Origin of the sequence: Rhodocytophaga aerolata (assembly GCF_030503435.1) — a bacterium.
GTDB lineage: Bacteria > Bacteroidota > Bacteroidia > Cytophagales > 172606-1 > Rhodocytophaga > Rhodocytophaga aerolata.
Genome location: NZ_JAUKPO010000001.1, coordinates 1 through 57,671 on the forward strand (window position 1 = coordinate 1; position 57,671 = coordinate 57,671).

Genomic DNA, 57,671 nt, shown 5'->3' on the forward strand with positions numbered 1-57,671 from the left:
AACTTAAAGAACTATTGCCTCCCTATTGGAAAAAAACCGAGGCATCACCTCTGCCGGAAATATAACCTGCTATTTCACCGGACGGATACATTATTTCCGCTTTTATAACAGAGAAAGAACCCACCAAAGTCTAAAATATCACACCCCTGAAAAGGTGTACAAAATGTCTATTGGATGAAATCAATCCAGAGAGAAAACATTAAAAAACGGATAACTAATAGTTTCGTTTTACCCATTTCCTGTCCTAACGATGGGGTTCACCATACTCAACGACCAACCAGCAGCACATGACCAGTTTTATTTTTGGGCATATCGGGATATAGATATTGCCGTTCTAACTGATGATGATAGTGGGCAGTATTACGTTTATTCAATTGCTAGAGCAATTGAAATTCTTCGTTGTCGCTATCCCAAAGCGTATCAAAAGTTATTTATGGAAAGTAGAGTTTTTAGTACTCAGGCACCTAAACCTGGTACATTTATCAACCGATATAGTAAAATACTTATTTCATTTAATAATAACACAAAAGCTTCTATAGCTGAAAGTGGAACTGTACTTGGGACAAATGAAGATCCTAGTGGGGCATTTGGTAAATATTCAAATTTAGCTGTAATATCCTTTCACCAAGCTAACCTTTTAGGTTCAACCAACCAGGGCTCAAAAGTATTGTATGATAAATCCCCAGATGAGAATTATATCCGCTATTTACGTGAAGGCATAGTAGAAACGCTTCTTCATGAAATGCTCCATCGTTATATTGAAACAAGAAGAAACATTGATGAATTGGCTACAACAGTTGTTAGTGCCCGTCCAAATAAAGTATCCACCGCCTGAAGTAGCCTTGATTTAGGGTTGTTAGCCCTCCTAACTTAGGAGAAAAAACGATGACACAAATCAGGACTGAAAAAGAAATGTTTCCCTTCGTGGAAGAGTGGCTCAAAAGTGGAATCACTCAAAAAGAATTTAGCCAAAAACACGGCCTTGCCTTGCATCTGATGCCGTATTGGGTGGCCAGATACCGCAAAGCGCATCCCTCAGCAGCACCCACACCAACAGCTAGTAGCGGATTCATTCGGGTATCCGCTCCTCAAACTACTGTCAGCCCTATGGAAGTGGCTTTACCTTCCGGAGCAGTGATTCGCTTTTCTTCCCTGATTCCGGTAAGCTATCTGCAAGAGGTGTTGTCGGTATGTTCGCGTTAACTGCTGCACAGCGTTTTTTCCTCTACTCAGAGCCGGTAGATATGCGAAAATCATTTGATGCCTTGAGTGGGATTGTTACAGGATACATGGGTAAAGATGCTTTATCGGGCGATGTGTATATTTTTATAGGCAAGAGTAGAGACAAGATCAAACTTTTAGTGTGGGAAAAAGCAGGCTTTGTGCTCTACTACAAACGGTTGGAATCGGGTACCTTTCATTTGCCCAAACTGCAGGATGGCAGTTTGTCCTACAGTGAACTGTGTTTGTTGATTGAAGGGGTAGAAGTGGAAGTCACTCACCGCCGCAAACGTTATGTGGGGCTGCAAGAAAAAAGCGCCACGCTTGCTTGACAGCTATAGGAGTAAGATATATCTTGCTTTAACTCAAGAAAAGCTTCTATGTCTGCTGTCGTCCCCCTTTTATCTGCTGCCCAACAAGAAGCCTTATTAGCCGAGAAGCAGCAGTTGCAGGAAGCCAATGAGCAGTTGCGGGAGGAAGTAAAAGAACTCAGGCGACTACTATTTGGTAGTAAAAGAGAACGTTTTGTACCGGCAACTGATAGTGGACAACTGAGCCTGGAATTAGCTTCCGCAAGTGGGGAGTCGGCCATAGTTGTCAAGCAGACGGTCAGCTATGAGCGGGCAGTCAAACACATAGCCAAAAAAGCCATTCGGGGAGGCTTTCCTGCGCATCTGCCTCGAGTAGATGTCATCTTGGAGCCAGGGGAAGATGTCTCAGGTATGCGCAAGATCGGGGAAGAGATCACCGAAGAATTGGATTTAAAACCTGCTTCTCTGTTTGTTCGCAGGTACATTCGTCCACGTTATGTGAGTAAAGAGGAGACTTTTCATATCGCTACACTACCCACACGTCCTATAGAAAAAGGCATGCCTGGTGCAGGTTTGCTCTCCCAAATCATCTGCGATAAATTTGTTTACCATCTGCCTTTCTACCGGCAGGCACAGCGTTATGAGCAGTTAGGCATGAAGATTCCTGCCTCTACCTTAGACGGCTGGTTTGAAGGGGCTTGCTCATTATTGGAACCACTTTATCAAACATTACGCTTATATATCCTTGCATCTACCTACCTGCAAGGAGATGAGACACCTATTGCCGTATTAGACAAGCAAAAAAAAGGAGATACACATCAAGGTTATCATTGGGTGTACTTCTCACCCGAACAAAGACTCGTCTTGTTTGATTACCAACCCGGCAGAGGCGGAGCAGCAGTAGGTAAACTATTGAAAGATTACAAAGGCTATCTGCAGACCGATGGCTACGCAGCCTATGAGCAATTTGAGGCAAGAGAAGATATTGTGTTAGTGGGCTGTATGGCTCATGCCCGCCGGTATTTTGAACATGCCAATCGCTGACGTGAAGCGCAGCTTCCGGCACGATAGATAATGACAAGGCAAGAGCAGAAAAAGTATTGCTCTGGATGCAAGCCTTATATGCGGTAGAGCGTGAGGCCCGGGAGAAGAAGCTCTCTGCTGAAGACCGCTATCTGCTGCGCCAACAAAAAGCCCGTCCGATTATGGATCTGCTTGGAGAATGGCTTGTCGAAGAACATAGTAAAGTACTTCCCAAAAGTGCCATAGGGAAAGCCGTTAATTATTTAGTAGCCCGCTACAATAAAATCTATCTGTATCTGGAAGATGGCAGATTAGAAATAGACAACAATCCGGTGGAGAACGCTATCCGGCCGGTGGCTTTAGGCCGCAAAAACTATTTGTTTGCCGGATCTCATGCCGGGGCACAAAGGGCGGCTATGGTTTACAGTCTGCTTGGCAGTTGTAAACTGCAAGGCATCAATGCCAATGAATATCTACAAGATGTGTTACAGAGATTGCCCGACCAGCCCATCAATCAACTCAAAGAACTACTTCCTCCCTTTTGGAAAAAAACCGATGCATCGGCTCTACCGGAAATGTAACCTGCTACTTTACCGGACGGATACCAAATAAAGGGGGAACAGCAATGCCCTTAAATATTTTATGGGAAGAGGTATTTATTAACAACACTTCTCTTTCATTTTTTAATAAAGAAGGTGGATTACAGAGTCCAATTCTATACTACTATCGTGGAGTAATAGAAGGTAATATTGCTGCATTGCATGGACTACGTTTGGCAAGAGTTTCTGATGATATGTCACGTCTTAAAGGATTTAATGGGAATAATTACCTAGAAATTATGAAATTCAACTACCTTGATTAGGTTACCAAGCAGCACCGTATGAAAAGCAGGACCTAGACCCTGCTTTTCATAGTAAAACAAATCAAATTCTGGCTACTCCACTTTAGTCAGCCTTAGTTATGATATACACTTCTCCAGTTTATGGTTTATATTTCATACAGGCTTCATAACATCTAGTACCCGTTAAACCAGCTTTTAATCCAGTAAAGTTTGCACCAAAATCACGAGCAGAATCCTTTATACTTTCTATTACACCTAATCTAGGAGAATACTGAGGTATGTCTTTCACTTCTTTAAGTATGTCGATCCTTAAAGCTGCTCCGGCTCCACCTAAACCGTATTCTGCGGCTTCACAATTGCCAAAGCAATGGTAATAACGGTCAATACCATTGGTATTAGCTAACTTCATCTCCACAAAATTCTCAACCATTTTACAGCCTCCATTTAGTGAATCTTTCATATTACTATCAGGAAGTAAGCTTTGCATCTTCTCAATTTGCTCGCAAGACCAAATCATTGCTTTATCAAAAACGCCTATTTTTGCTGAATAATTTTCATGAGTTTTATCTACTTCGAAATCTAGGGTTTTCCCACTACTAATTGAAAATTTAGAAGTCAGCGAAGTTCTTTCTGAAAAAAGGTCCATACCTGAATCCTTATTATTAGCTCTTTCGCTTAATACAGATTCTCTAAAATCTCCTGTTGCCCTTAAATGACAAGCGTTTTCTTTGAAAGAATCTCTAGTTTCTCGCTCACTATGATGTATCTCTCTATTAAATCTGTCAGTTGAGCTACTATTCCTATTAGGGTGTGATGATTCTTTTTCAGAATTATGATTCTTATCTGGTTCGTTATTTAAGTCTTCAGTTAGCATAATATTGATTTCAGTTAAATTATAATTTAGAAGTCAATTCTTTTTTAACACCCCACCTAAACGCTAAATGAAGATCAACCTGGATGTCATCAATCTTTTCATATGATTTATTGGGCATTGACCCTAAAGCTTTTATTTCCCATTTACCTAAAGGACTAGCGTTATATAGGGAAGTTAAACCAACAACATCTGGAATCTTAAATGATTCTCTTTCTACAACTCTACCAATAATACAAGGATCTAAATGGCTTTGATCTAAAGTAGTCGTTTGACCAGTTAAGAAATGTCGAATATCTACTGCCTTATCCTTCGGAGCTTGTATTTGAAACTGCCAAATTCTATCCTTATGTGTGTAATTGTCTACGATGCTTAGGCTTATTCCTCTTAATCTAATATTAGTCATTTCGTTAAACAAAGATTCCTTTATTTGGAAACTCCAAGTACCGCTTTTCCTTTGACTTTTAAAATTTGATTCTCCCAATAAGCTTCTTAAGGAAACAGGGTAAATAGCATTCAATTCTCTTCTTGAGAACTTTATAATAAATTGAACAACGCTCCTTGTCCAACCTAAGCAGTTATCAAAATAATCAATACTACTCTCATCAGATGGCAACGGTAAATTGTAACCATAGATTAATTTAAGTCCCTTTTCAATAGCTTTCATTCTAGCAAGTGCATCACGAAAATCTTGATGAAACCTTTCTTTTAATGGGACTAACCTCTTAGCATAATTCAATGCACCATCATCCTGTGTCGCTGTCTTAGTCTTTATATCTTGATATTTTCTTGCGACAAGTGTTCTACGTCTAAGAAAATCAGCATTTAACTTATCCCACTTTGCTTTTTCTATAAGCCCCTTCATTTTGGCTCTAGATATATCTTTTTGATTTTGTGCAAAATATTGTTGAGCTATAAAACTGTACCTTTGTGCATACAAACCATGTGTACCCATAGCCACTGCTGCGTCCTTATAATGCTGAGCTGATGTTTTTGCAACTCCATTCCAGGTATGAGTTCCATAGCCGGCAAAATTTTGTCCTTGATAGCTATAAGGAACAAGTCCTTGCAGCCAAGCAGAGAGTTGAATAGCTCCATATACTTTAGTTATTTCATCAAATGAATAATGATTGTCAGAAACTGAGCTTATATAACTTTCATTATACTCACTGTTTATTGCATTTAGTCTTTCAGCATTATAATCAGCTATACTAGTATGCCAGTTTACATCATAAACGCCTGCAGCTTCTTCTTCTTCATGTATTTTATCTAATTCTTTATATTCATTTAACTCTAATGCAAGATCTACCATCTTAACATTTAATTCATCCCATGTTGCTCTATCTCTTAAGCATCTATCTAATAAGTCTGCAGCTTGATCGATTAAAGGTTCTATGTGAGCAGGAATGAATTCGTCATCTAAATATTCAGGCTTAAACTTAAAGTTCGACTCAACCCTTAAGAAATTTTCTCTTAATTGTCCTGTACTTAGATTGTTGGCAGTGGGACCTAGTAAGAACTCAATTTGCTTACGTAGTTCCTGCCAAGTATTGGCTTCTTCTTGTGTTCTAGAAAAACTCACTTTATCTATCTTTTCTGAAACAATTTCTAAACTATTATTTTTTGACAGACCAAACTGTTTTTCTATTGTACCTGCTTGCTGAGTTTTAGCTGTTTGCTGCAGTGATTCTTGGCTTGATATTGTCGATGCATGACTGGATTGCTGACCACCTGTTTGACTTGACGCTTTATTGGAAAGTAGTAATCCAGCCATTCCAGTAACAGCCATTCCTATTATTTGACGCCTATTTGTTTCTTTACCTGATTTAATCCTTTCATCTGAAGGATTTGAAAATTCCTGCATATTTTCCATAAGTAATTTGAGTTTAAGTTATTAAATAGATAGTATGACTTTACCTTCTCTAGATGAAAGGAGGTTTATAAGCTAGCCGTAATACTTTAATTTTAGTCTGTATGGATAAAGGATATTTATTAACTTGATGGCATGAAGCCACTCAGAAGACTTTCTTAGAAAAAACTTATTAAAATTATTAGTTTAAAAGATTTTCTTGAATGTATATAATAGTTGATTAAGTATATCTTAGAATTGTAAGAGGAAAGATAGTTACTAAACTTGAGCAGTACAATACTTACTTTTAGGTATTTTTATCATTTATATTGATAAAAGTAACATTATTAGCTCACTATTTTGATAATTTATAAGAATATAAAAATAAACACAACTCTAGATTGATATGACGAGGATTAGATTCAAATCTATTGAATGAGAAAGTGAATAAAAATACCTAGAATTAGGTATTGATTCTTAAATATTTTCGTTAAATATTTACTATTTCTATACCGTTATGGGCATTGTGAATATATGCTTATCACAGGCTGATTACTCTAAAGCGATATTTATTTTTTCAGCAGGTTTGCTTATTATTCTGGGAGTTTTACTCTACATCTTATCTAACCGTTTACTTCCAGCCTTAATTCTATAAGATTCAACATGGCATTCTTTCTTTAACTTGAAAAAATTATAAATATGGAACGTTTTCCTTATATGTTATTAAGGTTGAGCATAAAATATTATCTTCAAAAGATAATATCTAGAGAACTTTTCCTTGGTAAAAAAGCCATCATTCTCTCCTTTCCTCTATTCCTGTATAATTCCTTGTTTTTTTCACTTTATGCGCAGGAATTACACTTAACTACTCCCTTATCCTCACAATTTGAATGTAATTCTTCTTCAATAACCAATTGGGATACCATAACTAACTATTATTATGGAGTGGCTAGCACTGGTTTTATCGGTTTAGATGAAAAAATTGGTCTATGTCAAGCAAAAGCAGATGAGGGTGGACCTTGGACTCCTGTGGATGGATATAAAAGAACTTTATGTGGCTATTTATCTATTAAAAGTAGACCCATAAGGGTAAATACTGATGGTGATATAGATCTGTATGTAATACCTGATCCCCCTTTTAGATGGCTACAATTTAATTCTCGTCGGCCCCGAGGTCATGTTTATGATGCCTATTCTTTATGCTGCGAAGTGGCATTAAATGAACCAGGTGGGGATAAAAGTAATAATGGAGTTGCTTTCCTTAAAACTATTCCTAGACATATATTACAATTTAATAATGTAGGCGTGTATGGACCATGGGTAAGCGATAATGGTCATGAAAATAGTCCTGAAATACATCCGATTCAACAAATGTGGCGGACAACCAAAAACCCAAATGGAGATATAGACTACTTTTTGTATTGTTTTTTGGACAATAGTGGAAGATATAACCAAATAAGTGACTTTAGCCCTCAAAATTGCATTCCCACTCCTTGGGTAACCATTCCTTTGGTTAATGTATTTTATATCCCTTTTGAAATAAAACTCAATGAAGCCAATTCCTATAATTATGTGCTTGAATTCCAATCAGGCAGAAATATAAATTACCAACCTCCTTTAGCAGATCAGTTACGTTTGATTGTCAATAATACCGTCCGGATAACTGCCAATAAAACAACATCAAATTTGCCAGATAACCCTACTAATCAGCAATTTCCGATAATAACCTTTTATGACATTTGCCAAGTAGACAACAATACTATACGGGGATATTTAGCAGTGGAAGTATCAATCGGAAAACAAACATCAAATACAGGTGCTCATGCATTTTTTAAAATTACAAAGATGAAGATTAATGGACCGAGAGTAGAAGGGACAACCACAAAATAAGTACCTTTCCTAAGCTGGACTTTAGCATTAAACAGCCCAAGCTAAAGCGTGCTGAGAAAGTAGCAGTTGCTCTATTTACTATTTCAGTAATAGTCCCAATAAATTATTGTGTGATAAGACGCAGACCAGCCAGGGGGAAATGATTACTTGATAGTAAAGGTAAGCAGCGCGGGCAGCAAACAGTGGGATAAACGTTTTGGGGCTCTGCTAATGAAGAATTGAGAACAGCACTACAGACTACTGATGGAGGCTATCTGCTTGGGTGACGTTCTGCTTCCGGCATCAGTGGTGATAGAACCTAGGCAAGTCAAGGTTTGATTGATTACTGGATTGTCAAGGTATTAAGTACCAGTACTGCAGGTCTTATTGCTGCTATAAGTGAGGCTAGAATAAGTATAGAGGCTGAATCTTCAGAAAATGATGAAATAATTCTAAGTGCCAGTCCTAATCCGTTTATTGAGGTAGTAAAGCTGCAATTCACACTCACTAAGCATGAGTCTGTTATTTTGAAAGCGTATAATGATTAAGGCTCTGGCACATGAACTAGCCGGCAATCCTAATCAGCCACTAGAGGTAATCAAAAATGATTTCAGTGAATACATTGAAATGTACATCAGAAACCAAGACGAATGAATAATGTTATTAGATTTGGTAATTCCCCCGGTCGAGTACTTTATGTGTGTGATGGCCATGGGCTAAAAATAGGATCCTCCACCGGCGTTATTCTGTATCATTATGATGGAGCTACCCTGAAGAAAGGTGGCTCCCATGGACCGGTCGAGTATCATTTCGATGGCAGATAGTCCAAAGAAAAAAGCCCTACAGGCAAAACCTTGTTTACCTGGGATGGAAAAATGCTAAAAAAGAATGACTTGGATGGATCCTTTGCCTTTTATGTAGGGGCTCACTTGCCTGCAGCTATTTTGATTTTACTTACCTTGCTTGAGGATCTGGATGCTAGCAAACAAAATTTTACCAATGCAGCAAACGTTTAGTTAGCCTCCTGCTATTGGCAGCTATTAACTCATCTTCAGAAGTAAGCCTACCAAGGAGCAAGTAGTAGAGTTCAGACTTTATGTCTTAGTTAATATAATTTCCCAATATTTGAGACTTATGAGTTGTCTCAATTTAATGGATGAGATCAATCTAAATATACCCAAACTTCCTCAATGCACCCAACACATCCCTCAACTCCTCAATCGTAATCTGCTTATCTTTCACTGTCTCTTTTAGATAAGCATTGATGATATATGCCTGCCTCGTTTTATCATCCTGCGGAGGGTTGTTAGTCTGGGGTTTTCTGGTAGGCGCAGGGGGAATCAGTATCGATCTATCCTTCAAACCACTCAAAGCTTGAATCAGCGTGGCAATCTCTTCAACATTATTGATTGAATTAGAAAATCCATGACTCCACAAACGATGCTCAACAACCGTTGTCTTGCCCTTCATATCAGTCAAACTACCTTTGGCGATGAATTCTATAATTCCTTCCGCTCCTTGAGAGAGAAATTTTACTTTTAGCGAATCATTCTTCATCTTTCCGGACAAAAGTTCAACCTGTATACCACTACACATTGTCTGATTATTTGTACAGATAGGAACAGGCTTCCCTGTCAATAAGTTGGTTGCGCTGAAGCTCCAGCTAATGTTGAATGGCTGGGTGGACTGGAGCAATACCTGCATCTTCTTCTCATCTTTCCCGATGATGGCTTCGTTGAGTTCAGCGGCATAGAGAGAAGGTTTATCTGTCATCACGTTATTGCCCTTGTAAGCAGCATAGCGTGGAAGGAATTTCAAATGATATTCCTGCGAGCGCAACAGTTGCTTATTACTCGGAATGGACACATTAGGAATTCCACCAACTGCAGATGGAAGAAATTTTAATGCTCCTTCATCAACCGTTGCCTGTATAAGCGTGTCACTTATGCCAGGAGCCAGCTGAATAGAAGGGGTGCTGACCGCTAAATTGAGTCCCGATGCCGTAGTCACAATAATCTTTCCACCCGGCAGTAAGGGCAAATTCCGGATCAATACTTCCTTCGACTGTCCGCTTTGTTCAAACCGTAATTCCTGCCGCACGCCCTTAGCAGCAAATTCTACTTTGGAAATGAGGAAATCACGACTAGAGGTGGAATCGTTACCGTGCAGTGTTAATTGTAAGTCACCCACAAAAAAATCCTGCTCCACCTTGATTGAGCCTCCGACTTCCTTTGAAGTTATCAGCAACCGGGGAAATGCAATGTCTGGGCGGACGACATCAGGTCTTGTGGATCCCAGGCTCCGCGTTACATAGAGAATATGAAAACCTTCCTCGTCCTTATCATCATCGCCGCCGATCTTGGAACGAATGGTCACAAACCCCTGCAACTTACCATCAGGCCTCAGGCAAAGATTGGTAAACGTTACCCCCAAGTCATCGTCATTCTGTTGCGTCTCCTCAACTCTGACCACCACTCTTCCGTTAATTTCTAGAGCGTGTGATTTGCCATCATCCGCATCTCTCCTGCCATCCACATCTTGGCTGGTTACCACGAAGCGGTTGAACAATTCAACGATGGAAAAATTCACTACCTCTCTGGACGGATTCACTTCAAATGCAATATTAAACTGCCCAGAGAGAGGGGATTGAGCCCAAGGCTTCCATCCGGCCGGCGCATCGCCATCGCAATCAAAATTGTCGCTGTCATCAAACCGACCTGTATTATCCTGCATGAACAATAGCCAGAAAATATCCAGAGGGGCGGGATTTTCAAAATGATCCTTAAACCAGATCATTTCTGAATTATGGATCTCAGATTTGAAATCGTGGTTCGCATCCATGACCCATAGTCCGTAGAAACCTAACTGTCTGCCTTCAAGCCATGAGTACCCATTATCTTCAGTATCTGCAGGGTCTACACCTGGTGCAAAAAACCAAGGGTTGTTCCAGAATTGTTTGTCTGGAGAGATCTCAGCTTCCATGCAGGGAGAGTCGCCGCAGTTTTTCCGATGCTCGTCTGAGGATTCATCGTGCAGAGCTTCCACATCGCTGATCAGGAAGTTGAAGGCCTGAGTGGGAATGATGTGAAGATTCCAATCCTCATCATCATCATAATGCCAGTTGAATTGATGAAGGGTCGCCGACATATTGTATTTGAAACCATTTACTGGCCGCCAGCAATTGAACAAGAAGGGAGGCCAGTCCCAAGCAACAGCCATCTCGCCCTGACATTCCGCCCCTACAAAATCTCCGTTGGTAAAATCACTTGCTGAGACCTCGAGTAGATTATCAACGGTGTGCCTCCAGGCTTGGACTGAAGGGAAACAATCGTCATCCACTCCTGCATTACAGCTGCAAAGTGTGGATGGATTCACCACGAAGTTGTTGTCCTGGCAAGCTGCAAGAATAAGTACAAGTAGAACTAAGAGTTGAACCAATAGTTTACTTGATTTTGCTGCCGAAATACTAACACGAAGTAGTTTTTTCATGACGAATATTTTGAGTTAAAGAAATCGAGAGCCAGTTTGGGTAAACGAGAAATGAACCTTAAAGAAAGCCGTTGCTTACCTGCACCTTTTGGCTGACTTCACAGTACAAGCCTAACCGTTTAGCTAGCTGGCCAATCTAAAATCCTACTTCATGGTCACGCACATAATCATCTCCCCGTAATGCTTCTTTAAAGTAGCGTTGTGCATGAGAAATATTTTTGCAGGGTGTGATATTGAGCATATGTAGTCAGAGGCTAAAACCCTACCAAAATGCAGTTACCGGTTCCGATAGGGGCAGCACAAAATAAAGAATACACTTTTCCCCTATCCGAAATGGATATGTACTAAGTATGCATAAATAAGTCACAACTACAAGTTAAAGAAGTATAAAATTTTTAATCCTCCTATTCATAGCATGGCATCAAGAAAGATTTTGAAGTATGCGCTTTCAACATTCAATAATGTATGATTGCCCAACAGGCAGAAGCAGCTCGGGTGGAGATGTGTGATAATCCTATTGAGGTCAGACAGTCGCTAAATCGAAAATATAGATAAAGATCAATATATGATATTTTAAAAATACCTAAAATTAGGTATTGCTTTAATAAAAATTAATTTTTATGTTTACTAATAACCTTTGCAAGACATTTATATTAAGATGATTTGAGTTAATATACAATTCACTAAATAATAAATCGTATTGTGGTCTAACCACCGCTTCTATTGCTTTATTTTAATACAATGTCTTTTACTATTCTCACTTAGATGATATCTTCTAAGTTTAGGGAATTATACTGCAGCCTTTTACCTACATAGTAGGGTTAATCAGTTTACCTATGTAATGGGTTGATATATCTTCCTCTTTTTCTAATCTTTCAACATTTTAAATAATTTAATATGTCTTGGATAAATGGAAACTGTCAAGGTGACAGAAATTATGAGTGTTATTATCAAAGTTTTAATCCTATTGGATATGATCAATATGGTTTTCCTGTATACCAAAATTGGTGTAGAGATTCTGACAACCCTTGTTCAGATTTTGAAGCTGGTGGAGGCTTAGTCAAGGTTGTAGATCATACTCGGCCTGATGAAGGTGGAGGTTGGTAAGATTGAATATTATCTGTATTGACAGGAAAATTATTATATCAATACCTTGATTGCTGATAGCTTTTATTTGGCTTAACTAACCTTATTTTCCCTTATTACTCTTTAAATATAATCTATTCATTTTTTGTTGATGCATCCTTTTACATAAAACAAATTATACAAATGAAGCAACCTAATAAAAATATTAAAGTTAGCAACTCTGATGTTCGCTTTCTTACCGAAATAGATGAGTTATTAAAGCAAATACCTGCTATGAAATACAAACCAATGGTGGGTGTATATGATTTAAGAGAAATATTGAAAGTAATGAAAGAACTCCCAAAACTTACTTTTCCTATTAAAAGCGCAGGAGAACTTATTGAAAAATTAGGAGGAAGCGGCAAAACATTTCGTATTGAAAGTATTGACGTAGATCCTGTTCGGATGATCAAATATATGCCGGCTTATTATTTTCCTATTGCAGATATGGGTAATTTCCTTGAAAAGATGGCTGAGCTTATCCAGCAAAATCGATATAAAGCAGACCTGCCAAAAGAAATGAAAAATATCCAGGAGCAAACTTCTGGTGCTTTGCATTTTCCAATTGAAAATAGGGAAAGCCTTTTTGCTCAATTATCTACTACAGGTAGAAGTTTTACCTATCAAGGTAGAAAAGTTAACTTGGAGCAAGTAATTCGGCACATTCCAGATAACTACTTCCCAATAAAAACGGAAAAAGATTTCTATGCTCGAGTGACGGATTTAATCGTAAGTCGCCCTTTAATAGTTCCACATACTAGTTAAGATGCTCATTCATTAGTTTAATTAACTTAAGGTTTTAAGTACAAAATACTAATTTTTCTACGCTTGATTCAAAACAATCATATATGGCCTTTAGGATTACTGCTAGACGAGGTCTGGTTAAAGGTGCATAGGGTAATAATACATCAACTTCAAGTTACAGATTATTGGATACAGGATGAAGAGTATGCTGAATTTATGGATCAGCAAAGGATTAAAGGTGAAAATTTGAAAAAAAGATTGATCTTACCTCTAATGGGCGAGGATTATTTTTTACTGGAAACCGAAAGCGTTTTTGGTCCAATGAATAAGCGTTTCCGCTCAAAGTTACCAATCAGCTTATCATTTGGTTATGATATTGGATTGCACTTTTCTTACCTTTCTTCAGGGCAGACTGATTGGGCTGAAAAAATAGCTTCTTTAAGTGCACTATTCAATACAGGTATTTCTATTTTTGATCTTATCCTAGATCATTATCCTCATCTTTCAAAGCAGTTAATAGAGATTATTAATGAGAAAACTTTATCTGACTTAGCAACTTATACACCTACGCAGCTGGCAGAATTTTATAGTGTCGTTTTAAATGTTGAAAAACCCGAACTTAAAATTTTACTCAAATTTATTATTGGATTCTTTATCGAATTAAATAAATTATTTCCTGAGAATAATAAAATTAAGGCCCGTCAAGAATTATTGTTAATGTTAATAAAAGGATTAAAATCGGAGCTATTATCGGTTAATTATGGGACTTTGCCTATAGCAGAGCAGCTAAAAATAGCACGTTTAAAATCTGTTTTGCCTTTTCTTATTATTAAAAAATTAGCTACTATTCCAGTAACTGATAACAATAAAAAGCTTTCTAAAACTCTAAATACATTTATTACTTGTTTTGCTGAAAGCTTTTGGCTTCTGGATGATTTTGTAGACTTAGTTAGGGACTTACAAAATAAATCCATAAACAATGTTTTACTTCAAATTCAAAAAAACATACTGGTAGAGGAAGATTATCCAGTTTTACAGGAAATACTTAAGGGCAACTATATAGTGGATACTTCTCAAAGGTTGATTCACCGTATCAATATATGTAACAATTTTTTAAAGCAGCAAGAATTAGATTCTAACATCTCTAATTACTTTATACTTTTTTTCCTTGCATATATTAGGGATTGGATGTCCTAATTAGATTTAGCATATGAATTTAGACATAATAAAGTCGAATGGAATTAAAGATTGCCTAATTAGAGGAAAGCAATTTTTAACCGAAAGTCGGTCTTCTGATGGTTTATGGAGGGATTTTAAAACTAAAGCTGATTTAAGTTCTGAATGGGTAACAAGCTTTGTTACTTATGCCTTGATGCATACTAGTCCACCTAACTGGCAAAATAATCGAAAAATGCCATTTCAACAACTGTTTTATAGGCAGAAAAGAAATGGAGGTTGGGCATACAACAGGCAAGTTCCCACTGATTGTGATAGTACAGCTTGGGCTCTCTTAGCTTTGTCTTGTTGCAAAATATGGAGACCTTCAGCTATTTTAAGAGGTATAGATTACATTCGTAGACATCAACAAACTACTTATGGAGGTTTTTCTACTTATGATACTTATGATGGCATTGGTCGTTATATACAAGCTCCAAATAATTACTGGGTTCAAGGGTGGCTACAAGTACATCCTAGTGTCACTGCTGTAGCTTTGCAGGCTTTATTAATACATGGAGAAAATTCAAATAATAATTCTGTACGGCAAGCAGTACAATACTTAAAGAACACTAAATCAAATATTGGTCATTGGACGTGTTATTGGTGGAAAGGCTATGCTTATCCTACTTATCAAACGCTCAAAAGTCTGATCTATACTCAGGACTTGACAACAGTACAATATCAAGAAACAATAAATTTTATTATTGCCAATCAGAAAAAAGATGGCGGATGGAATGATGCTAATGAACAAGAGAGTGAAGTTTTTGCAACAGTCTTCAATTTGCTTACATTATTACTATTTCCACAAAGAAGTGGAGAAGAATCTATAATTGCTGCCATAAAGTTTATTTCCTCAAAACAATTATCGGATGGAAGTTGGCCTGTAAACCCAATTTTAAGAATTCCTCCTCCAATGACTAAAGACATATTAACGGTAGAAACATGGGAAGTGGATAAACTTATGACAGGAGTTATTATCACAGATCAAGAAAGAATCTTTACCACAGCAGCAGTTATCTGGGGATTGTCTATTTATGAAGTCATTTACAGAAATAAAACCCTTATTTCGAATCTGCCAACAATTAAAAATGTCAAATTAAAAAAATGATATACATATGGCAACACTCAAACTCAAATCAATTACCTGCTTAGACACGGCAGAAACCGGCGCTGATGAATTATATGTAACATTTAACGGAACAAAGCGATCATTGCCTAACATGACTCCGGGTCAAACAAAAGCAATTAATGATGAATTTACATTCGAGGGATCGGAGACGCTCAGTTTGTATGAGAATGACGGAGATCATTGGTACGATCGGGATGACTTCATCGCCAAACATACAATCACCGAATCGTCAGGTGACATAACGCTTGATTTTAAAGCGACTAGTGGCCATGGTGTGCCTGCGCACTACACAATAAGTGCAAGTGTGAATGCCAGCCAGACACCCACAACTGCATTACTCCGTCTTAAATCAATTAACTGTATAAAAACTGCAGAATCCTTCACTGATGAGTTATATATAACATTTAATGGAACAAAAACATATTTACCTGACATGACTCCGGGTCAAACAAAGATGCTTAACAATGAATATCTATTCGAGGTAACATCGGATCTGAGTTTGTTTGAAAATGACGGAGATCATTGGTACGATCGGGATGACTTCATCGGCAAACAGACGATCACCAAAACGCCGGCTGAAAGAACACTCGAGTACAAAGCGACAAGTGGCAATGGAATGCCTGCGCACTATGTATTGAGTGTAAGTATAACTCCAGTTTCCTAATTCCCTGCTGGCAAAACGCTGGGCGAAGTTTTATAACTTCGTTCTGCTATTTTCCGCGTCTTTGACGCAAAAGGCTTGTAATCCAAAGTCATCTAAAATCAATAGATCCTATTTTTCTATTTTGTTAATTTCTTTACTATAACTAGCATCTGCTTTACTCATTTTCAACCGGGAAAAGAGTTTGCCTATATTAAAGTACATCACCTTATAGCCTTGCATGCATGCCTGATGACTCAAAGCAGAAGCTATGTAGCTTTGTATCCACCGCCTGAAGTAGCCTTGATTTAAAGTTAAGAGCCAAAGTAATTTAGCAGAAAAACTGTTAAATAAATGGCACAAGTAAAAACAGAACAAGAGATGTTTCCCCTGGTGAAAGGCTGGCTTGAGAGTGGCTTGACCCAAAGACAATTCTGCGCAACTCATCAACTGCCGGTACATATTTTAGCCTATTGGGTAGGCAGGTATCGCAAAGCACACCTAGAGGATACCACTCCTTCCACCAAAGCAAGAGCAGAAAAAGTAGTAGCTACGACCAGTAAGGCTGCCAAAAAAGTAATGATCCCTGATAGTACGCAAGGATTCATTCGCCTTACCCCGCCACCTCCCTCACCGGCACCAATAGCTACAGGGAGTATGGAAGTGGTTCTGCCTACAGGTGCAGTCATCCGCTTTTCTACCACTGTTCCGGTCAGTTACCTCACAGAACTACTCTCTGCATGTTCGCAGTAACGGCTTCACAGCGGTTTTTCCTTTACTTACAGCCGGTGGACATGCGAAAATCATTTGATGCGCTGAGTGGTATTGTTACGGGAGCCATGGGTAAAGACGCTTTATCTGGTGATGTGTATATATTCATAGGCAAGAGCCGGGATAAGATTAAACTCCTTGTATGGGAAAAAGGTGGTTTTGTTTTGTACTACAAGCGGCTGGAATCCGGCACCTTTCACTTACCCAAACGGCAAGACGGTAGTTTGTCCTACAGTGAACTATGCCTGCTGATCGAAGGGGTGGAAGTAGAAGTTACCCACCGCCGTAAGCGCTATGTGCGGGTGCAATAAAAAACCACTACGGCTGCTTGACTAAGCCCTAGCTAAGGTGTAGCTTTCTCGTATGGATGAAAGTTCTTCTCTTCCTCACTCTGCTCAACAGATCTCGCACCTACGGGAGGTGAATGCCCGCCTGCAGGCCCAAAATGAGCAGCTATTAGCCGAGAAACTACTCTTGTTAGAGGAGCTCAAAGAGCTCAAACGGGTTGTGTTCGGCCAGAAACGCGAACGTTTTGTGCCGGCTACACCTCCTAATCAACTTTCTCTCCAATTAGAAGGCGACTTAAAAGAACCCCCAGTAGTCGTTGGGCAGACGGTGCAGTATGAGCGGGTGCAAAGACAAGCAGCCAAGGTAGCCATACGGCAGCCATTTCCTGCGCATCTGCCCCGGATGGATTTGCTCATAGAACCAGGTATTGATGTGTCGGGGATGCATAAAATCGGCGAAGAGATTACTTAGGAACTCGACTTAAAACCGGCTTCTCTATTTGTCAGAAGATGGACCGCAGACTAGTGTCAGCACTAGGGTCCACATTCGTCCCCGCTATGTAAGTTGGAAGAAACATTCCATATCGCTCCACACTTTTACTGCCACCTTTGATCCATCATACTTTCTAGACCTCAACCATGATTTTTTCTTTTCAACAACTACACTTTCTTTTCCTTAACAGTATCGTATTCCAGTCCGCTATTGGCTTCTCCATGACCATTCTGTACTCTGCGGCCCAGCCAGGTAAATACCGCTCCATTCATCCAACGAGTTCGATGCCATGAACGCTTGACGATAACACCTGACCGTGGCACCTCTTCCTCGTGCAGGAAATAAGGCCCCCAGGTGTCGGTGGTAGGATCATAGCCTGTACGCAGTAATTCAGTGCGTGGACGAATACGCTTAGGGGCCTGGCCTGGGATCAAACGGGGCATTGCCGCCCTGCGGAGTTGGATCTGACGACTGTTAACCCCTCCTTTGCGCATAGGAATGAAGGGAATCCAGTGTTCGGGTACGGTAGTTCCTAATTGATATTGGATCTCCGCATTATTAGGTGCGGGAGGTGGAGATGCAGGAGGTGGTGTGGTGATACTTACCAGGTAATTATACAGCTTACGTGAGGCATCCCATCCCTCCTCGTGACCTCCCAGCCCATCCGGAATAACTATTTCGATACCCCACACCATATTGGCCATTTCATCACGGAGTAGATTTACATGTTCAACTGGTTCACTTTCCATTGTACGTACCACAGCTGGAGGAACGTACAACCGGGTATCTGCAGATCCTGAGATAAAATCTCTGCGTTTGAGATTAAACATCGACCATCGCTTCCAATCTGTGTTATCACCAGACCCAGCGGCCTGTACTGATGTATATTGCCCAAAAACATCCTGCACTACCAGGTTGTGTATGTTACACAAACTACCCACCTCCACATCATAGGGTAACAACATCCAATCGTTGCTGTAGATCAAAGCAAACTCTGCTAACAGTAACTTAGGAATTTCATTAATATTGGCTTTGATAGACCCAATATCTACTTTGAAATCTTCAAATTGCCACCAACGAGGGAGAGGCATACCAGGAAATGATAGGTCTGATGGCAACACTGAGATCAACTTCCGCTGAACCAGGCTTAGATCTGGTGTGCCACTGGCGAGCGAGCTATGGTATTTTGAGGCATCAATTTCAAAATCAAAGCTGAACCAATCCAGGCGTCCACTGGCATATTCAGTGGTGGTCAGGATGGTAGTAGAGGATGTGCCGGAAGGAGCAGAACTATGGAACTGGTACTCCAATTGAGATGGATTCCATGCAGAGTCTGCCGCAGTTACCGGCTGATTATATACCGTCTCAAACCAGGTCATAAAAGCCGTAGCCGCATCATTGACTCGATTGAGTGCTGTAGCATTCGTGGTGGAGGAAACTAAAGAAGATGCTACAGTACCCTCCTTGAGGATTCTGTAAACAGCGCCCCCATCTAACATTCTGCCTATTCCGATGGCAGCGTATGTTTTTAATAAGGCAGGATTGCTATATATTTCCGGGAATTGCTCAGCAGGCGTGGGTAAGGTAAACTGCAGGGAACCGGTATTACGAAAATCTGACTTGATACCATCTATCGTAGACTGCGGTATGGCTCCGGGAATTTCCGACAGTTTAGCCTGTATCAACCGCCCAAAATGACGTCCCATTTCCTGTCGCATGGTCAAATCAATTTGCACTGGTTCGCGCTCTACAACTGTCTCCATCGGGATGGTATTCTGATAAGCTTTGGCTGTATCACCTCTCAATGAATACCGGTTTACCTGGGTGGTTTCCATGTCAACTCGCATTTCCATGGCAGAACCCGTATCTTCCCCTTTAAATTCCCCAAATTGCCACTGGCGGCTCAGAAACCACAGGGAATCCCGCACTTCGGCACGCAGAGCGCGGGAGAAATCCTGTGTTCTGGGTCTGGCTTCCAGACGGTTCCACGAAAGAAGAGCAGGCCGGTGCAACTCCATACCTACCTGGAGGAGCAATTGATCTATAAACCGGTCTGTCACAAAAGCTGAAGATACACGGTAGGTAAAATACGCTTTATCATTCTCTTGCCCTTCAAGCATCCGGTTTACCAATTGTGTATCTTCATTCTCAATAAGTGCAAAAAAGGTAGTAAATTGCACCTTATTGACCATATTCTCACGAAACTCAACTGTATCTCCCTCGAAGACACCATTCTTGTATTCTTTCAGCCCAATAAATTGTGAAAAGCGTTGGAACCTGCTTTTTACAGGTCCTTCTTTAAGGGTATAATAAGCCAGGAGGTTCCAGGTCAGCGATCGCTTAGCATCGTAATCCATAGCATAGGCATCCGAATTCCCAGTAAGTGAGGCGGGAGGAGAGAAGTCAGTATAGCGGGCAGTAAGGTCTTCCTGATCAATCCTGAAATCATCATCTTTTCCGATACGGTGATCACGAAGGTACTGGAAAGTTGAGTTCCCCAATCCCAGCAAATAGGTAGCAAATGCCTGGTTGGATTCAAGGCGCACCTTGTCATTCCCAGTATCTACTCCAGAGGGATGAAGTCTGGCATCTAACCCGGCCAATACCACCTGCATATTCACCCAGGATGCTCCAATTTTCACTACTGCTTTTTGTCGTATGAGGGATACCGCTGCTATCAAATCCCGCTTGATACCCCATTCTACAGGAATATTAACTTCTTTGGCCCCGGGAATGACTTTATTCCAATCCAGTTTGCTTTTCTTTTGCTGCCAGGTAGGTATTTCATCATCAAAGTAAAGCTTCCGCACTGCAGTAAGTACATTGTCGGCTGCCATCCCTTTCTGTAAACCAGAAAGCTCCAGGGTACTTAGGGCAAGAATATATTGATCGAACTCCTGCCCCAGACCAGTAGGTACAGGAGCCCGGAGATGCACAAAAGTATAGACCAGGTCATGCAATTTATCTTCTCCAAAATAAGGGATATTCTCTAACTGGGACAGATCGGTAAACCTCCCGCCGAGTTTTTTTCGCTGATCCAGGATACGTTGCGCTACCTTTAGCCCAATATCGTATCCTTTGCCACCCACTCGGCCTGTTCTACGTGTAGGATCATCAATGATAGGGCCTACACTTGGCTCGGCTACTGCAATGTCTTCTGCGGTACGTGCCCTGTTCAGAAAATCCAACATGGCCAGCTGGTACACGGGAAGAGCGCCTGCGGATTCTAATTTTTTAAGGATTTGTAGTGCGTCTAACATAATATATTCCGATTGAGGTTCACCCGCTTATTCCGGGTTTTGAAATTCAATGTTGAATTTCTTAAAGTCCTTAAGTTTTATCAGGTCGAATATGCCCGGTTTTGGTTTTTCAATGATATTACGCCCGAAGTCCAGATTGGGGGTATCCTCTGATCCACTTACTGGCGCATAGATGGCAGGCAGCACCTGGGCGTAAAAGGTTTTATTCAACTGATCGGGATCAACAGCACGTTTTTTCGCCCATTCCAGGGTTTCGGAAAGTGTATCCATCAGGTCGTCCCAAGACCAGCTACCATTCAAATCAGGGGAGACCGCCAGAAGACAAGTCTGCGGAGGTTCCGAATTTGGGTTATTGTAGTGCACTGCTACTCCTGTGTGTGCAGTTTTCTCAGGAATCTCTTCTACCCAACTGTCTAACATGATCCCCGCCTGTAATCCTATAACCGAATATCCTTCATGGGTTTGGAAAACAAAAGCAATATTGTCGTCTGGTATATCATAATCTGGTGGAAACTTCATCCCCAGCCAGCGCATAGCCACATCACCATTGCTGTCAAGCGGTTCCATGGGCAGTTGTGCCAGAGACAGCGATAGATGACTGTCCGTTCCTTTCAGTGCCTGGGAAAGGAGACCTGCCTGGTGAAAGGCACGTATGTGGCTACGCACAGGAGAAAGTCCCTGCAACCATTCCTCCTTGGCATGAGGACCGGCAAAAGCCAGGTAATCATCGTAACCAAAGGCTGCATCCAAGGAACCTTCATTATACAGGCGATATTCCGGATATACCCGAAATGGCCGGCCAAACAAATTTTGTGCTGCCTGGCTTAATAAGGGTACTTTCTGGTCCTCTGAGACAGCAGTGGATACTTCTCCCAATAACCGCACTGCCTCCCCATGCCGAGGCTGTAGTTCGGCCAATACTCTATCGCTTAGTGCCAGTAGTTCCTCTGCTGTTGCCTCCGTAGTTTCTAAGGCCTTTTTTGGCATCGCATTCTGTGCACCGAAATTTGCGGCATTGATTAAAGCATTACGTATGGGTGTCAGTAGCTCTCCTCCCGGCTCATAAATACCAGTAGTAGAGATAATGTTTCTTATATTTGTCATCTCTGAGCTGAGGTCTGCAATTGTACCTTCCAGTCCACTTTTACCATTGCTCATCGTAAGACCAGCCACATCATTGAGGCGAGCCAACATCAGACTGGTATCCACTCCTTTGGCAGGATTGGCAGCAATCAATTCCTCTGCACCGGTAGGCAGAAGAAAGTCCTTGGGATCAAGGGCACGGCTACTTCCCAGAACCTCTTTCAACCGATCGATCAGAGATTGTAATTCAAATAGAGAAACCTGGACAGGACTGAACCCTGAACGGTCCGTAAAGGCAATCTCAATAGTAACATTGTCGGCTGCCAATACCTCCTTCCGTATGTGATATCCAATCCGGTCTACCAATTCTATAGCTTCTCCTTGCTCTGAGGGCTGGGACAGGATATAGTATAAATCGATGGGCTCAATGCTAATATCTCCCAACGTCAAACGATCCTCATACACGGATCCGGGAGTACCGTCAAAGGCGAGAAATCGGTATCTGTAATTGACTAATAGATTTTCCTTGTCAGGCAGCATGGCAGCAAGCCAGCGATTCAGATGGGGCTCAGCTACTGAACGTGGTGTTCCCTGTGGCGTCCATAGTTTATGTCCATTAGCGCTGAGATCAAATTGAATGCCCATCCGCTGGGATATAACATGGTAGTTCCGGGGGGTATTGATCACCTCTGGATCTACCACTACACTTTGCCCGCTCATGGCGTTAAGGGCTCCGTTGGCCCTGGTGAAGTTACCCTGCACTATCTGGTACATCGCCTCTGACATCATCAGATCATTGATAGCGTCCAGGGTATTGTGAAGCTGGGTAACCTCACTAATGATCGCTGATTTAGCCTCTCCTGTGTTGGGAAGGCCGGTCACACCGTAGGGGTAATCTGTAACTGGACTACGGCTATTCTCCACCAGAGCCAGCCCATTTACTACGTTATAGGCCTCAGCCGTATCAATACTGGTCACCCCATTACTTCCGGTCACCCTACCAGCTACCAAAGGAAATTTTAATCTGATTTCCAGAATGAATGCATCCAGTCCTATATCCCGGTCGTGCAGGCCTCGTTCGAATTGATAACCCAGCAGAGCACCCAATTCCTGCCCGTTTTTTAAACCTTCAAGAAAAAACAGGGCCCGGCGTACGCGATCTGAGCTTAAGTTAACAGCCATCGTATCGCCTGCAGAACCGGTGTTTATCTTGTGTGTTTCATAACCGGCTCTCAGTATGGCAGCTGTCGTAGCATGGTTGATCGATGGTGCATGAATATATCCCATATTACCAGGATCGGCCCTGGGGCTATGAATGAATTTATCTTTCACCGGATCGTAAGTAATATTGCCTACTGTATCAGTGCCCAGATAAATATATTGAGGCCCCAAGTTATCCAGGATGGGCACCTCCATGATCAGTGGGTTATCTACTATTACTGTAGATATACCCTCTTTGATGCTGAGCCTTTTACCTCCGGTTACCATGAGATTTTCGACAGTGGCATCATTTGAATTACCTGGATTATCCATCGACGCAGTTGAGGCAGAGCCGCCAGTCGTTTCGTCAGTCACACGAATTTTTCCCTTCAGGCTTTCCCTGAACAACCAGGGTTTAACAGGCGTTATTTTGCCTGGAATGTCCACCCCTTCTACTATAATATCTTTGAACCCCGGTACCAGAATTTCATCGGGTTGAATACTGACTTCTCTGTAATGTATACCCTTGAAGCTTCCGGGCCGCAAGTCTTCCAGCCAGGAAAAAGCTCCCAAATAGATTCCGGTGGTCCTTTGTTCCCCACCCCTCCGCTGTTGATGAAGACGTTCCAGCACCAGGCTGTAAAACCAGGCGTCAAGGCGGTAAGATGCCAAGTCTACATGTTCGGCAAAGCACCTTTCCAGTCGGGCTGTGGGAAGATCTTTCAGGCATTGCATACCCGATATCAATTCTTTTATTTCCAGTAGATCCGGGTCAACAGTCGGCTTCAAAATTTCCTTATAAATGTGTTCCGAGAGGGTGACGTCTTTCAGGAATTCATATCTTTCGGTGAGGATTTTGGTCTTACTGACGGTTGTTTTAAGGGTAGCCATCACATTTTCCACTTCCCGGGCAATATCTTCCTCAAATTTGGACGTAGCTTCCGCTTTCAACCAGGACTTGAAAACTGCTTTTTCTGTATTGAGCAATTTCAGGTTCATTCCTTCCAGCACTCCTGTGGCAGCCCGGCGCTCGAATTCCTCCTGCACCTTCTGATTCAGTTCTTTTTCCAGTTGCATCCCATGTCTGAAATGGACTTGTGCCCTGACAAGGTTTCTCATCTCAGGTGAGGCCTGTCCCTGCACACTCACATTCATAAGTTCAGTATCAAGGAAAGCGGTGTTATCCAGTACACCATGATTTACCAAAATCGTCACTCCTGTACGAACATATTCCAGTAAGGCGGCATGCCGCAGCATCAGATACAACAAAGCTGTAGGCGGAGGGGCACCAGTTGCTCCGATATTGGAAAAGTTTTCAGCTTTGATCTCTTCCCAGTTACTCTGAATCAGCCAGTCAATATAGTTTTCTTCATTGCTACCCAAAGCCTGGATCGTGCGTAATTCTGAAAGGGGCAGGGTATCGATCACCGGACCGTTAAGATACTTATGCTCATTAACATAGTAAACATCAAAGAGGCGGGGTGGAAAAATGAAGTCAAAATTCTGATCTCCAAAGAGTTGAAGGAAATTCAGCGATGTAGCATAGGGAGCTGCAGTTGGTTTAACAAATACGCCCTTGATGATAGCACTGTAATTGTAGAGGTTCCAGAGGAAGTAAGGACCGGCAATAAAGCGCTGATAAAATTCAACGCTGGAAGCATGGAGCCCCATAATACTGAGAAACTTATCATCAGCGTTGGCTCCTGTGGTGGCGGAACCCGCATGTTTGGTTTGTTGGACGAGTGAATCCCAGGTTGATTCCATATTTTTCAGTACCTTCTCAAACATATTCCCCAGGAATACATCATTGGGAGTGTTGTCTTTATACTTCCATTTAGTAAAGGCTGTGACAGGTAAGATACCGTACGGCTGATCATCAACCCTGATGGCAGGTATCCTACCGCGTCCCAATATATACTGGTTGAAGTGATTCCGTGTGCGGGAAATATCAATGGTGGAAAAAATGGGATGCATCATTTGTGATAGATAATACCCTAAGGTAGTTGGCCACAATGCCCGGTTCATGCATATGGCTTCCCTGATATCAGCGCGGTCGGCATGGCGGATATGCTGGACCACATCGTAGGAAATGCCCAACGCATCAGCCAAGCGCTGACCATCGGTTTGATCCAGGTCATTGGAAGTTTCAGTGAAGAGGGGATCCTCTAATTCGAGATCAAAAAGATCCTCTTCGTCACTGTTGTAAGCTGTATATCCTGATTTGGCATCCTCAGTGTTATTGGTAGGAGTACCCTGTGGCACAATAGAAAACCCTCCATGTGTATAATGATGATTATTGATCAGTTCTTCCAGCAATGCTTGTCCTTCTTCTTGATTTGCAGATATTTTTACGCCAAGAATTAAAATTTTGTCAAACCCTATGAACCTCTCCGAGCCCAGCAGGGGTACACGGATACCCATTCCGATTTTTTCAGCCTCTTCAAAATCATGCATCCAACGCAGCTTTTCTGCCAAAGTGAGGCCGCTGTCCTTACTTTCTATCTCATTTTCAGCAGCCTGAGGATCAATACTGAGCTGTAAGGAATCAGGTATGGGTTCTCCCACCACCTCACGGAAATGACCGCCTGTATAGAGGCGGACTACAAACCGCTCAGGCAATACTTTTGAATGCGGTGCCTGACTCCATGCGCTTTCTTTTACCGGAAGGGTAGGAAATATCGGATCAACCGGAAGGTCCAGATCCGGATCTATCGTAGAAGCTGGTTTATCTTGTGAATTGGTGGGTTCCATTTGCTTGGCAATCCAGGCTGCCCGTTCCGGTCCACGACCCGATACTAACCCCCGCCACGCCCCAATTCGTAATGCCTCGTCCTCTCCAGCATACCAGATGTGAACCCAAAAAGTTTTAGCAGCCTCAATCTCACTGGGTGTAAGGGCTTCTTCGTGGGTATGCACGGCGATATCATCCGGAAAGATACGGACCCATAATTCATGTGCATCATCAATCACTGGAAGTGCTTTTCGGCTTTCAAATAAGTCTTTCACCTGAAAGGAAAGCGGCTGGGAAACTGCCCGCCCTCCCACTACAGTAAATGCTGAGGCTTCGGTTCTTCTCCTGGTTTTATCCCGGCTCACCCGGACAATATGTTTGATGGTCATAAACCGGGCCTCTATCCGTACAGGCATCAAAAATACAGGATAAGCATCATCCAGTTGAGTAATCTGATCGCGTGGATCGGTAGAAAGGAGGAGTTCATCTATCAGGCGGGAAATATCAGCTTCGGTGTTAGCTACCTCTGACCTGATGGTGGTTACCTTATCGGCAAGCTTTTTCTGATTGGCATTCAACAGGTTCACCGTCCTGCGATTTGCTCCAGAGCCTTTCGATAATTCCTGCTTTAGGGATCGTTCTATAGTGGCCAGTTCGGCGATAGTTTTTTGAAGGTTCCGCTGTTTTTTCTGCAATAGCTTTCTGCTAGAGGAAGCCTTTTTTTGAAGCGAAATGAACTTTGTTTTATTGATAGCCATAGGTCTTTTTCATTTTATTCGCGAACCAGCTTTCGGATACATCCTTTTAGGGAATCATCTCATCACCATGAACTGCCAGAAGTACCGGGTTTTGATAAAGAATTTGTGCGAAATTGGTAGAATTGAAACCCCAATTGACAGGCTTTCCGTTGATTTCATTTCCACCGGTACCCGATGTAGTTACTGCATTATCAGAAGCATTGAGATAAAGCCCACTAAAGGGCGCATTATTTTGATTTAGGCCATTCCAGGTAATAGGTGCAGTAGAAGAACCACCCACATCGATACCAAAGCGGATTTCACCCGGGCGCTCCTGTATGATGAAGAACCATCCTGGATCATCGGCCTCCCGGTCTCCCTTGGCTTGCTCTGCAGTGAGATTGAATCCAAAAAAGTTAATATCAGGCTCTATCCTGGCACTGAACATTGGATACTCAATCGCTGTATCTAATTCTCTGGGATCTTTTAAATGGTTACTTCCTGCCTTGAACTTGGCTTGTTGAGCGTAAATGATGGTATCTGGAAATTTTTTTAACAAATCACCCCGGATGACCAACACCAATAATCCTGTGTCAGGTACTCCCGGGCGCGCATTATGGGTACCCAACTGGGTGTTAGAAGCCCAGGTATGGATTTCCTCGATATCCAGACTCTGTGCTGCAAGTTCTTTTTCGCTGAGACCGGAATTATTCACCATGTCACTAGAGTCCCAGAACTGGCGAAAATAGCTGCCCCGCTGGTCGGTTGGATATTCTCTCCAGAGCAGCTCACGGCCCATCTCATGATTAGCCCCCACCATGAATGCTTCTACAAACCGTTGGTTAGATTCTAACAAAGTAACGGTATTGTTCGGAATAAGATGGAGGTTGGGAACGAGGAAATCAATCCCTAATACACGCACCGTTTCATACATAGGCTCCTGAAATACCGGATAGGCCATGATTGGCACGATTTTATCGGCAGGGGGAACCATATAGCCCAATCCATCAAAGATAAGCTTCTGGTAGATGAGTTTATGGATCGTAAATAAGGGGTTGACTTCCTCAACCACCTGGGTGGTAAGAATGCTGAGGTTGAGCGCGTTTTTGTCTGCTACATCTATCCAGTTGTCGGTAGCAAAATAGTCATGATAATTCTCGATGGCAGCCTTGAACCTCACTTCAGCCTCCATGTCAGGCGTAATTCTATCTGCATCAGGGTTGGTAGGCGAAAAATTAGATGTTCTGATCAGATAATCGGCAATAGTGCTGACATCGCTGTGGACATCAGAGCGTGGCAAGAGGCCCTGCATCTGACTAAAAGTTTTAGGGTCTACCGCAACTTTAGATTTATTGGCTAAGGATATTCGGAGTGCGTTTTGAGCAAAAATTGTCTTATTGGGGTCCAAACGCCTCATCACTGGTCCATAGGGACGTTCGATCCGGCGATATGTGAAACTTTGGGTGGCATCCGGAAGCGCACTGTCCTTCACCTGTTTGAAGGCAGTAGTTGTACCGAGTTTCACTTTGCGAAAGAGTCTGGATGCTATAGCATTGGCTTGTTCTGCCTGCTGGCTTTTCAAATGTTTGGCATAGGCAGCAAACGACACCTGCTGAGAAAACTGTCCCCAGCGAATTTTCCGATTGGCTTCGAGTACTTCTCCCAACTGCTCCCAGGCTTTATCCATCAGTTTCTCCTGGTTGTTCTTGACATGTTTTACGCCTAATCCAGCTACAGTACGGCTGCGCGGATCCAGGTTCAGATCATACAGCCAGGTATTGTTATTACTTAAAGCTGCTGTAGTAGTATCCAGCGTATTTTTGAGGGCATGCCAGCGGCCATACAATTCAGGAGTGATGATGGGATCGTCTTTTATATCCTCTGCCGGACCCTCGTATCCAAAGGGATTAGTGCCGTAAAACTGGTTGGAGGGAAAGGTAGCAGCCATCAGGTCCTCACTCAGGTTGAGGAGTTGGGCCAACTTTCTCCGGTAATTTATAGAAGGTGTTGCATTGGACCAGGGATAAGGTTCCCGGTTAGAAGTGCCTCCGGGAGGTAAGAGAGCACCTTCCAGCATCAATACTCCGTCATTATGAGGCGGCCCCGGATCGAAATTGATATTAAAGCCCGGTTCCTGTACATCCATAGTGCGCGTTCCCACCCGTGGATCTACCTCCCGCGGTACCAGCTTCCGCACCAAAGACTCGAAGTCTCCCACATCCCCGGTCATAAAATGCCACTCGTAATAATAGGGGAAATGATCTACATAGGCCGAATGATCCTCATCGGTATTATGATCAACACCAAAGGAAGCTTCCTGCGCATTATGAGTAGCAATGATGGATGCATCCACTCCCAATCCAGCCAACCGGCCGGTCTCATAGGCAGGCATCAAAAAGCAATAGTAGCTGGTATTGGGTTCCAGCTTTCGGGGACAGATCATACGCGAGACAGCCTGATCAGGATTGGCAGCCAACAGTTGCCTGAACCTGTTCAGTGCCTTATCTAGGTCTGATTGATTGGTAGGATCCAAATTATTAGTAGGGTCAAGATCTCCATTCAGGTGCACGTGGGTCCAGGCCCAGATCTGAGCTGCATTGGGAAAAACGCCGCTGGCTGCTCCGGTAGTGTCCGGTGGGTCATCCTCATGGCCCAGCACCAGAATAGAGGGCAGAGGACCAAATTGAGCGGTGTCCCGCTTGAACTCATCAGCTTTCAGGGCTAACAATAACAACCAGGGTCGGAGTTTGTTGCCAGTAGCACTTGCCGGAGTGTATCGCCAGGGGAAATCCTCTTCATAAAATTCTATGTAAGGGAAGAAATTGGGTTCAAAATTAGTAACCCAGTGGCGTGGTTCGGTTTTTATAATCACCCGGGGATCAATTCCGGTAATATCGCCTGGCCCCACCAGTGAAATAATTTGATTCACATGGTCATTGGCGGTTTGATCACCTTTCTTGGCTTCGATGTTTACCTTTACCTCGATCTGTGGCCGCTCAACGGTCCAGCCTCCTGTAGGAACAGTGGTGAAATTGTTAAAATTTTCCGCTTCTTCAATCTTGACGGAAAGCCCCCGGTGCATCCAGGGAAGAAAGGCATATCTGGCTAATACATCGCTCATGTTTATACAAGTTCAAAAGCTGAAACAATATCAAGCTGACCTTCCAATTCCGGACGGTCCATCAGCAAGGCTTCCATCATCAATTGCGCTTCCTGCAAACTTGCTGCTGTGGTATTATCGAAGATGGAAAGATTATTACTATTGACAACCGCAAAATTTTCTTCGGCAACCTTAACCTTGGAAGGTGCCAGTGAGGAGATCTTTTTGGCTTTGGAGCCCAGTGCCGACCTGGCTGCCGAACCGTTGCGGATAAAGGCGTTAAATTGCATGACATCATAACTGACAAGTTCAGGCTTAGGATCCGGCCCATCCAAAATGATTTGTTCAAATTGAACTTCACGTTCCTGGAAGAAATCCGAAGTCAGTTTCGAAGCCCCTGTTCCTGTCAGGCCGCTATTATATTTCTCAAAAGAAGGTCTGCTGAGTCTGTCTGATTCAGAAAGCTTGAAGAAACTATCAGGGGCAAACTCCTCTTTCACAGGGGTATCGGCTATATCTTTATCCTGAGCATCGACCATATCCAGGTGAAACAGCGTGAAATCGGCAGGTTTCTGTGTGCCAAACTTTTCAATATTGATATCAAGGGGAACAACCTTCTGACTCACGGTAAGGCTCCGGCTGGGATGTGCGATGATAGCTTCATCTGTGTTAGTGATACTGCGCAAGGATACCAGATTATCTAAATTCTGTTCACTGGCTTCCACAGGTGTGAGCCAGTTGGCTTTATTCAATAGAGCCTCTTTGAGTTGAGGCAGCACCTGAATATCAGGCAGGGAAGTATCCTTGGTATCCCCCCAAGTTCTTTCGATACTCACGCTGATCTTAATGAAGAACAGGATCTTGAATTTGATCCGGCCTGTGATATGCCATGGCGTGGGGCCTTCAAGCGACCCGGAAAGATGAATGCTCATTATTTCCTTGCTTCCTACGTAAACACCCAATCCGGCTGCAATAGAAATCTTGAAATAAAAAGGGTTAAACTGAAAGAGGGCATCGAAATAAAGGTAACCGATGACTTTGAATTTACTTACGGAAAAATAGAAGTCAACGCCTGCTCCAAACTGTACGGTGTTGGAAGTAACGGCGAAGTAGGAGGATATCGTCAGCCGAGGATTGCCGCTCATCAGGCTGATAGACAGGCGTTTCAGGCTGGGCAAATTCAGAGGGGGTGGCGTATAATCTGGATGAAACCCACCCACCGTAAAGAGAAAGTTGGGATTGTCGCCCCACGTAATCCGGAGCGCCATGTCACCTTCCAGTGTAAAAATAAGCAGTTTGGAATCAAACAGGCTGGCATCGAACGTGATATACTTGGCCTCAAAATCGATGGTACCTACGAAATTGACTTGTAATTTCAGGATGGCTGCCTCCTCAGTGGGCAACACTATTTTTATAACCCCTAAAATGGCCAGACGCACAGGATTAGGCACTTCCAGCATCAACCCGAGCTCAATGCTTATTAGGGTAGGTGTACCCCACCCAAGCAATCCCATCGGACCGAAGGTATACCGCTGTTGTAACTGAGGAAAAACTTTCTCCAGATCGGTGATAATCTGGTTGGCATTGGCAATAGGATTGGAAGGAAACAGGATATTATCTAGCGTATTGTCCCGTACCCCGGTCTGGAGAGCGAGCAAAACCATGGTGCGGTTAACCCCTACAATGCCACCTACACCATTTAAAGTGAAACCGAAGCCCAGTTGGATAGGCGTAAACTCCGCAGTAATCAGGAGTAATAGAGAAAATCCTGGACTGCCATCGGGATTTTTGGTAGTCAGCAACCCGATCGCAGTAACGTTGACTACCTCTTTGATGGAAAGGTAAACGATCCCTGTATACCGTCCTTTCTCAAAATCGAAACTCAAAAAGCCTCCGCCTTTTACCACTCCGGCGTCTATGGCAAGTCCTATTCCGGTAGGAGGTTTGAAATCCACATTCAGGTCGGCAATTCCCATATTACCACTGTTGTTAGGTGGAAAGGTCAAAATCGCTTTGATTCCCATATTTTCCACCACAGCAGCAAATGGACCTAATTGGAGCCCAATGTTGGCTCCTATGCCTAAAGGAATGCCCTCTGAACCAGCCTGAATCGATAGGATAACTGATTCGATCAACAGCGGACCGAGTTGCAAATGCGTAGGTAACTGGATCTCCAGTCCGCCACTGCCGTCAAAATAAAAGCCCCGTTCGCTGTCGTAACCGATGAGCAGGTTGAGATCGATGGATATACCGTCTTCAGGAAGGATTTTAGAGAGAAACCCATCAGGATTCCGGGGTTTGATGATGATCTTGCCCTCCTGCAATTCCCCTTCCACATGAAATCGCCCTTGCGCTTCACCATCTCCAATGTTCCAGGTGAGTCCTACGCCTGCTTCAGCACGAAATTGTTTGAACTCAAAACGGCTGGCATCCGCCTCACCAATTAGAATATAAGGGGTTGCGGCCCCTCCTGGTCCTGGAACCGTGAAGGTGATGATGAAATCACCGTTAAATGGGCCGGCAGAGGGCGGCACCAGAGAAACATCACCGCTGGGCCGCAGTGTAATCCCAGCCTGTACTGGAATAGAAGCACCTAAATTGGCTGTCAGGTTCCAGTTATTATTGCCAATAGAAAGCGCCGCATCGGCACCGAAGGTCTCATGGATGAGTATGTTCAAACCCGGCAAAGGGCTGAGGCTGGTATTGGGAGTGATTTTCAGGAACAGAACGTCCAGTTCGGGAATGGAAGCATCATATATGGAGGGAAAACCTACGCCTAAAGCTAGTTTATGCAGCTTTTCCAACATAGTATGTCCGGTAAAGGAAGGTTTGCTCCAATCGTACAAGTTGGCCAGCAGGTTGTTAGGATTGTTGAAAAATTCCACGACATTGTTCAGATGCAGCTTGTATCTGACATATTCAGGGAACACCGGATTGGAAGAACCTATATTCTGCACAGATCGCTCAATAAGGCCAAAAAACTCAAACCCGGCCACCATGGCTTCGGATTTTCTTTCAAAATATTGGATGATCAGGTAGTCCAGTAAATTCCGGGCAAAATTGCCAATGAAAGCATCCAGTGCTACCTGCTCTCCGGCACTAAGCCCTCCCATGGGAAAGTCATCAAGTGCGTCTTTGACCGCCGTGAATTTTTGAATAGTGTCTGCAATCTTTTTAGCAAGGCCGATCGACTTTTCAGTCGCTGTATCCCAATCTTCAGCTTCAATGGCATCAATCAAGGCCTTGACCAGGTCAGGCATGGCAGCAATATTGTTGACCAACCCCTCCATGGCGGAGGCAAAAGCTGGATCTGATTTCAGAGACGCGGGGAATTGTATGCCCAACTCTGCCAAGAGCACCAACACTTCATCGTCGTCTACCCGCTGCTTGATAGGCTGAAGCATGTTTACCATTTCAATGCCAATGGCATCCAGGGTGCCGGGGTTATTATCTGGCATAAGCGCTGTTTTTATTCAGGGTACCACAATTCGGACAAAAAGCATGTTGCTCAAGAAGGTTATTCAGGGAATCGAGCCCGGTATACGCTTCGGCAAAGTTGAAAGCAGCAAGTGCATAATCTTCCACCGTCCTGGCGAGCTGGCGGCTGCCGTTCCTTTCCAGCACATCGCTCATTTTAATGAGCAGGTTATGGAAAGAGTAGCCATTGATGTCCCGGGGAATTTGATGTTCAGGTTCTCTCGCATTTTTTATTAGGTGCCCGACAAAGGAAGGCCCTTGGTAACGGTTCCAGGCAACTTTCACTTCACGGTTGTCATTGATTAGGTCGAGAACCTCATGGCGATTGTCACGGATTACCTGGATCAACTCTTTACCTTTTTCTGTTCGCTGGAGTTGTTGTTCCATCCTGGCCAGAAAGGTCACAGGATGAGCATGAGGAAGGGCATCTGCTTCCACAGCGGAAAGTGGTATAGTGCCTGCCGTACCGGAAGACATCACGGCGATGCCCAATCTGTCAATAACCTGTGTAATACGGTTAGCGATGGATAAGTCCCCACTTCCGGAAAAGTGTAATCCTACCACCTGGTTAAGATTATTAACAATGGCAGAGCCTGAATCTCCAGGAGCAGAAAAACGAGGATACGGTGCATTGGGTTTAACCCGGATCTGGTTGACATAAGTAATATGAATCGGATTGTCTTCCGTTCCGTAATTCACTGTTGGTGAATGGTTTATAATGTCGATAGTGCCTTCCGTAAAATGGGTAGTACGTCCCCTTTTCCGCACAATATCTCCGGGTATGGGAGCAGCACTGCCAAACACCGGCCCAATGTTGATGATCTTATTGGTGAATCTGGTTTCTTCATCATCTCCGGCATTCTGGCCATGCAGAATAGCAATTGCCGCATCTACAATATTTGGGGTTCCGACAGGAGGGGTTACTACTCCTACTTGTCCGGCTGTAATCTTACCAATATCCCCACAGGCACAACAGCAGCATACTGAGGGTGCATCGGGATGACCAACCAGGTTACCAACGGCTCCATTCATGCCAATAATGACATGATGATTGGTGAGCAAGTGTACTTTGGTATCGCCAGTCAGGGTCACAAAGCAACCCAGAGTTCCGAGCCCGCCGCCCGTTCCCTGCCCGCCAATCTGAATCCCGCCCCATAAGGGAGAATAAGCAGAGGTGTCTACCTGAATAGTATATATCCGGTATACCTGTACATCTGTAGGAACACCTCTTATTTCTTTAGGAATCGTTTCTTCCGGTTTCAGAGCATTTGGATCCTTCTTTTCCTCTACATGGATGATGAAAGCAAATTGTTGCCTGAGTTTCCCTTCGGTTTCTTTCAGCCCCACATCCACACTTTTTACTCCCTTATACTTGGCCATAATTTCCTTGCGGACATCATCCAGCATGGCCACCAGCCGGTCGTGGATCTCAATGCGTTCCTGTCTTGACCATCCCATGGTGATTCTGTTTATTTTGTACCCGGTGTAAACTCTGCATTTATTTTTTTTATCTCATCAAAAACCTGATGTAAACTGTTACAGCGCTGGGCCCAATTCAGCACCAGCACTGAATAATTGCCGATAGTCCGGGCCAGTGCAGGGCTTCCATTTTCCTGGAGAACCGCTGCCATCCTCCGGAGTAGGGTGGTAAGTTGGATACCCTTTATTTCCCGGGGTACCTCAAAATCTTTTTCCATTCCGCTCCGCACAGCATGATTGATAAACTCTGGGCCCAGATTTCTATGCCAGATAACCATCACCTGCCGGTTGTGGTTGATCAGCATCATCACTTCTTCCACATGTTCTTCGAATATATCCCTGATCTGCCGACCCAGCGGGGTAGCCACTAATTGTTCTTCGAGCACTTCCAGGCGATACATTTTCATGTCTTTAGTTTAACTCATTTACCTTTTCAATCAAGATCTTTATTTCTTCCTGCTGTCCATGGGTTACAGAGTTTTCCAGGTTGTTCAGGTATGACAGCACTTTATCTTTTCCTCTAAGAATCTGGTACATAATACTTGCAATAACCACCCGGGTAGAAGGGGCCTGATAGGTACGCACGGCATTAACCAGTGGCTGCAAAGCAGGCTCACCGATGCGAATAAGAGCTTCTGGCGGATCGGCCATCCGGTAAGGTATATCTTTTATACTCCCCATATAAGATACCTCCAATCGTCTGATGAGCAAGTCGATGGCCTCTGTTGCCACCATTTCTCCCAAAATGAACACGGATGTAGCAGCTGCTTTTTTATCAGGATTGTCCTCTTCCAGGAAACTGATCATTTTTTTGATATACTGTTCCCGCTTTTTTGCTGAAGGCTCTTTCAACACACAGTCTAACATCCTCAAACGGTATGGTTCATCCAGACCCAGGTCTCGGATGAGGGTAGATGGCTTACATCTGCATGGCTGAATGGAAATCGCATCACCTACAATTCGGGTATTAGCCCATGCCGGTCCCGCCTTCATGACAAACAGATATAGCAGTATTAATCCTGTTAATTTTTGAGTCTGTTTCATCCTTTCCATTGTTTAAGCCCTTCAAAGGCATCATCGAACAATTTGGCATCTTCGGGCTTTCGCTGAGCAAGTATCCTTTCCAATGTTTGCTTGACTTCGCTTTTACTCTGGGTAAGATTAAAAAGCATGATGGTTGCCAGGGTTATTCGTTCAGTATCTACAGCAGATTCCAGAATCTCTTCCACGGCGGGTCTCGCTTTGGCTCCTATTTCAAGTAGAGCTGTTTCGGGCTCATACTTTAACGATGGGTTTTTGTCGGATGGTGGAATTAAATTAGTGCCCACCATTGTCTTAAGATCTGGTATCGCTTTTTCTGCTTTTAATTTTCCTAACATATAAGCTGCTGTTGCCTGTGCTACCAGGCCTGCCGTTTCTAATCGCAAAACAGCGATTAAGCTTTGGATCAGTTCCTGATCTTCTTTGCTTTCCGGTGTATCAAGGATATGTTGTACGTACTCTCTACGGAGAGGGCTTTCATGCTTTATCTTATCGAGGTCTATTTTCATGACTAAGAAATTGTAATTTTTACAATATCAGGCAAACTTTCGTGATCACCCGCCGAACGGGGAAGTCCTTGTGTATTGTCTCGTATTACCACGCTGAATTCTAATGCACCGGCTGCTGCCGGAGCGGTAAAGGTTACTTTCTTTTTTGCTCCTCCATCGCTCAGAACAACCGGATCTCCCGAAGTTTTCGTCCATTGGAAAGAAAGAATCTGATCATTATTTGCATCGCTTTCTGTGGCTTCCAAAGTAACAACCGCTCCCTGTGCTACGGCCTGATCTGCCCCTGCATTTACGGCCGGCCTGCTATTTGGAATAGTTTCTGTAGTTGTACCAGCGCCTATATTGCTTGGAGTGTCCGCCCTTGCATCTGGTAATTTGGCTGTTATATTGCAGAACCAGGGGATATATTCTGTAATACGTATCCAAGTTGTGCCGTTATGGAATTCGATATACTCTCTGAAGTCATCTCTGTAATATCCTTGCTTATGCCCGGTACGATTAAAACCTGGCTCATCAATTCTAAAGAACATGTTTGGTTTTGCATCGCTGGGATATTGGGCATCACCTGCATCTGCATCACCATCATTGGCAAATGCCTGAGATGTATGTGTTCGATGGGGGGAGGCTGTGTTTTGAAACCCATCGGTAAACGCATTCTCTCTTCGCATCACACAATCAGCTTTGCTACCAACACCTCCTGCCGAACCTCTTCCCATTTGAAAGTTTATTCCTCTTGTGCTCCACTTGATCCCTGTAGGAAGAATAGACCACTTCACTTCAATCTTGCCTGCATAACGGGTCGCCCCAAAATCTCCTGGATTCACAAATCCTGCTTTATTAGTTTGGGTTCCTGTACCAACAGAAAACCTTAATGAATCATCAGCATGTAGGTTAGCTGAGGTATTCACAACTTCATTTTTGATCTTAAATATTGTTCGCTGGATGCGTTTCGTCACTCCACCCTGGGTAGCCTCAACAAAGGCGGCCTGAGCTGCAGTGACTCCCGGGGAATGGGTATCGAACCGAACCTTTATGTTTGCCCTTCCGTTAGCAGTCATGGCATTGGTTTCTATAATTAGCCCTGCTATCCTTCCTTTACTTACATTCCAATCGCAATTACCAGCAAAACCAAAGTCAGAGGCCTTGAATTCCTCGACCGGATTAAGGACAGTATTCGCTTGTCCACCCGGCCAAGCATTCCAGTTGACAACAATTACTGCCGCACTTGATGTGGAAGAAGCAGAGCTGCCAGGTACATCATGAATTCCATTGGATGAGCTGGAACTTCCTGAAGAATTAGCCGAGATCGAACTGCTGGACGAAGAAGAGCTCAATGAACGGCTACTTGAGGAAGATGAACTCCTGGACGAAGAACTCAGCGAAGAAGGACAAGACGAAGAACAGGAGGATGAAGGGATGGCCAGGCCTCCAGCACCGGAGCCGGCGATGGTAATGCCTAAGGCACTCATGACAGGGCCGATGTGGCTAGCCACGCCATGGGTGCGGGTAAGCTGCACCTTACTAGGTGTCTCTCTATCTGGGGTCGCCGGGTTATCAAGAACTCCCAAATAGTCCTGATCGCTTCGGATGGCAGCCCAAAGCAGACCTACTACTTGCATGGCATCGTTGACCAGCACTGCCCCAGAATCACCGAAATCGGCAAATGACCTACCCGGAGTATCGCTTCGAATCAGGAGCTGGCTGCCATCGTAAAGCACATCTACCACCGTGCCTTCGGTAAGTTGGGTGGCTGCCCCCCGCTTTCGCACCCGTTCGCAGCAAACAGCCTGCGCCACACCAGTGATATCACCGATCCCTTCGATGCGATTGGTGAGACCATCGTTGGTGATGGCGGTGCGGAAATCGGCCTCCAGGGTTACAAGGGCACAATCTACAGTGGCATCTTTCCGGGCTGAGTGGACCTCTCCGAATTCATTAAATGTACAACAGCAGCAACATTTGATATACCGGGGTTGTCCGATTTCTATGCCGACGGCATTGGGGTCTCCAGGGTCGTGCACTCCATCATCAACTACATGATGGCAGGTGAGGCCTTTCAATTCTCCGGAAGCGGTGTGGGTAACAATCAATCCCAGGGTGCCGGTACCCCGGATGGTTTCGCCCTCATTCTGGTACCGTTGGTTGCGGATCATGACCCCTCCGCGCAACGGCCGGTATGTGGTGAAATCAGCAACCTTGTAGGTTTCCCCTTTTTCCAAGACATCGGTTTTTATACCCATTACCTTCTGGGGTATGGTGTCGGCAGGTGCTAGTTCTCCCAGCGATCTTTTCTTCTTTACATATACCCGGAAGCATAGCTCATGTGTGAGGTCACCCTTCACTTCTTTCACCCCAACGCCAACGTGATCTACACCAGGATATTTTATAAGCTGGGGTTCAACCATGCCATGCAGTCGAACTAAGCGCTCCTGTTCAAGTAGCATTACCTTTTTTGTTCCAGTCATAAGGCAAGCCGTAATGTTGGAGAATAATTTCTTTAAAGATATCTGGTTTATTAATGAACAATATTCTGCTTTTATTCGGACAAAATATTTAGAGTAAGCTTTGGCTTATCCTGTATTTTAATGAAGAGTTTATGTAGAAATAATTCTTCCGGAGTATAACTGAAAGAATAATTTGAGAGCTTTAAAAGTCAGATAATTATGCTAGGGCTTGCCCAAACGAGTTAAGCATTATTTACTTGAAATCCAAGGGAATTCCTAATTATTATTTACATGCTAAGTATTCCCCCTTGATAAAATAACTCAACTCGCCGGATCACTTCTTCAGCTGATATCATATCCATGCAATGCGGCAGGAATCCCACAGGGTCTACACATAGATTTTCCGGTTGGTCTTTCTCGTCACCATCCCTCAATGGCAATACCCTGGATTTCCAGCATCCTCCGTATGCACAACAGGGCAAAGCCCCTATCGTATGGATGAACTGATGGTTAGGATAGGCCTCCCACTGTGTGCTCTCGCGGCCTCCAGCAATGACTACACAAGGTTTTAAAGGAGGTAGGCCCGGTTTTGAAGGTACCGCCGCTGCTAAGTGCATGATCAAACTAATAGGAGTTATTACCCCGGCTGCATGGTAAACCAGCCGGACCAACTGGCGAAGATCGGTCTTTCCACGCAAATCAATGACATGATCTAACAAAGGATGATAGTGGTCTAACTGCCCTACCTGTACAAATTGTATTTTATCACGAAAATGCTCTACTACTGCCTGGTAGCGGTCATGAGCCCACCATTTAGCGGTATAATCAAACTTGCCTCCGGCAACAATGATCCAGAATGGGTTATCTTCTCCTGTAATCTCGGCTACCTGCGGTAGCCAAGATTGCTCTAGGGCTGAAAGATGGATATCTCCTTTAAAGGCAGTGGGTTGAATTTGTAACCCTAATTCGTGATTAAGAAAATTGATGAATCCGTGTATAAAGTGATAAGGCAACTCGTTGCTTTGGTGAATGAGTGGATAGGAACAGGGTAGGATGGTGACTTCGGGATCCTCTATCTCCAAAGGTGTTAGCCAGGGGTTATTTTCCCATATTTCAGAGCAGGAAGTACGGACATCCGAAATGAATTTTCCCGGATAATTGAGGTGCAAGTCCCGTATAGCGGCTGTTAGCATGACGATGTCACCTGGGGATTGAAAATTGGTAAAGATGTATTTTTTTGCTGCGATGGGTTACCTGTTTTATTTTTACTATCAAGTAGAGTAATGATAAAAGCTAGTAATCATCGGCTAAAAAAACAAATTTTTGATTAATTTTATTCTTTGTACTATTACCTGCTTTTTTAATCGGGAAAAATTCTTCGTTGTTATACCAAGCTCACTTACACAATAGATCGTTTTGCTTATCTCAATTCAAGTCAGTAAATTCGTTTCTTATGCTGGGGCAATTACAATGGGGCTAATTACAGCAATGTTTAACAGTAAAAATTTTCTTTTTTATAGTTGTATTGCCATATTTTATTTCTCATATACTGTGTGTAGCGCTCAACGTGATACTGTGAATGACAATAAGGGGTTTCAGTATGTGGAATATGACTTGAATGGTATACCCATCCGTATGGGAGAAGTATATGAAAACGGCATAAAGAACGGACAATGGCGTAACTTCGATACCCAGGGTAGACTTTCGGCTATTCTGCATTATCAGCATGATACACTCCAGGGAATGGCAACCTATTTCCATTTTGATAATCCGGATATACCACTGAAAGAAGAAGGATTACTAGTCAATAGTAAACGGAATGGAATTTGGGTGGCTTTCGAGCAGTCTGGAAAGAATCGCTGGCGCCGGACTATGTATTCGGTATACAATGCCGAAGAAGAGGTTATCGCCAAAATCCTATTCCACCCCAATGATAAAATTGCAGTAGAAATATATATGGATGCTGATGGCAATCCCCATTACTATAAGCAATTTGATAAGAAAGGAAACCTTATTTTTAAAGGTGAGGAATTGCCCTTAGTAGCAGAATAGTTTTTGCATGATACCTTTACTCATTTTAAAGATTTTTTATCAATACAAGCAATGTCTGAATCCACGCCTTCCCTCATCCATCCCCGGGTTACTATCTGTGTGTTGACCTATGGGAATTATCCAGCATTAGCCGGCCAGAGTATTGGTAGCATTCTCCATTTTTGCGACCGCCATCTTTACCGCTTGATAGTAGGTGCCAATGCGGTTGGCGATACCACCCGAACTTACCTGGAAAATCTGCAGGAACTTGGAAAAATTGACCGGTTGTACTTTAGTGATGCGAATCTCAATAAATGTCCCATGATGCGGCGTATGTTTGAAGAAATCGATACCGACTATATTTGGTGGTTTGATGATGACTCCTTCATAGAGGAAGCCTCAGCATTATGTCTTCGTTTGGATTGGGCTGATACGGCGCTAGCAGATGAAGTGTTATGGGGGCATGTATTTTTCTTTGGGCATGAGCGGGATTTTAGCTATGGAACAGATGTGGTAGGTTTTGTCAAAAATGCATATTGGTATGGGGGGATGAAACCACCATCATGGGCACCAGGAGGTAAGGGGGAGTTTGACTTTGAAGGAAAAGGATGTGGTGATGGCCGTTGGTTCTTTGTCACTGGAGGTAACTGGTGGGTGCGGACCCATGCTATTAGGCAACTGGATTGGCCCGATCGCAATCTAATCAAACGCAATGACGATGTTTTCCTTTGCGAAGCCATCCGCCAGCAAGGTTGGACATTTAAGGACATTGGGCCGGCTGGAGTTGCCATCAATACCCAACCTCGACGTGGAGAAGGGGAAAATATTGCCACTATGGAATTGCAAATGTCACGCCATCAGGAGCAACCGGACCTTGGAGGGTGGTTTTTCCCCGAAGAAGCTGCTGTTTATAAAAGGCTGGCCTCAAGGGTAAAAAGGGGTATCATTGTAGAACTCGGAGTTTGGAAAGGGAAGTCAATTTCAGAAATCCTGGACATCTGCTGGGCAAACAAAAATGAGGTGGTGGCGGTGGATCTTTGGCCCCTTGATCCGAATGACGAATACTTTGCAGAGGCACACCATAAGGATATTTATCAGGTCTTTGTACGGAACCTGGAATTGCTTGGCCACCGGGATACTGTACGGATCATTAGAGAAGATACGGCCCATGCAGCTAGCTATTTTGAAGATAATTCGGTCGATTTAGTTTTTGTAGATGCGGATCATTCGCATGAGGCAGTAAGGCGCGATCTGCTAGCCTGGATACCAAAGATAAGGAAAAACGGTGTACTTCTCGGCCATGATTATATCTGGAAGGAAGGGGTCCGGACGGCATTGGAGGAAGTCTTACCTCATAAATTTAAGTTAGTGGGCGGCAGCCTGTGGCAGATGCTGCCATCATGGGAAGGGCCTTTACCTGGTTCACGGGGATGCGTTTTCCTGCCAACCTTTCAGGATACCGAATTACTAATTGAGAATTATGCCGGCCGGCCAGAGCTTACCCGGGAGATTGACCTTCATGTTTATGATGATAATTTCAATCCCGATGAACAAGGACGGGTAAAGGAACTTTGTAAGGAAAACGGGTGGTTTTATCACCACTACGAAAGAGCACCGCATGGAGAGTGGACTGATGATTATCATGACCTACAGGGTTTTAACCGGTTTATATGGGATGGCCTGATTGCATTAGGAGAACACTATGATTTTGTGATTAAGATGGATACAGATGCTTACATCCTCGAGCCGGATTTCTATCAAGAATTTGCTCATATATTAACTGGGAAGACTGCCCTAGCTGGTACGCCTGAATATCGTCCTACCCAAGATGTAATGGGGTTTTGGTCGCTGGCTGAATCGTATGGATATAGCTATCCACTAGGGGATTGGATCCCCCACATGCAGGGTGGAATATACGGCCTAAGCAAAGGTGCCCTCATTATGCTCAAGGAAATGGAGTTTATGCAAGGCCGACATGCTTATTTTGTAGAGGACGGTTATATTTCTTATTGCTGTTTATTAATAGGGATTGAGTTTGTTGAAGTCAACTATTCCGGTTCCTGGTGGCATCCCTATCGCCCCCAACTTGAACATTTATGTCATCTAAAAGCCATTCATCCTCTTAGCAAATCATCGTTGGAAGAATGGAAGCGCCTGGCAGTTGTAGAGAAAAAAAGCCAGTAGCGCCTTTGAATTCTGGGTATTTAGGCATAAACAAGTGAAATTTAAGGCAGGAACATAATCATGATTGTGACATCGTTTAAACAATAATGATAATTCATAATTCAGTGAAAAGCACTTTCATGAGTGTAAGAGTTATTATAAGATAATGTTTACTCTAAGTACATGTCAAAAGACTAATATAATGTAGAACTAACTGATCATCATGCTTGAGAGCTTTGTTAAATTGATCCAAGCCGTAGAGAAAGATACTACAGGCACGTCTTTGATGAGTTTTGGTAAGAATAGCCAGTGAGGTGTACCCCATGAGTTGGACAGATGGAAGTGAGAAATAAGATGGGAAGGTTTCTCACTTTATTGTACTTTTCCTGTATTGCTCTGAAAATATACCTGAGCGGGAGTAAGGTACCCTAACGACTGATGTGGTCGCTGATAATTGTAACGGGTAAAGTATTGATCAATGCCTGTCCAGAGTTCTTTTCCACTACTAGGCGCATATAAATATACATATTCATATTTGACATTTCGCCATAATCGTTCAATAAAAACATTATCCAAAGCCCTACCTCTGCCATCCATAGAAATACGAATACCTTTATCGGATAATTTTTCAGTAAAAGCTATAGCTGTAAACTGTAATCCCTGGTCAGAATTGAAAATCTGTGGTTGTCCATATTGAAACGATGTCTCTAAGGCGTCTAAACAGAAATCCATTTCCAAAGAGTTGCTCAGTTGCCAAGACAACACAAACCGGGAATACTAGTCCATGACTGCTATAAAATACATAAATCCTTTTGCCATAGGTATATAAGTTATGTCTGTGCTCCAAACCTGATTGACTTGCTCAATCTTTACACTCCTCAGCAGGTAAGGATATATTTTATGTGCCGGATTAGCTTTACTTAAGTTAGGCTTAGGATAAACTGCTTCTAAACCCATCAATCGGAGCAATCTGGCTACTTTTTTGTGATTTTCCACATGACCTTTTTGCCCTAGAAACCACTGCATCCGCCGAATGCCATAGTAAGGTGTATCCATATACTGTTTGTCCAACAAACGCATCAAATCTAAATTTTCTTGACTTTCAGGGCATAGTTCATAATAGTAAGTAGAATGACTCAGTCCCAGTAACTCACATTGCCTGCCTATGCTGATTTGTTTGTTAGCTGGTTCAATCAATAAGCGCTTTTGTAGACTATCCCATACCCGTTTTTTTTAGCCAGTCCAGTTCTACCTGTAACTGGCCAATCTGCTGGTAAAGTCGGTCTAGCAATGGCTGCTGATTTTCTTTTTTCCCTTTGGTTTCTTCTTTGAAAACTTCCATACCCTCTTGCAAGAGTTGCTTTTTCCACAGACCTATTTGGGTGGAATGTACCCCAAACTTTGCTGTCAGCTCACTCATTGTTTGCCTTTCTTTGACAGCCCCTAAAGCTACCTTGAATTTAAAATCGGCTGAGTAGCGCTTGCGTTTGTTTTCCATTTCTTGTATTTTTCAAATAGTTAAGTTATCAATTTCCATCTTAACTATCCATTAGGTTTGTCTTACTGTATAAAATCAATATTCTCTCTAGATACTGCTTTTCCCTTTGGGTATTTCAGTTAAGCATTGTTTGCGAGTGAGCTTTGTGTGGCTTAGCTGAAATACCCAAAGGATCGGGGTTTGGGGTGAAGCCCCAAGTAGCAGAATTATGCTCATCTTTGAGGCAAAGAATTCCACACCAGGCGCTTTATTTAACTACATAAATCTTGGATTTACGGACAGATTGAATCCTGGGTGGATTTTGAATCAGACTCAAATAGAAATTAAGGCAAGAACGGTTGCTAATAAATGACAGGTTTGAAGCCTATTAGTATGGTTTTGAGTAAAGATTCAATACTATCTTATTGATTATCAAAATTTACACACCTTTATTTATGTACAACTATTTTATCGGCATCGACATTTCCAAACTAACACTTGATATTGTTTTAGTAAAACAAGGACAGTTAGTTCTGCATGAGCAAATAGAAAACGACCTTAAGGCGATTAAATCTTTTATGAAACGGGTGAGGCAACAGCCCGGTTTTACTATTGAACAAACTTTGGCTTGTATGGAACATACCGGTATTTATGCGACTCATTTGCTGGATTATTTAACCAATCAGCAAGTAGATGTATGGCTGGAAAATGCTTTACAGATCAAAAAGTCTGGTGGTATTCAACGAGGAAAGAATGATAAAGTAGATGCCTATCGCATCGCTTTGTATGCTTACCGCAACTGCTCCCAGGTCCGTTTATGGCAACCCCCTCGTCAGGTAATACAGCAACTAACTCAATTAACGAGTATGCGTTCTCGCTTACTTAACGTAATTAAACAACTTTCTGTGCCATTACAAGAACACAGCTTGTTTGTCAGTATGGGCAGTAAAGCATTACAAAAAGCCTGTTGCAATTCACTAAAGGCACTCAAGCAAGATCTAGCGAAGATAGAAAAGCAGATTGCCCAACTCATTGCCGCCGACGAAGAACTGAATCGCCTCTTTAATTTAGTTACTTCTGTAGAGGGGGTAGGTAAAGTAACAGCTGTGCAAATATTACTTACTACCAATGAGTTCAAAGCATCTTTTACGGCTAAAAAATATGCTTGCTATGCCGGAGTAGCTCCTTTTCCTTATCGTTCCGGTTCTAGTATCAAGGGCAGGAACCGGGTCTCACCGCTTGCCAACAAATCAGTAAAAACATTGTTACATCTGGCTGCTTTGTCTGCCATCAAGGCCAAGGGAGAACTACGGGAATATTTCTTAAGAAAAGTAGCTGAAGGCAAAAACAAAATGGCTGTTGTAAATGCAGTCCGTAATAAGCTTATTACCCGAATATTCGCTGTAGTAAAACAAAACCGAAAATATGAAAAAAATTATACTTACTCTGTTGTTTAATCCATAGAAATCTGTCCGATTTTCGGGGTACACTACAGTTCCGACACTAGCTTTAAAATAGGATAAAATAAGTATGCTTTGAGTATGTCTTTCTAACTAACTTTTTTATTACTTAAATTAGAACTTGTGCCCCTATAGTGTCCCAAATAAAGTGTAATTCAAATCACAATGTCTTATATAGGCATTAACCCTATTTTTATTAACTATAGCTGTACCACGAAAAGCTACAGCTTTATTTGGGCCAGTTTCTCTCGGGGTTCATTATTTAACATTATCTTTTTGCTTATAAATAGTAATGATGTTTTAGTGGATATCTCTATCTTCTTCACAGGAAACACAAAAAGTTAAGGAATTACTGCAGAAGCACTAGGGGCTAAAAGCCATACTTTCCAGCTTAATGTTCACACTTTCTGAACCAACATTTATTGTCACAGCATCGAGATGAGAAGAAAAATCCCTGCTGCGGAGGCTTTTTCGCATTTAAGTACTTATGCATATTATCATCTTCTCCTGAATTTTTAGGAGAGGCTCTTAAAATACCTAAAAGTAGGTATTGATAAGTTAGTGTTTAATGCTTATTATTCAAAATAACTCTCTAAACATGTTTATAGATATCACTTTGCCAACGGTATTCAGAATGCTATTGGTGGTTTCTAGTTTATTCTTGCTTCTTTACCCGAATTCAAAAGCACAGGTTGTTATAGAGCAACAGCGAGACCAAGTAAGAGAGTTGACTGAAGAGGAGTATAAGGCGATAAAAGAAGCCCAAAACAAGAAAACTTTCGCTGTTCCCAGAACAATAAAGAAGAAAGTGTTCACCACTACTGGAAACGAAAATGCAACCACTATTGCCACTAACCCTACTGCAGGACTTACTGATGATGCAGATGGTGACGGCCTTACAGCTTCGGAAGAGCAAACATTGAGAACCGATCCTAATAACCTTGATACTGATGGTGATGGATTATGGGATGGATGGGAAATACATCCCACTAATGGAGTTGATTTACGTGCATTGGGAGCTTCCCCTTTACATAAGGATATATTCGTTGAAATGGATTATATGAGTAGGGCTGATGCCACCAACAGCTTAGGACCTAATCCTACAGTTTTATTAGGAATCGAACGCGCTTTTGCTAGCTTACCAGTTAATAATCCAGATGGATTATCTGGAATTAATATTCATTTGGTAGCTGGCAATGAAGTTGAATATGATGAAAACCTTTCTCCGTACGCCCAAGAATTCTTTGCTTTAAAAGCAAGACATTTTGATCCAAATCGTGCCCCATTTTTTCATTATATGATATGGGCAAACAGTTATAGTGGTGGACAATCCAGTGGAAGATCAATGGGTATTCCACACTCGGATTTTATAGTAACTCTTGGTCGTTGGAATAATGATAAAGGAGGCACAAACGAGCAAAAGATAGGCACCTTTATACATGAGTTAGGCCATAATCTAGGTCTAAAACATGGAGGTAGCGATGATGAGGGTTATAAACCCAATCATTTGAGCGTTATGAATTATTTATTTCAGATGGATGGTGTGCCGTTTAGAGGAGCGTTTATATATACGTATCAACCTTTTACAACTCTTTCTCTTGTAGAAAATACGCTTGTAGAACAAGCTGGAATAGGAAATGAGCCACTTATGCAAGGATATTTTACTAGATACCGTACACCAAGTGGAAGGATTGAAACAGCACCTATAGGAGGGGCTATAGACTGGAATAAGAACAATACAGTTGACCAGAATCAGGTCCAAGTTGACGTTAACGGCAGCGGATTCCTTTCACAGTTATTAGCAGCTCCCAACGAATGTACAATAATGCAATTCGATGGTGCTGCTATTGGTGAACTTGGTGATCTAGCGGGCATATTAGAGGAAGCAGAAGCGGAATATACTCCATTGTTGGACCAAGAATTAACAGAAGATATGTACATACAGATCGCACCTAATAGGTAGCTACACTATTATAAATTTAACCTAGGCCAGAAATGTAATATTACATTTCTGGCCTAGGTTAAATTTATTGTGGTTTAAAAATTAAACTGAACCCCTACATACGGTCTAAGAGGGAATTGGAATTCATAGGAAAGATCTTTTTCTAGTTCTGCAGTGCCTGAAACCTCATGTCCTACTTCCAGGGTTTTTAAGGTTTGGATAAAAGTAGAAGCATAGCCAGCTGCTACAGCCAATCTTCTTAAAGGTGGAAAATTTAGCCTAAGGCCTACGCCGGTAAAAAATGTGGGGAAATCTGAATTCACACCTATTCCAATTTGCCAAAAGGGATGCACAGATGAATTATTGATGAAGTAGTTAAGATTAATCATAGTTGTAAAATTAATCCTCCGGAAAATCTCTTCTCCTGCACTAGCCACGCGCAGCACACCTAAAGAATCAGTTTCTGTGCCGTATTTAGGGAACTTCAGAAAAGTGAAAGCAGTTCCTGCAGAAACCTCAGGAATAAAACGACCAAATCTTCTGATGCGTAAATTACGCTTTGCCTTTTCCTTTATCAAAGATTCTACAATTTCACCGTTTTCGAGGTGATATCCTGATTCATTGATCGTAATTGTATAAACTGATACTTTGCCAACTGTAGAAGGTACTTCAGGCAAAGCAATAGTCCACTTTGGCTTTCCCGATTCGCCACTAGCTTGCTCCTGTACCTCTTTCACCAACTTATACGTCTTTTCTAAATTAGTTACTCTTTTGTAGAGTTGATTCTTCAACTCGGTCATCTCTTTAGCCAAACTATTATAAACATACTTAGTAATAAACATATCGTATTCTTGACAAGATAATTTATTTATGTCTTGTTTTAGTTTAACAATAGACGCATCAATTTTAGTAAAATGGCTTTTAATAGGCTCAATGCTCTTTTCTATGGTTTGTAAAGACGAAATCGTAGCACTTTCTTGATCGAAGGAAAGGCTTTCAAGTTGCGCAAATAGTCCGTTTATTTCTTCTTTTTTAGTTATCGCTAATGAGTCTTGTAATGCCTTTATAGCCGCCTTTAAAGTGTTTATCTGGTCATCACAATCAGGGGCTGCTCCAGCAGCTGCATCGGCGGGGTTAGTAGTAGGCATCACTATTTCTAGTAGGTCAAAAATTGATCCCAGAGCCTTCCCTGCCTGCTCATCTATTTGATCGATAATTACTTTGTTACTAGTAGTGTGAGCATATTTGAGAGGGTTTAATGGATGCAAATAGATCTTTACTGCAGATCCAGGTGCTAGAAAAATAGAATCTGCCAAGTCAATGAAGCGAATCTTCTCACTACCTCTGTCATACGCAAATTTGTCATTCACAAACCGTATAATAATTTCTTCTTCATTTTTTAGTTTTATACCCCTTTCCAGCACATCGCCTGCAGTTTGCGAAAACACTAATGTTTTAGAAAGTAGAGTAATAATTAATACTAGAATAAATTTGCTCATAAGTTAAGTTGTTTGATTATTAAAGGAATAACTAAGAATCAACCTCTTTTACAATTTGTGGAAATGCAGATAACAAGTAACTGATTGTAATAGATTTTTTAATTTTATTTTCATGGAACATAGAGGTTGAACGTGTTCCAAAATAAGCGTGAAGGATATTGTTTTTTTATGGAGAGTTTGGATTCGTGAAGGCTGGAAACAAGATCTTTTCCGATGCTGAGCTGGTTATAGAATTTTGTCATGAAGGATTTACCCACAGCATCATTTACTTTTAAAACTGAACTAATAACATTGGAGACGTTACATTGTAAAAGTGTATAAGTTAAGCCAAGCGAGCCGTTGCTTACTAAGGTGCCATTGGCGCTTTCGCAGCTGCTCAAAGTGACGAGTGAAATGGGATCAGAGCCTTTTAATGCATTGAGTAATTCATATGCTGTAATAATACCATCAGAATAAGATGAAGAGGCTGAACTTTTAGAATTATCTAATGAAGTGTTACTAGTGGATTGGGCTGAGCCAAAAGAACCTCCGGAATCAATGGGCTCAGTAGTTTTACTTAAAACAATTCCGGATGCAAATGGGCGCTGAGCGGTGAAATATGAATGTGTCGCAAAATGGAGGATATCGTAATTTTTGATTTTGTTATTTATAGAGATATCAGTGGCGCTTTCCCCTGAGATAATGTCGAGTTTTAATTGGTTATCGAGATTTTCTTTGATAGCCTCGCTTTCTCCTAATCCATTTTGTAAATAGGGAAATATGGTAGTAAAGGATTTTGGAGAAGAAATGCAGAGCATACGTTTATTAATCATTGAAAATGGGTGATAAGTAGCTTTTCGTAAATTGAACGTATAAGTGAATGCATATTTATCAACGAGGTAATTTCCGCGTCCGTCAGACATGCCATCAAGCGGTATTTGAAATAAAAAATGATCTGGAATGACGATTATTTCTTTGGATTTAGCAGACACAAAAAAATTATCTATCACATTATATATCCTGGTTTCCCGAGCAAGCTCGTATTGCTTCTCCATGCTACGTTCGCGCTGATAATTAAAATCAAAGGCTTCGGAATATGCTATGGTGTCTACGCTGTATTTGCTATCACTTTTCATCAATACATACATGGCGCGGTCGGCATAGGAAAAATGAAAATAGACATAATTTTTGTTGGCAACTTTGTTTGTATCAATTTCAAATGGCAATATTTCGCGGCTCTGTACCCGGTCATATTCAAACTTGGTAATTGCCGAAAGATCGCTTACCAACCTGAGTATTTTCGATTCCTGCGGCATGCCTACGACTTGGCTATTCAGGGGACTTTCGATCCATCTTTTATGCTCGAAAGCCTCAATGAAGGCATAAGGATTAACCGTTTTTCTTTGTTTAAATAGAACAGAAACAATTCGATTTAATGCTTTTACATCATTATTTTCCAGTGCAGGGGAGGCAATCAACCTGGCATTCGGGAAAAGTTCGGAGGCGGACCCTGCCTCTTCCAAATCCATTACTCCATTACTTAATAATATTTTATCAGAAGGTTTTTCGATCTCAATGTATTTATAATATTCCGAGGCAATATTTTGAATAGCTATGTAATTTTTATCAGCATATAATGCATTAATTTTCATCTGGTATATGGACAGGTACTCACTATTTTGTACAGGTTCTATCTTCAAGAAATCAGGAATAACAGATTCAAGCTGTTTTATATAATACAAAGTGCTGTCATGAAGAAAGAAATAATTAGAAGATAGCTTCGTAAGTCCATAATATGTAAAGAATTTTAAGGCCGGAACGCGTGCATCTCCAGGTGAAAGAGAATTTATAAAATCCAGGCTGCGGTCGTAATAGTGCTTAGCTCTTAAATAACACCTGTCTCTGTCGTAATCCTCCTTGTCATCTGCTTCCGTAATTTCTGAGTTAAGTGCAGTGCGCACCTGGCGATTGTCACCGAGCCAAAATCTTTGCAATCTTGCATAATTATCGGCTAGCATCATGTTCAGAAGCATATGATTAATTGGATCCTTTTCAAGTGGCCAGGTGAGTTCCCCTATAACGCTCAATATACCATAAGCAGGTGGATTCAGTTCACCATTGCTGTTTTGCTCATCTACCCACAAATACATACCCATTAGGTAGCCAGTAAACTTGCGGAGATAAGAAGTATTTAAACTGCTTTCAAGCGCATTTATCATCGGCTGCAACTCATAGGTGTCAACCAGGCCATATTCTTGGGTTTCGAAGAAGGGCAATAAAACATTGGATAGAGATTTTACAAAATTTAAAGTGTCTTGGTGAAATGATTCCTTAAAATCAAGCAATAGAGTAGATAATTTTTCGCTTTGGGCAGAATGTTTACCTGAATATGCAGATTGTATCTTTTTATATAATGCTATTTCAGCATCAGAAGGTTCTGGATTGAGTGGAGAAGTAAGTTGTTGGCCGACACGGTCTTTGCCGCTGGATTTATAATATGCATTTAGGAAGTCAACCCATTTTTCATTTTTGACAAAGGCGACAGGATTATCTGTGTTGTTCTTTGAATAAGCAGAGCCGTCAGGGTCCAGTTTGAATATTTGAACTGATTCAGGAAAATAGATAGCTAGACCATAACTGCCACGTTTATCCTTGTTCACTTTGTCGCTGACATTATTCAGCACTAGTTTGTCAAATAGTTTCAACAATTCAGCAATAGATGTGTTCAATTGTTCATCGTTGCTGTTGGTTTTATATTCAAGGAGAAATTTCTTTAAATCGATTCCATTTGGCCATGCATCTTCTTTCTGGTAGCCATAAGGAGTGTTACAGTTTTGTCTTGCTACTTTAATTATTTCCGGATATTTCAATAAACAGATACTTAATGCAGAAAGATCTGTGGCAAATTTTGAAACCTGAGAGAGATCAATAGAACTTTGTGTATATTGAAATTTATCGGAATTGTCGATATAGTAATTACCGTAATTTTTTACCAGTGACTGAACGAGTTTTTTTGTGTCGTTAAATTCCGGTTTTGACAAAGATTCGACCAGTTTATCGTAAGGCCATCCTAGGCCGGGCTCAAGATCCTCGGAACCAACACCATACTTAGCGAAATCTTTTACCTCATACCAGACCTCGAGCATCGACATGAGGCAGGCATCAAAACCAATAAATTCCAGTTTATTTTGTTTAAAGTTGCTTTTACATTTTTTCAACGCTTCCGATACCTCATGCATATATAATTTATCACCGCCATTATCGTCGGATGCAATTGCCTTAAAAATAGGGTCGGGCCTTTTTTCCTCAACAAAATTCTGTTTGCGCCAGCCATCCCCATGGTTCCAGATGATCAGGCCATATTTCTTTGCAGGAAACTTAGCTACCGACCAGTCTATGAATTTTGTAAGCTCTTTCGGGTCGCCAGTATTTATTTCCCCGATGTCCTCAAGATATTCTGTTTTATACTTTAAACCATTTTCGATTTCAAACCTCCGGCATGTTATCCAGTCGGCCCAGTCTGTGTTATTGGATTTGTCTAGCTGCACCAAGAGATTGATATTGTCAGGAAGTTTTGGTTTCAGCATTTCAATAAGATCGAGTTCGGCGTAAGGATCTAGATTATTGTCTGCTGCGACATAGACCATAATGGTCCAATCTTTTTGTGCTGACAATTGAAAGGTGAAAACAAAGAAAAAAATAGCCGTGATAAAGAATCTCATATCGGAAAGGTTTATTATTTAGAAATATATTGTTTAGGAGAAGTCTATGTCAACTTCCCAGAATTAGAACTGCATAAAAGTATAAAAACTATTGTTGTGAGCTCCTCCCAAAAACATGACAGGCCTAAAGTAGAAATTTAGGGTGGATGAGCTACACAATTATGATTCTTCGATTGTCTACTTGACTACTAAAACCTTTTAAAATTGCTTTTAAGTAGTGACAAGGAAGGAAAATATATGGAGAAAGTAAATACCTACTTATAGGTATATTTGGTCTAAATTAAATTTATATTCTAAGCTCGGGTTTCACATTAAGCAGCTTAGGTAAGGACTTGAAGGAAAGCCGTAGGGGGTAGTCTTACTATATTATGCTCAGAAGTGGACATTTAGAAACTAGGACTGCTCCACAAAAGGTGTCTTACTGATGCAATAATTTTACTTGCTGATATTAAATTTTAACCATACTTTTTAGGATGGGACAACATGCACATTATCTTATTAAACCACCATATTTTGGGTATAACAAAGAGGGGTAAATTTATCTATAAAGTGCTATAAAATGTGTCTTATATTGCCATCTCAACATTGTCTAGGCTTTTATTGTTTTTGAGACTGATTTTATGATACAAAACCATACAATAAAAAACTCGACAACTGATAATCAATGTAGCCTACTAAGAAGTCAGAAAATTTATGAGTAAAGAAAAAGGGAAATTTATTTAACTGCCTTAAGCTTAGCGAAAATTCAAACAAATTACTTTTCTTTTTGTAATTAAAGGAAGCATGGTTATTTTCTGCCCCTGTTTTCTTCAGATATATCAGCTTGGAGTTACTATCTTAGTCCTACCATTCTTGAACTCAAGTAGCGATAAGTACCTTGTTGGCTGTTTCAACACCATTACCTAAAATAGTGAGAATAGGTTCTTTTTCTCGATTTACATTTTTATTATCATAGATAGCTGCCCACTTGATCCCGAACTCTGAATGTTCAATGTACCAATAAATCCTGTTGCGCCAGTACTCAAATCCATTCACTGGTTCCTTTTGCCCAATGAATTTGGAATAGAAATCTTGTTTTCTGGTAGTGGTTTGGGCCGGATCGTTAAAAAAATAAATAATTGTTTTGTATCTGGAACCGGTTATATCTTTAGGTGGCAATTTTTTCTTCATCTTAAGTAATTATATACTGTTGTAGATTAATTTAAAATCCAGCCGTACAAAAGGGTGTAACTGGAATCTTGTATTTATGGCAAGGCATTAGCAAGGGATATTATGTTGAGATCATACTCCTGACAACTGCCCCGGCTTCGTAACTTTCTTTTATATTTTTCAGATTTGTTCTTTATTCTGCAAAAGCTGCTTGGTTATATTTTTCTTTTTCCCTTTGATTTATTTTATACTTTAAAAAGTTATCCACATAATCCACAGCTCTTTCATTTTAAACTTTCGTTTAAAACTCTCTTAAAAGAAAGTGTCGGTAACTTTTACCATAGACAAAAAGTAAGACTATTAAGTAATATGCCCTCCTGCTTTATAAAAGGCCATATTTGCAGAACTTATAGGAGGTGCGATAAACTTTGTCTTTTTGCCTCTATCCACCGGGTTATTCACATAGGGGGTAGAGGTAAATTCAGTGAATTTTACAATGTCCCTACCTATTTCAATTTCTATACAAGGGGTAAGGGTTTTACCATCGAAACAATGGGCGGTTAGTTTCTTTTTTACTAAGCCCGCTTGCATCAGGCGCAACAGGTGATTATAGGCAGTTTTCACACAGCATCCGGCAAGCTCTGCCAGATTGCCCATGGTGATATAGAGCTTTGCTTTGGAAGCGCTATGATGTCTGAACTTGGATATATAATCCTCCAGTATTTTGTTGATAGTTGTGATTTGAGAAGTCGTGACGGTTTCTCCATAGCTTTTGCCTTTATTATAGGTTTTAATTTTAAGGAAAGCGGCTTTCTGTGATTGCCATAAGTCAATTTTTTTTATTTGCGTTTGTAGGGGAATTAATTGTTTTTTGGCCATTTGTTTAAAGTTTATTGTGGTTTAACATATAATAGTGATCTGAAGAAAATTGTAGAAAACTCATTTTTCTCTTGAATATTTATTATCAAACAATTACATTTGTCTATATCAAAATGGCTTGTAAACGGCTGTTTCTTTCATATCCAATTAGTCAAAAGGCTGCCTTTGGATATAAAAAATCCAGTATGATCTAAGAATCACATCTTTCGAATCTTAGGTTTAGTCATTTACAAACAATGTTGCCACATTGCTTTTTGATATCTTGCAAAAATCAAATGCCAGTGATTGGGGAATTGCTGGCATTTTTTATTGTTTGACTTGCTACATTTATGCCTCTACTCTAGCATCACTCTCTTTCGCCTGTAGCATCAAGCGGTTTCGGCGTGTTTTAAATTTTTCATCTTCTAACCGTTGTTCTTCGGCTTCTTTCAGCCATCGTTCTAGTTCTGTATAAGGAATCAGCAGTACCCTTCCCTCCTTCCTGTGGGCTAATTGCATCTTTAAACATTTTTGAACAATGACATGCGGTTCCAGTCCTGTACGCTTAGCAAATTCTATGTGAGTAAGTAAACTTGCTTTCTGTGTCTTTAGGGTTTCTGCCTGCAACTCGATCAGTTGATTCAGTTTTGCTTCTAGCTGGTCTGACATAGTGAGATATTTTTAACGGTTTATATAATTGAGATACTATGTGCTCTCTTGAAATGAAAGTTAATAGCGAATCTTAAAAGTAGTCGTAAATCAACTACTTTTTTATCATAAAATCCAATCTTTTAGAGAGAAAAAATTTTCATCAGTTCTAAAATCACCCTTAATCCTCTTTATACCAATAAATTACTCTTTTAGCCAAAGATCACACAATCTCTTGTTTTGTTTTTGATCAATTCACTTCCTTCTGTCACTACTGGCTTTCAAGAAAAATCAGGGAATATAACTTTGAAAGTTAGCATAAAGTAGCTTATATTCGACTACTATTATTATCCTCTAAACTTTATATATCATGCTCTCTAATCAGGAAAGAGAATCCTTAACCCTTCAGCAGTATTGGTATTTACTAGCATCCGTGTTGGTTACTTTACTACATTATTTCGTATTGATTTTTATTCATATAACTTATTACATTCCTTTTGAGCTATTTGAGCCGCTAAAAAACACCTATCTTTTCCTCCTTGAAAAAGTATCCTGGCTAATTAATCCATGGTATATCTCAGTAATAATACTAGTAGGTACTACTTTCTATGGACTAGGCACCAGAGGAGTCAAGAGTACGAGCATCACTGCAGAGCAAGTAAGAAACACCTTGATAATAGGATTACTGCTTATGACTTCCACCGCTTGTGCGCTTTGGTTTGTGCCTTCATTATTCAAAAACTCTATCTTCGTCATAGGTTATATTATGGTTCATTTTATAGGGCAAATTATAGTAGCCAAAGGAGCCACGCATTACAACAGAATTTTTAGCCATAGTCTGCAAAATGATTTATTCAATGAAGACAATGAAAGTTTCCCTCAGGAAGAGCGATTGCTCAAAACTGAAAACTCGGTAAACATTCCCACATGCTACCAGCTGAAAGGAAAACTCAGGAATGGATGGCTCAATATTGTAAATCCTTTTCGAGGTGTGATGGTATTAGGTATTCCGGGATCAGGAAAAACATTTTCCGTTTTAGTTCCAGCTATTGAGCAGTGCATAGCTAAGGGCTATACGGCAATGGTGTACGACATTAAATTTCCGGATTTATCTAAGGTAGCGCTGCAAGCCTTGCTTCAAAACAAAGGACAGTATCAGGTTCCGCCGAAGTTTTATGTCATCAACTTTGATGATGTAGAACGCAGTCACCGCTGTAATCCTTTGCTGCCTGAGCTGATGACCGATATAATAGATGCCTATGAATCTGCTCAAACGATTATGTTTAATCTCAACCGCACCTGGATACAAAAACAGGGTGATTTCTTTGTGGACTCAGCTATCAATTTTGTAACAGCTGTAATCTGGGTATTGAAGCGGATCGATGAAAGGCAGAAGCTGGAATATGAGCAAGCAATTGGGATGTGGAATTCAACTAACGGAACTGCGAAACCTCTACCCCCTCCCACTGTTTGCACATTCCCTCATGTGATTGAATTTGCCAACAGGGAATATGATAAGATTTTTCCTGTGCTGCTGAATTATCCGGAAATTGAGAACTATGCCCGCATGTTTGCAGATGCTTTCCGCAATGGGGCTATGGAGCAACTGGAAGGACAGATTGCTTCTGCCCGCAATGGAATGGCCCGGCTGGTATCCCCTACCCTCTACTGGGTGATGTCGGGAAATGATTTCACCTTAGATATAAATGATCCAACGCATCCCAAGATTGTGTGCATCGGAAATAATCCTCAGCGGCAGGGCATCTATGGAGCGGCGCTTTCTTTATATAATGCCAGGTTA

40 protein-coding genes and 1 pseudogene (1 of these 41 running past the window's edge) are annotated in these 57,671 nt (G+C 41.8%); 21 read left to right on the top strand and 20 right to left on the bottom strand.

Annotation, left to right across the window (positions count from 1 at the left end):
* Positions 1–250: 250 nt before the first annotated feature.
* From Q0590_RS00005 to Q0590_RS00030, 6 genes are read left to right on the top strand one after another with little or no spacing between them, the layout of a single operon-like run.
* On the top strand, positions 251–835 hold the full coding sequence (locus tag Q0590_RS00005; RefSeq protein WP_302035413.1) for a hypothetical protein: 585 nt from the start codon (positions 251–253) through the stop codon (positions 833–835).
* 50 nt (positions 836–885) lie between these two features.
* Positions 886–1,203, top strand: a complete 318-nt coding sequence (gene tnpA / locus Q0590_RS00010; protein WP_302035414.1) for an IS66 family insertion sequence element accessory protein TnpA — start codon at positions 886–888, stop codon at positions 1,201–1,203.
* On the top strand, positions 1,191–1,553 hold the full coding sequence (gene tnpB, locus Q0590_RS00015; protein WP_302035415.1) for an IS66 family insertion sequence element accessory protein TnpB: 363 nt from the start codon (positions 1,191–1,193) through the stop codon (positions 1,551–1,553). The genes tnpA (Q0590_RS00010) and tnpB (Q0590_RS00015) overlap by 13 nt, the downstream gene beginning before the upstream one ends.
* Positions 1,554–1,601: 48 nt before the next feature.
* Entirely contained in the window at positions 1,602–2,576 is a 975-nt protein-coding gene (tnpC, locus tag Q0590_RS00020; RefSeq protein WP_302035416.1) for an IS66 family transposase, read from the top strand.
* Positions 2,577–2,599: 23 nt separating this feature from the next.
* Positions 2,600–3,136, top strand: coding sequence for an IS66 family transposase (locus Q0590_RS00025; protein ID WP_302036271.1), 537 nt, complete (start codon positions 2,600–2,602; stop codon positions 3,134–3,136).
* The gene (locus Q0590_RS00030) at positions 3,097–3,417 is read left to right on the top strand and encodes a hypothetical protein (protein ID WP_302035417.1); all 321 of its coding nucleotides are present in this window, start codon (positions 3,097–3,099) and stop codon (positions 3,415–3,417) included. Before Q0590_RS00025 ends, Q0590_RS00030 begins: the two co-directional genes overlap by 40 nt.
* A 118-nt stretch (positions 3,418–3,535) precedes the next feature.
* On the opposite strand, the gene Q0590_RS00035 is transcribed toward Q0590_RS00030, so the two are convergent.
* Together Q0590_RS00035 and Q0590_RS00040 are read right to left on the bottom strand one after the other, a co-directional pair.
* Complete coding sequence (locus tag Q0590_RS00035; RefSeq protein ID WP_302035418.1) at positions 3,536–4,270, bottom strand: hypothetical protein; 735 nt, start codon at positions 4,268–4,270, stop codon at positions 3,536–3,538.
* Positions 4,271–4,289: 19 nt separating this feature from the next.
* Positions 4,290–6,140: a hypothetical protein gene (locus Q0590_RS00040; RefSeq protein ID WP_302035419.1), complete on the bottom strand. Its 1,851-nt coding sequence runs from the start codon at positions 6,138–6,140 to the stop codon at positions 4,290–4,292.
* A 675-nt stretch (positions 6,141–6,815) separates the two neighbouring features.
* Here Q0590_RS00040 and Q0590_RS00045 point away from each other — a divergent pair.
* From Q0590_RS00045 to Q0590_RS00055, 3 genes are all read left to right on the top strand, one after another.
* Complete coding sequence (locus Q0590_RS00045) at positions 6,816–8,006, top strand: hypothetical protein (protein ID WP_302035420.1); 1,191 nt, start codon at positions 6,816–6,818, stop codon at positions 8,004–8,006.
* A 314-nt stretch (positions 8,007–8,320) separates the two neighbouring features.
* Entirely contained in the window at positions 8,321–8,533 is a 213-nt protein-coding gene (locus Q0590_RS00050; protein ID WP_302035421.1) for a hypothetical protein, read from the top strand.
* Positions 8,534–8,860: 327 nt separating this feature from the next.
* On the top strand, positions 8,861–9,001 hold the full coding sequence (locus Q0590_RS00055) for a hypothetical protein (protein WP_302035422.1): 141 nt from the start codon (positions 8,861–8,863) through the stop codon (positions 8,999–9,001).
* Between the two features lie 151 nt (positions 9,002–9,152).
* Here the strand turns inward: Q0590_RS00055 and Q0590_RS00060 are convergent, their stop codons facing one another.
* A complete protein-coding gene (locus tag Q0590_RS00060) occupies positions 9,153–11,474 on the bottom strand; it encodes a hypothetical protein (RefSeq protein WP_302035423.1) in 2,322 nt (773 codons plus the stop codon).
* A 1,269-nt stretch (positions 11,475–12,743) separates the two neighbouring features.
* On the opposite strand from Q0590_RS00060, the gene Q0590_RS00065 reads away from it, so the two are divergent.
* From Q0590_RS00065 to Q0590_RS00080, 4 genes are all read left to right on the top strand, one after another.
* The gene (locus Q0590_RS00065) at positions 12,744–13,364 is read left to right on the top strand and encodes a hypothetical protein (RefSeq protein WP_302035424.1); all 621 of its coding nucleotides are present in this window, start codon (positions 12,744–12,746) and stop codon (positions 13,362–13,364) included.
* Positions 13,365–13,427: 63 nt separating this feature from the next.
* Positions 13,428–14,540, top strand: a complete 1,113-nt coding sequence (locus tag Q0590_RS00070; RefSeq protein ID WP_302035425.1) for a hypothetical protein — start codon at positions 13,428–13,430, stop codon at positions 14,538–14,540.
* A gap of 13 nt (positions 14,541–14,553) precedes the next feature.
* Entirely contained in the window at positions 14,554–15,669 is a 1,116-nt protein-coding gene (locus tag Q0590_RS00075) for a prenyltransferase/squalene oxidase repeat-containing protein (RefSeq protein WP_302035426.1), read from the top strand.
* A 7-nt stretch (positions 15,670–15,676) separates the two neighbouring features.
* Positions 15,677–16,354, top strand: a complete 678-nt coding sequence (locus tag Q0590_RS00080) for a hypothetical protein (RefSeq protein WP_302035427.1) — start codon at positions 15,677–15,679, stop codon at positions 16,352–16,354.
* A 108-nt stretch (positions 16,355–16,462) separates the two neighbouring features.
* Here Q0590_RS00080 and Q0590_RS00085 read toward each other — a convergent pair whose 3' ends face one another.
* Complete coding sequence (locus tag Q0590_RS00085; RefSeq protein WP_366970270.1) at positions 16,463–16,792, bottom strand: ATP-binding protein; 330 nt, start codon at positions 16,790–16,792, stop codon at positions 16,463–16,465.
* On the opposite strand from Q0590_RS00085, the gene tnpA (Q0590_RS00090) reads away from it, so the two are divergent.
* The 3 genes from tnpA (Q0590_RS00090) to Q0590_RS00100 are packed head-to-tail and all read left to right on the top strand — an operon-like array spanning position 16,685 to position 17,860.
* Positions 16,685–17,083, top strand: a complete 399-nt coding sequence (gene tnpA, locus Q0590_RS00090) for an IS66 family insertion sequence element accessory protein TnpA (protein WP_302036293.1) — start codon at positions 16,685–16,687, stop codon at positions 17,081–17,083. The two genes, Q0590_RS00085 and tnpA (Q0590_RS00090), sit on opposite strands and share 108 nt — an antisense overlap.
* A complete protein-coding gene (tnpB, locus tag Q0590_RS00095) occupies positions 17,071–17,412 on the top strand; it encodes an IS66 family insertion sequence element accessory protein TnpB (RefSeq protein WP_302035429.1) in 342 nt (113 codons plus the stop codon). The genes tnpA (Q0590_RS00090) and tnpB (Q0590_RS00095) overlap by 13 nt, the downstream gene beginning before the upstream one ends.
* Positions 17,413–17,464: 52 nt before the next feature.
* Positions 17,465–17,860: a transposase gene (locus Q0590_RS00100; RefSeq protein ID WP_302035430.1), complete on the top strand. Its 396-nt coding sequence runs from the start codon at positions 17,465–17,467 to the stop codon at positions 17,858–17,860.
* A gap of 188 nt (positions 17,861–18,048) precedes the next feature.
* Here Q0590_RS00100 and Q0590_RS00105 read toward each other — a convergent pair whose 3' ends face one another.
* The 10 genes from Q0590_RS00105 to Q0590_RS00150 form a co-directional block, all read right to left on the bottom strand.
* Positions 18,049–21,141: a ComEA family DNA-binding protein gene (locus Q0590_RS00105; RefSeq protein ID WP_302035431.1), complete on the bottom strand. Its 3,093-nt coding sequence runs from the start codon at positions 21,139–21,141 to the stop codon at positions 18,049–18,051.
* Positions 21,142–21,168: 27 nt separating this feature from the next.
* On the bottom strand, positions 21,169–26,913 hold the full coding sequence (locus Q0590_RS00110) for a hypothetical protein (RefSeq protein ID WP_302035432.1): 5,745 nt from the start codon (positions 26,911–26,913) through the stop codon (positions 21,169–21,171).
* A gap of 46 nt (positions 26,914–26,959) precedes the next feature.
* Entirely contained in the window at positions 26,960–30,013 is a 3,054-nt protein-coding gene (locus tag Q0590_RS00115) for a hypothetical protein (protein ID WP_302035433.1), read from the bottom strand.
* A gap of 2 nt (positions 30,014–30,015) precedes the next feature.
* Positions 30,016–33,105, bottom strand: a complete 3,090-nt coding sequence (locus Q0590_RS00120) for a DUF6603 domain-containing protein (protein WP_302035434.1) — start codon at positions 33,103–33,105, stop codon at positions 30,016–30,018.
* Between the two features lie 334 nt (positions 33,106–33,439).
* Complete coding sequence (locus Q0590_RS00125) at positions 33,440–34,927, bottom strand: chymotrypsin family serine protease (RefSeq protein ID WP_302035435.1); 1,488 nt, start codon at positions 34,925–34,927, stop codon at positions 33,440–33,442.
* An 11-nt stretch (positions 34,928–34,938) separates the two neighbouring features.
* Positions 34,939–35,355 carry a hypothetical protein gene (locus tag Q0590_RS00130; protein WP_302035436.1) on the bottom strand — a complete coding sequence of 139 codons (417 nt, stop codon included), beginning with the start codon at positions 35,353–35,355 and terminating at the stop codon, positions 34,939–34,941.
* 4 nt (positions 35,356–35,359) lie between these two features.
* Positions 35,360–35,992: a hypothetical protein gene (locus tag Q0590_RS00135; RefSeq protein WP_302035437.1), complete on the bottom strand. Its 633-nt coding sequence runs from the start codon at positions 35,990–35,992 to the stop codon at positions 35,360–35,362.
* The gene (locus tag Q0590_RS00140; RefSeq protein WP_302035438.1) at positions 35,989–36,498 is read right to left on the bottom strand and encodes a hypothetical protein; all 510 of its coding nucleotides are present in this window, start codon (positions 36,496–36,498) and stop codon (positions 35,989–35,991) included. Before Q0590_RS00140 ends, Q0590_RS00135 begins: the two co-directional genes overlap by 4 nt.
* 2 nt (positions 36,499–36,500) lie before the next feature.
* A complete protein-coding gene (locus Q0590_RS00145) occupies positions 36,501–38,963 on the bottom strand; it encodes a PKD domain-containing protein (RefSeq protein WP_302035439.1) in 2,463 nt (820 codons plus the stop codon).
* 266 nt (positions 38,964–39,229) lie between these two features.
* Complete coding sequence (locus Q0590_RS00150) at positions 39,230–40,135, bottom strand: glycosyltransferase family 9 protein (protein WP_302035440.1); 906 nt, start codon at positions 40,133–40,135, stop codon at positions 39,230–39,232.
* Positions 40,136–40,517: 382 nt separating this feature from the next.
* On the opposite strand from Q0590_RS00150, the gene Q0590_RS00155 reads away from it, so the two are divergent.
* Both Q0590_RS00155 and Q0590_RS00160 read left to right on the top strand, forming a co-directional pair.
* Positions 40,518–40,994, top strand: coding sequence for a toxin-antitoxin system YwqK family antitoxin (locus tag Q0590_RS00155; RefSeq protein ID WP_302035441.1), 477 nt, complete (start codon positions 40,518–40,520; stop codon positions 40,992–40,994).
* A gap of 51 nt (positions 40,995–41,045) precedes the next feature.
* Complete coding sequence (locus tag Q0590_RS00160; protein WP_302035442.1) at positions 41,046–43,157, top strand: class I SAM-dependent methyltransferase; 2,112 nt, start codon at positions 41,046–41,048, stop codon at positions 43,155–43,157.
* Between the two features lie 351 nt (positions 43,158–43,508).
* On the opposite strand, the pseudogene Q0590_RS00165 reads toward Q0590_RS00160, so the two are convergent.
* Positions 43,509–44,634 (bottom strand): annotated as a pseudogene (locus tag Q0590_RS00165) (IS3 family transposase).
* A 434-nt stretch (positions 44,635–45,068) separates the two neighbouring features.
* Here Q0590_RS00165 and Q0590_RS00170 point away from each other — a divergent pair.
* Together Q0590_RS00170 and Q0590_RS00175 are read left to right on the top strand one after the other, a co-directional pair.
* Positions 45,069–46,070, top strand: a complete 1,002-nt coding sequence (locus Q0590_RS00170; RefSeq protein ID WP_302035443.1) for an IS110 family RNA-guided transposase — start codon at positions 45,069–45,071, stop codon at positions 46,068–46,070.
* Between the two features lie 601 nt (positions 46,071–46,671).
* Positions 46,672–48,036 (top strand): zinc metalloprotease, encoded by a 1,365-nt coding sequence (locus Q0590_RS00175; protein ID WP_302035444.1) that lies wholly within the window; start codon positions 46,672–46,674, stop codon positions 48,034–48,036.
* Between the two features lie 74 nt (positions 48,037–48,110).
* Here the strand turns inward: Q0590_RS00175 and Q0590_RS00180 are convergent, their stop codons facing one another.
* From Q0590_RS00180 to Q0590_RS00200, 5 genes are all read right to left on the bottom strand, one after another.
* The gene (locus tag Q0590_RS00180) at positions 48,111–49,514 is read right to left on the bottom strand and encodes a hypothetical protein (protein ID WP_302035445.1); all 1,404 of its coding nucleotides are present in this window, start codon (positions 49,512–49,514) and stop codon (positions 48,111–48,113) included.
* A 110-nt stretch (positions 49,515–49,624) separates the two neighbouring features.
* Complete coding sequence (locus Q0590_RS00185; protein WP_302035446.1) at positions 49,625–53,215, bottom strand: clostripain-related cysteine peptidase; 3,591 nt, start codon at positions 53,213–53,215, stop codon at positions 49,625–49,627.
* Positions 53,216–54,073: 858 nt separating this feature from the next.
* The gene (locus Q0590_RS00190) at positions 54,074–54,385 is read right to left on the bottom strand and encodes a hypothetical protein (protein ID WP_302035447.1); all 312 of its coding nucleotides are present in this window, start codon (positions 54,383–54,385) and stop codon (positions 54,074–54,076) included.
* A 339-nt stretch (positions 54,386–54,724) separates the two neighbouring features.
* Positions 54,725–55,243 carry a hypothetical protein gene (locus Q0590_RS00195; protein WP_302035448.1) on the bottom strand — a complete coding sequence of 173 codons (519 nt, stop codon included), beginning with the start codon at positions 55,241–55,243 and terminating at the stop codon, positions 54,725–54,727.
* 327 nt (positions 55,244–55,570) lie between these two features.
* Entirely contained in the window at positions 55,571–55,891 is a 321-nt protein-coding gene (locus Q0590_RS00200) for a hypothetical protein (RefSeq protein WP_302035449.1), read from the bottom strand.
* A gap of 349 nt (positions 55,892–56,240) precedes the next feature.
* Here Q0590_RS00200 and Q0590_RS00205 point away from each other — a divergent pair, with 349 nt between their 5' ends.
* Positions 56,241–57,671, top strand: partial view of a type IV secretory system conjugative DNA transfer family protein gene (locus tag Q0590_RS00205; protein WP_302035450.1) — the 5' portion only. It continues 681 nt past the right edge of the window; only the first 1,431 of its 2,112 coding nucleotides appear in the window; it begins with the start codon at positions 56,241–56,243; its stop codon lies beyond the right edge, outside the window.

Coding starts and splice junctions, on each gene's coding strand:
- Q0590_RS00145 (WP_302035439.1), bottom strand. CDS start 38,963: ATGACTGGAACAAAAAAGGTAATGCTACTTGAACAGGAGCGCTTAGTT.
- tnpA (WP_302036293.1), top strand. CDS start 16,685: ATGGCACAAGTAAAAACAGAACAAGAGATGTTTCCCCTGGTGAAAGGC.
- Q0590_RS00185 (WP_302035446.1), bottom strand. CDS start 53,215: ATGAGATTCTTTATCACGGCTATTTTTTTCTTTGTTTTCACCTTTCAA.
- Q0590_RS00065 (WP_302035424.1), top strand. CDS start 12,744: ATGAAGCAACCTAATAAAAATATTAAAGTTAGCAACTCTGATGTTCGC.
- Q0590_RS00195 (WP_302035448.1), bottom strand. CDS start 55,243: ATGGCCAAAAAACAATTAATTCCCCTACAAACGCAAATAAAAAAAATT.
- Q0590_RS00150 (WP_302035440.1), bottom strand. CDS start 40,135: ATGCTAACAGCCGCTATACGGGACTTGCACCTCAATTATCCGGGAAAA.
- Q0590_RS00075 (WP_302035426.1), top strand. CDS start 14,554: ATGAATTTAGACATAATAAAGTCGAATGGAATTAAAGATTGCCTAATT.
- tnpA (WP_302035414.1), top strand. CDS start 886: ATGACACAAATCAGGACTGAAAAAGAAATGTTTCCCTTCGTGGAAGAG.
- Q0590_RS00130 (WP_302035436.1), bottom strand. CDS start 35,355: ATGAAAATGTATCGCCTGGAAGTGCTCGAAGAACAATTAGTGGCTACC.
- tnpB (WP_302035429.1), top strand. CDS start 17,071: ATGTTCGCAGTAACGGCTTCACAGCGGTTTTTCCTTTACTTACAGCCG.
- Q0590_RS00035 (WP_302035418.1), bottom strand. CDS start 4,270: ATGCTAACTGAAGACTTAAATAACGAACCAGATAAGAATCATAATTCT.
- Q0590_RS00055 (WP_302035422.1), top strand. CDS start 8,861: ATGCTAAAAAAGAATGACTTGGATGGATCCTTTGCCTTTTATGTAGGG.
- Q0590_RS00040 (WP_302035419.1), bottom strand. CDS start 6,140: ATGGAAAATATGCAGGAATTTTCAAATCCTTCAGATGAAAGGATTAAA.
- Q0590_RS00120 (WP_302035434.1), bottom strand. CDS start 33,105: ATGGGAGGGCTTAGTGCCGGAGAGCAGGTAGCACTGGATGCTTTCATT.
- Q0590_RS00125 (WP_302035435.1), bottom strand. CDS start 34,927: ATGGGATGGTCAAGACAGGAACGCATTGAGATCCACGACCGGCTGGTG.
- tnpB (WP_302035415.1), top strand. CDS start 1,191: ATGTTCGCGTTAACTGCTGCACAGCGTTTTTTCCTCTACTCAGAGCCG.
- Q0590_RS00110 (WP_302035432.1), bottom strand. CDS start 26,913: ATGGCTATCAATAAAACAAAGTTCATTTCGCTTCAAAAAAAGGCTTCC.
- Q0590_RS00100 (WP_302035430.1), top strand. CDS start 17,465: ATGGATGAAAGTTCTTCTCTTCCTCACTCTGCTCAACAGATCTCGCAC.
- Q0590_RS00180 (WP_302035445.1), bottom strand. CDS start 49,514: ATGAGCAAATTTATTCTAGTATTAATTATTACTCTACTTTCTAAAACA.
- Q0590_RS00115 (WP_302035433.1), bottom strand. CDS start 30,013: ATGAGCGATGTATTAGCCAGATATGCCTTTCTTCCCTGGATGCACCGG.
- Q0590_RS00085 (WP_366970270.1), bottom strand. CDS start 16,792: ATGTACCGGCAGTTGATGAGTTGCGCAGAATTGTCTTTGGGTCAAGCC.
- Q0590_RS00135 (WP_302035437.1), bottom strand. CDS start 35,992: ATGAAACAGACTCAAAAATTAACAGGATTAATACTGCTATATCTGTTT.
- Q0590_RS00175 (WP_302035444.1), top strand. CDS start 46,672: ATGTTTATAGATATCACTTTGCCAACGGTATTCAGAATGCTATTGGTG.
- Q0590_RS00160 (WP_302035442.1), top strand. CDS start 41,046: ATGTCTGAATCCACGCCTTCCCTCATCCATCCCCGGGTTACTATCTGT.
- Q0590_RS00200 (WP_302035449.1), bottom strand. CDS start 55,891: ATGTCAGACCAGCTAGAAGCAAAACTGAATCAACTGATCGAGTTGCAG.
- Q0590_RS00060 (WP_302035423.1), bottom strand. CDS start 11,474: ATGAAAAAACTACTTCGTGTTAGTATTTCGGCAGCAAAATCAAGTAAA.
- Q0590_RS00190 (WP_302035447.1), bottom strand. CDS start 54,385: ATGAAGAAAAAATTGCCACCTAAAGATATAACCGGTTCCAGATACAAA.
- tnpC (WP_302035416.1), top strand. CDS start 1,602: ATGTCTGCTGTCGTCCCCCTTTTATCTGCTGCCCAACAAGAAGCCTTA.
- Q0590_RS00045 (WP_302035420.1), top strand. CDS start 6,816: ATGGAACGTTTTCCTTATATGTTATTAAGGTTGAGCATAAAATATTAT.
- Q0590_RS00105 (WP_302035431.1), bottom strand. CDS start 21,141: ATGTTAGACGCACTACAAATCCTTAAAAAATTAGAATCCGCAGGCGCT.
- Q0590_RS00005 (WP_302035413.1), top strand. CDS start 251: ATGGGGTTCACCATACTCAACGACCAACCAGCAGCACATGACCAGTTT.
- Q0590_RS00170 (WP_302035443.1), top strand. CDS start 45,069: ATGTACAACTATTTTATCGGCATCGACATTTCCAAACTAACACTTGAT.
- Q0590_RS00140 (WP_302035438.1), bottom strand. CDS start 36,498: ATGAAAATAGACCTCGATAAGATAAAGCATGAAAGCCCTCTCCGTAGA.
- Q0590_RS00080 (WP_302035427.1), top strand. CDS start 15,677: ATGGCAACACTCAAACTCAAATCAATTACCTGCTTAGACACGGCAGAA.